We start from the raw sequence: 56,141 nt of genomic DNA on the forward strand, positions 1-56,141 counted from the left end.
GGACCGCGCCTGCCGGGTTGAGCGCCAGGAAAGCATCGGTATGGCTCTCGCCCTCGAAAATCGAGACGATGCGGGTGTCGTGAGGGATCTTCAGCAGGCCGAGCAGGACCCGGACTTTCCAGCCATTCTGCGATGGCAGATAATCGTGAAGCGTAAGCATGGCGGGCCCTCGTGATGGATCAACGATCGCATGGCGCCCCGCCTGCGGACACCCGATTCCTGCGCAAACCGTCTCATGCGCCCCCTCGCATGATGACTGCGATCTCCTCCCTCTAATAAAACAAGTCCACCCATGCCATTTTGCCCCGAGATGACGGACAAAGAGGCATTCCCATGAACACCAACAACAAAGTCGCGCTCGTCACCGGCGGCAATCGCGGCATCGGGCTTGAAACCGGGCGGCAACTCGCGGCACTCGGCTTCACCGTTCTGCTCGGCGTGCGCGATCGCGCCAGGGGCGAGGCGGCGGCGCAGGCGCTCGATGGCGCCGTCGAGGCCATTGCGCTCGATGTCGCCGCGCCTGACGCGGCAGCAAGGGCAGCCGACGACGTGCAGCGCCGGTTTGGCCGGCTCGACGTGCTGATCAACAACGCCGCCATCCACTATGACACCGGCTCGCGCGCGTTGCAGCCCGACTGGACCGTCATTCGTGAGGCGTTCGAGACCAATGTCTTCGGCGCCTGGCGGACCGCGGTCGCCTTCGCGCCTTTGCTTGGGGCTGGCGGCCACGGCAGGCTGGTCAATGTGTCGTCGGAAGGCGGTTCGCTGGCCTCGATGGGGGCGGGCGCGCCGGCCTATTCTACCTCGAAGGCGACGCTCAACGCGCTGACCCGCGTGCTGGCGGCGGAGCTGCGCGGCTCGGGTGTGCTGGTCAACGCGATCTGCCCGGGCTGGGTCGCCACCGACATGGGCGGGCCGGGCGGGCGCCCGGTGGCGCAAGGGGCGGCCGGCATCGTGTGGGCCGCGACCCTGCCGGACGACGGCCCGACCGGCGGCTTCTTTCGCGATGGCAAGAAGCTGCCGTGGTGAGGCGGAGCTGCCGTGGTAAAGGCGGATTGTTATGTTCAGCGTGAGGCGAGATGAGGTCGGAATTCCGGGCGCGGCGGCGCTTGACATTGCGTGATGGCGTTTAGCATCTGAAACGGCAAATTGTTCCAACTGGTTGTTTTTGCATCCTTCTCGCCAGATATTCGCGCATCGTCTCCCGCTGACATGGCGGGTGGACGAAGGGCGGCATGGCGGCTACCTTTTCGAGCCCGCGATCAGATCGCGCGGCGCAACGGGTCGCCGGGAGTTGTGCTGTTGAGAAGTGTTGCTTCGTGGCTGATGGCGCTGATCATCATGGCCGTGGCCGCGTGTGTCGGGGCGGGCGCCGCCGTCGCCCAGACACAAACGCCCGCCGACCTGCCTTTGCCGTCGGACGTGGCATCGAAGGACATATCGGTCGGAATGAAGGTCGCGCCGCCCTTCGCCTTCAAGCTGCAGGACGGCACCTGGTCCGGATTGAGCATCGACCTCTGGCAGAAAATAGCCGGGCGGCTCAACCTGCGCTTCCACTATGTCGAAGTGCCTGGCGTGCAGGACCAGATCGATGGCGTTGTCGGCGGCAAGTTCGATGTGGCGATGGCCGCGATCACGGTCACGGCCGACCGCGAAAAGACTGTCGACTTCACGCAGCCCTTTTTCACGACCGGGCTCGGCATCGCCACACCGCTCAACAGCCAGCCGTCGTGGCGGCCGATTTTGCGCACGCTGACCTCGTTCGGCTTCCTGCAGGCGGTGCTGGCGCTGATCGTCATCTCGGTCGTGGTCGGCGTGCTGATCTGGATGTTCGAACGCCGCCACAATGACGATTTCGGCGGCGGCGTCGCCAAGGGCCTGTTTTCCAGCATGTGGTGGTCGACGATTGCCGCGACCCAGGCCAGCACCGGCGATTTCGGTCCGCGAACCGTGCCGGGACGCGTGCTCGCCGCGCTCTGGATGATGGGATCAATCATCGCCATCGCGGTGTTTACCGCGGGCGTCACATCGGTGCTGACCGTGACGCAGATGGAAGGCATGGTGCAGGGCGAAAGCGACCTCGGCACGGTAAGGGTCGGCGCCGTGCGGAATTCCTCGACCGCGTCCTATCTGGATTCGACCCATATCCGCCATCAGGACTTCGCCACCGTCCAGCAGGGCCTGGACACGCTGCGCGCCGGCAAGATCGATGCGCTGGTCCACGACAAGCCGCTGCTTGGCTGGCTGGTCGGACAGAACTATGGCGCGAGCCTGCAGGTCCTCGACGCGACGTTCGACCAGCAGCAATATGCCATCGCACTGCCGCTCGGCAGCCGGCTGCGCAAGCCGCTCGATGTCGCCCTGCTGCAAACCTTGGAAAGCGACTGGTGGAAACAGGCCGTCTTCCAGTATCTGGGCGAGAAATAGGCTGTCGGCATGAGAAGGGCGGACCGCTCGCGGCATTGCGCGCAAGAAAAGCCGCCCTTTTTTAAGACTGGTTTTCTGGGATGATGGTTGCCGTCACTGGTTGAGGTCGACCGGTGTCACACCAAGCAGCTTCAGGGCGTTGGCGTAAGTCCGGATCCCTTGCGCCTGCTTGCTCTCGGCACAGAACCGGTTCGCCCTGTCCTGCAGTGCCGTCGCCTGCGCGATCTGGCTCGCACTGGCGCCGGGTTCGGCCTTGGTCCGGATGGCGCCGTCGAGCTGAAGACCGAGCCGGCTGCAATATTCGCTGCGGGTGACCGCCGCCTCCGCGCCCGACTGCGCGACGGCAAGCATGGCAAGCGACATGCCTGTCAGGGCACCCATCCATCCGGCCGAACGTCGTTGCATTGCAGGCGAGATCCCGTTGCGTTGTCTGGCGGCCGCAGCCCGGCCGCCACGGGATGGTTATCGCAGACGATCTTTTCGCCAGTTTTTCCCGGATGTTGAATCTTGTTTCTGAAGTGTGTCTGGAGGCCGGGTTCACACTTCGTCGGCGTCGAACAGCAGCATCGTCAGATCGTCGTCACCTGGGGCCAATATCCGCCGGTCGGCGGCACAGGCAACGCCGACTTCGCTGGCGAACGCGGCACGGATGTCGTCGAGACTGTCGAAATACAATGTCCCCACCAGATACGGCATCTCGCCCGCCGAAAGCTTGACGATCGGCCGCCTGCTGACATCGTAGCGCCGCAGGCCGGGAAGCTTTTTGGCCAGCGGTGTATGAACGTCGAAATAGTGCCGGTCGAAGGCGGCCGGATCGGCCGGGGTTTTGTAGATCACGAGCATCTTGGCCATTGCCATGGTCCTGTCCTGTTGGCGTTGCTGGTCGGGCCGTGCGGGCCGCCGCGCCAAAGTCGTTCGACGAAGGTGGATTTCGACAAGCGAATGATTTTTGACTGCGCGGCTGGAAAGCCGACCTTGGGCGGCCTATCGGCGCGCCGCCGTTCGCGCATACCCGCTGCGGCGCTTCTGCCTCTTCCCCCGGCACTGTCATTCGCGTAAGGGCGCGGGCAAATCCCTTCCATTCGGCTTGAGCCTCCCGGAACTATCATGATCAGACTTGAAAACATCGGCAAGCAGAATGGCCGTCAGCTTGTCTTCATCGAGGCGTCGGCCTCGCTGCAGAAGGGCGAGAAGATCGGCCTTGTCGGGCCCAACGGCGCCGGCAAGACGACTTTGTTTCGCATGATCACCGGCCAGGAGCAGCCCGACGAGGGCCAGGTGCAGGTCGATCGCGGCGTCACCATCGGCTATTTCAGCCAGGATGTCGGCGACATGGCGGGCCACAGCGCGGTGGCCGAGGTGATGAACGGCGCCGGACCGGTGAGCGAGGTGGCGGCCGAGATGGCGGAGCTCGAGGCCGCGATGGCCGATCCCGACCAGGCCGACCGGATGGACGAGATCATCGAAAAATATGGCGAGGCGCAGCACCGCTTCGAGGAGCTCGACGGCTATGCGCTCGACGGACGCGCGCGCGAAGTGCTCGACGGTCTCGGCTTTTCCCAGGAGATGATGGACGGCGATGTCGGCAAGCTGTCGGGCGGCTGGAAGATGCGCGTGGCGCTGGCCCGCATCCTTTTGATGCGGCCCGACGTCATGCTGCTCGACGAGCCGTCGAACCATCTCGACCTGGAAAGCCTGATCTGGCTTGAGCAGTTTTTGAAGGGCTATGACGGCGCGCTGCTGATGACCTCGCACGACCGCGAGTTCATGAACCGCATCGTCAACAAGATCGTCGAGATCGATGCCGGTTCGCTCACCGCCTACTCCGGCAATTATGAATTCTACCAGCAGCAGCGGGCGATCGCCGACAAGCAGCAGCAGGCGCAGTTCGAGCGCCAGCAGGCCATGCTGGCCAAGGAGATCGCCTTCATCGAGCGCTTCAAGGCGCGCGCTTCCCATGCCGCGCAGGTGCAGAGCCGGGTGAAGAAGCTCGACAAGATCGACCGCGTCGAGCCGCCCAAGCGCCGCCAGGTGGTGAATTTCGAGTTCCAGCCGGCGCCGCGCTGCGGCGAGGATGTCGTGACCTTGAAGAACGTGCACAAGGCCTATGGCAGCCGCACCATCTATGAAGGGCTCGATTTTCAGGTCCGCCGCCGCGAACGCTGGTGCATCATGGGCGTCAACGGCGCGGGGAAATCGACGCTGTTGAAGCTGGTGGCCGGCGCCTCCGACCCCGACACCGGCACGGTGGCGCGGGGGCCGAGCGTGAAAATGGGCTATTTCGCCCAGCACGCCATGGAGTTGCTCGAAGGCGAGCGCACCGTGTTCCAGACGCTGGAAGACAATTTTCCGCAGGCCGGCCAGGCGCCGCTACGGGCACTTGCCGGCTGTTTCGGCTTTTCCGGCGACGAGATCGAGAAGAAATGCCGGGTGCTGTCGGGCGGCGAGAAGGCGCGGCTGGTGATGGCGCTGATGCTGTTCGACCCGCCCAACCTGCTGGTGCTGGACGAGCCGACCAACCACCTCGACATCACCACCAAGCAGATGCTGATCGAGGCGCTGTCGCAGTATGAAGGTACGATGCTGTTCGTCTCGCACGACCGGCACTTCTTGGCCGCCCTGTCGAACCGCGTGCTGGAGCTGACGCCCGAAGGCATCCACACCTATGGCGGCGGCTACACCGAATATGTCGAGCGCACCGGACAGGAAGCGCCGGGCCTGCGGAGCTGAGCGGGTAGGGGGCGGGCGCCGTTCTCCGAAACGGGGCCTAAAGCAGTCCGTGTTTCCTGAATTCGGCCTGCTCGTCCCCGCTGATCCAGCCGAACACCTTGAGCTTGCCGCCACGCCTTTCCAGGAGATAACTGACCTCGAAATCAATGGTAATGAGCGCCGCCTTCTTGTTCTGGTACTCTCCGGCCCATTGCACCTTTGCCACGCAGTGGTCTCGATCGATCGGCGTCACGGACACGTCCTTGCACGTCATCTTCCTGGCGCCGATTGTCCTGTAGCCCTCGAAGCCCTTCTTCATGATTTCGATCAGTTGCTTGCCGTTTTCGCCGGCCATGACCGCGCCAGGGGTGACGGAGATGAAGGCGGACGAATAGATGTCGGCGACATCCTTCAAATCGGCTTCGGGCAACAGCGCGTCATTGTAGAATTCCGCATAGGCCGCGAAGAATTTCGCGACCTCGGTTTCGGCAATCATCGTCCTGCTCTCCCCTGAACCGCCGGTTCGCTGTTTCACAAAACGGTGAACAGCTCGACGCAATTCCGGACGGGAAAGGACGCTCCTATCTCAGCGAGATGGCCAGCCCGCTCAGGTCGGCGTTGACCTGCAGGCCCACCTGTTTGCCCGTGAGTTGGAGCTGGGCGCCCTTGTCGTTTGTCATCACGATCACCTGGGCGCCTTTGCCGAGCGTGCCGCCGCCGCCGGCCGCGCCGTAGACGCCGGTCACGTCCCGCGCGCGCCTGATGTGGCGCACGGTGCCGCGGAAATAGGTCTTGGAGACGCCGAAGGCGAGGCCGCCCGAGACGCCGCCGATCGAGATGGGATAGCTTTTACCATGGAAGGTGAACGTCCCTTCGCCACCGGAGCCGCCGACGAAGAACGCCGCCTTGTAGACGGAGAAACGGATCGTGCCGCTGTCGGCATGCGCGGCGCTGGCCAAGCTGACGCCCACGGTGGCGATGGCGGCAACGGCGATTGAACGAAATCCGGATGAAATTTTCATGACGAGAGCTCCTCAAAGATCGCCGCTTATCCATCGGCCTGGTACGACGCATATCAAAGTCTTAGCAGAACAGTCTTGCCCCGGCTTTGGTTCCAAGCACAACTTTTCGTTTCGATCCAATCGCGGCTTTTGGATGACTGACGACGGATGACCGTTTCTGGCGCAAACCAGACATCGTGTCCGAACACATTTTCGCTATCGACACACAGCGGTCGATTTTCGTAAAGGGCGAATGGCGGTGTTGGCCGGCGACCTGCCCATCGGGCCATGTCCTTGTGGGGTGGGAGTTCCGTGTGCTGTCCACAAAGGTTGGGAAAGGCTTCGGGATGAGAATTGCGATGGGGCTTGCAATGTCCGCGTTGGCCGCGACGATGGCTGGATGCGCGACCTCTCCGGTCGACTATGGAGCCTCGCTTTCGCAGCAGGACCAGAAATGGGCGACGCCGCAATGCCAGCAAGCCCGGGCGGCGGCTTCGGACTACGCGGTCCGCGAAAAAACGCATCCGGGCTGGGAATTCGTCGCCCTTGGCCCCTATGGATTGGGAATCATAGCGGCCACCAAGGAGCAGGAGCAGAAGCAGCGAAAGCGGCTCGCCCGCGACGTGCATCTGCAATGTTCGAGCCTGCCGCTGCCGCAGGAATTGCAGGGCGACCTGGGGCCTGCCGGCCCAGACAAGGCGAAATATCCATAACCGGGAACGAGTGCGGATACGATCCTCGACGGAAAATCGTTACGTTTTCCTGCGCTAGCGCAGGAGTCCTTCCGCCTCGAACGTGTCCCAGCCTTCGAGCTTTGGCGCATCGTCAGAGCCCGAAATTCTGGTCTTGCGGGCGTTGCCCGACCGCTTGCCGGCTCGCGTCAGTGCGGCCTTGCCGGCGGCGCGCCGTCTGTTCTCGGACGCTTCCTTCGCATCTTCCTCCCGCCAGGCGGTCGCCAGGTCACGGTCGAGAACGTCCTCGATGTGCCGTGGATCGAAGACGTGGAAGGTCACGGCCTTGGATCGCCCGCGCATCTTCACGGTGCGCGTGCCGATGCTTTTCAGGCGACCATCCCTGAGCCATTTGTGGCGCTCGCGTGAGGAAATGGTGAGAATGTCCTCGGCCTCGCGCGGCAGCACGGCCAGCGCTTCGATCCCTTCCAGTGTCCTGGCAATGGTTGCCGAGGCGGCCCGAAACGCATCCGCGTCGGTCTGCACCATGCGCAACACGATGCGGCCTGTCTCGGCCTTGGCGAATTTCCTCACCGTCCAAGGCAGCCTGGCCCGAACCTCGCGTTCGATCCCCTTCAAGCGCATGGAGGACCCCAGTGTCGCCGACGGCGGGAGCGGCCATTCGGCGACCATTGACGCGGTACCCGTGCCTTGCTCGGATGCGCGACCAGCGTTCTTCGCGATTGCCGCCGCGATGCCGCTCAGGATGTTCCGCAGGGGGCCGCGCTGCTTGGCTGCAGTTTTCATGTCTCATTTTCGCTCATCAGATGCCTGCCGTGGAACGATCATTCGCACAACAGACAACCGAAATCAGGCTCAATCAGTTCCCTGGCCATGCGCATTCCCGAGGCGCTGATCACACTTCTCCTCGTCCCATCGACGCCCGATCGACCCTTGGAATGCACTTGGTCCGAGTCGGCGGGCGATCCTATTAACTTGAGGCGGTGTGTTGAGGGAGGGCGCCCTGGACTGCGCGGCCAGCGATAAGCAAGAAATCCGGTGCCGCTTTTGGCAAACACATCGTCCGCTGTTCCAGGATAATGTGCTGGCTGAATAAGCTTGAGACAAGACGGTTTCGAACAACAATGGCCAGGCGGTTTGCGTTTCTCTTGGTTCGCGACTTCACCCTGTCGCCGCTGTCGCTGTTCATCGACACGCTGCGGCTGGCGGGCGACGAAGGTGACCGCAGCCGCAGGATAGAGTTCGACTGGGAGATCGTCGGCGAACGCGGCCTGCCGATCCGGGCGAGTTGCGGCGTCGAATTGCTGCCGACCGGGGGGATCGGCAATCCGGAGGACTTCGACAATGTCGTCGTGGTCGGCGGGCTGCTCGACACCAACCGCAGCCTGAGTTCCGAGAAGGAGGCGTTCCTGTTGCGGGCCGCCGGCAAGGGGGTGCCCCTGACGGCGCTCTGCACGGGCAGCTTCGTGCTCGCGCGCTACGGCCTGCTCGATGGCTATAGCGCCGCCGTCAGCTGGTTCCACATCAAGGATTTCCGCAGCCGGTTCCCGGAGGTGAACGCTCATGCCGACAGCCTGTTTACCGTCGACCGGGGCCGCTCGACATGCGCCGGTGGCACCGGCGCCGCCGACCTTGCCGGCCACTTCGTGTCCCAGTTCATCGGCCAGAAGGCGGCTGAAAAGGCCGCCAAGATCCTCGTCCTCGACCGGATCAGAAGCAGCAGGGACGTGCAGCCCGTGGGCGACCTGTTTCCTGGTGCGTCGAGCCGGGCGGTGAAACGCGCTTTGCTGTTGATGGAGAGCAACCTCCAGGAGACGCTGTCGGTCGCCGAGATCGCAAGCCGCCTGAACTGCTCGCGGCGCCAGCTCGAACGGCTCTTCGGATCGGAACTGGGCATCGGCCCAATGGCCGCCTATCTGGCGCTCAGGGTGCATCATGCGAAGTCGCTGCTGGAAGGCAGCGACCTGCAGATCGGCGACATCGCCTACCGCTGCGGCTTCACCAATGCCGGCCATTTCAGCCGCGTGTTCCGCCAGCAGACCGGCATCACGCCGACGCATCTCAGGCATCCAAACCGCATGCCCGGCGGAGCCATGATACAATGAAGTCCGCAACGTGAAGTGCGGGGTCTAGGAAATCCGCCGCCCGCTGTCGTCGAGCAGGACGCAGCCCTCCGGGTCGAATCCGAGGTCGATCGCCTCGCCTTCGCGAAGCACGCGGCCAGTGATCGGCGTGTTGGCGCGGAGGCTGGTCTTGCCGCCGATGTCGATCTCGTAGATTGCGCTGCCGCCCAGATACGAGGCCGAGACGACGCGGCCAGTGAGCCGGTTGCCGCTCGTTCCAGCACCGACCGAAAATTTCTGCGGCCGCACCACGACCGTGACCTTGCTGCCGTCTGCAAGCGGCCTAGGACACGCCACGCTGATCGTCTGCCCGGTGGCAAGCAGCACGGCTTGGCCGGACCTGCTCACGGTCCCGGCAAGCATGTTGGCCTTGCCGAGGAAGTCGGCGACGAAGGCGGTGGCCGGCGTCTCATAGACCTGCTCCGGAGTGCCGATCTGCTCCACCGCGCCGGCGTTCATCACCACGATGCGATCCGACATGGAGAGCGCTTCCTCCTGGTCGTGCGTGACGAAGATGGCGGTGATGCCGGTTTCCTTCTGGATCTTCTTGATCTCGACGCGCATCTCCTCGCGCATGTTGGCGTCAAGCGCCGACAGCGGCTCGTCCAGCAGCAAGACCTGCGGCTCGAAGACGATGGCGCGGGCAAGCGCGATGCGCTGCTGCTGCCCGCCCGACAGCTGCGACGGCAGCTTCTTCTCGCTGCCCGGCAGCCGCACCATCTCGAGCGCCTTGCCGACCTTGCGGGCGATCTCGGGCTTCGGCACGTTGCGGTACTTCAGGCCGAACGCGACGTTGTCGAACACGTTCTTGTGCGGGAACAGCGCGTAGCTCTGGAAGACCAGCCCGATGTTGCGCTTGTAAATCGGGATGTCATCGACCCGCCGCCCGTCGATCATGATCTGGCCGCCCGAAATGTCGACCAGGCCGGCGATGGAGCGCAGGATCGTGGTCTTGCCGCAGCCCGAGGGCCCGAGCAGGGTGACGAAGCTGCCCTTGCGGATCGAGAGCGAGAAATCGCGCACCGCGACGAACTTGCCGTAGGCGATGTCGATGTCGCGGAACTCGACCGCCGGGCTGTCTGCCTCGGCGGCCGCGCTCGCGCCGGCTGCCCCGGCCAGGACAGGCCGGGGATGGAGTGTCGTGTCCTGGCTGTCAGGCACCTTTGGAGATCCTGTTCCACTGCTTGGTCCAGGCGTCCTCGTTGGTCGCCCAGTAGGTCGGATCGGCGAAGGTCAGCGACTTCATCGTGCCCGTCTTGTCGAACGCCGGCAGCTTCTCGATCTTCTCGGTCAGCTTGACCTTGTTGGGGTCGAGCGACGGCGGATAGCTCTGGCCCTCTGCCACCGCGATCGAGGTCGCCGGGTCGAGCATGAAGTTGATGAGCTCCTCGCACTCGGCCATCGGCGAGCCCTTCAGGATCAGCATGTCCTCCATCCAGGCATAGGAGCCGGCCGGATCGAGATAGCCGATCGGATGGCCCTGGTCCTGCAGCGCGGCGACGCGGCCCGACCAGGCATCGGTCACCACGATCTCGCCCTTGGAAAGCAGATCCATCAGCTCCGCGCCGGAGCTCCAGAACTTCTTGGCGAGGTCGCGCGTCTCGCGCACCTTGGCCCAGATGGCGTCCATGTCCTTGAGATTGTTGGGATCCTGCCCGGTGGCGAGCGCCGCGTACCAGACCCGCGTCGTCATGTCGGAATAGCCGCCGACCTTGCCGGCGTATTTCTTGTCGAGCAGCAGTGCCGCGCCCTTTTCCTTGGCTTCCTCCGGCGAGATCACCTTGGTGTTGTAGGCGATACCCGTCGTGCCGTAGTCATAGGGCACGGCCGAAAGCTTCGGCGTCAGCTTGCGGAACGGCTCGATCATCGGCTGCAGCACGTTGGCCATGTTGGGAATGTTGGCCTCGTTGATCTCCGAGGTCAGGCCGGCGTTCACATATTTGATGTAATAGTTGACGCCCGAGGAATGGATGACCTGGTAGTCGCCGGGCTTGGCGGTCTTGATCTTGGTGATGATCTCGTCCTCGTCGCCGAACGTGCCCTGGACCACCTTGATCTTGGTCTTGGTCGTGTAGGGCTGGAAGGCGAACTTGTCGATCGCGTCCTGCACCGTGCCGCCCCAACCGTCGAAGCGAACCTCCTGGACCGCGGCGAGCGCCCGGCCCATCCAGGGCATGGAAAGGCCCGCCGAGGCTGCCGCGGCGGCGGTCAGCGTCAGGAAGGTGCGGCGGCTCAAATCGCCATTGGCATATCGGTCGTGCAGTCGTTCCAACCGCTTTGTGGTGGTCAGTTTCATTGTGTTTCCTCCTTTGGTTCGCCACGTCGTCTCAGTTTTGTCAGGCTTTGCAGGATCAGGCCGCCGATCAGCGGGATGCCGACGGTCACCAGGATCATCACGGTGCCGAGCGCGTTGATTTCCGGACTGATCGAGATCTTGAGCATGGAAAGGATCTGGGTGGGCATGGTCTCGACGCCTGCCGGCCGCCAGAACAGGCTGGCCGAAGTGTTGTCGAACGAGATGGTGAAGGCGAGCAGCGCGCCGCCGACCACGGCCGGGATGAGCAGCGGCAGCGTGATCTCGCGGAAGGACGAGAAGCGCGAGGCGCCAAGCGACAGTGCCGCCTCCTCATAGACGCGCCGGATGCCGATTATGCGCGCCTGGGCGATCAGCACGACATAGGGCACGGCCAGCAGGATATGGCCGAGCACCAGGAGCAGCATGGTTCTGGGCTGGTCGACGGCCTTGATCAGCACCAGCAGGCCGACGCCGAGGATTGTTTCGGGCACCAGCGCCGGCAGGATCACCAGCGTGCTCAGCGCCTGCTTGCCGCGAAATTCGAAGCGCACCAGGGCAAACGCCGTGGTGACGCCGATGGCGGTGGTGACGATGGCGGTGACCAATGCGATCCACAAGGACGTGCGGAAGGCGGCCAGCACCGCGTCGTTGGCCATCAGCTTGCCGTACCATTGCAGGCTGAAGCCGGTCATCGGGAAGCCGCCGAACATCGAGGCGTTGAACGACAGGATCACTGTCGCCACGATCGGCGCGAACATGAAGATATAGACGCAGACCGTGACGAAGCCGGTCAGCCGCCAGGCCCATCTGCCTTCCTGCTTGCGCCGGGTCCCGCTCATCCGCCAAGCCCCGTCATCCACCCAGTCCTTTGACGATCTGCGACATGCCCATGTAGCGCGTGTAGACGGCGGCGAAGACGCCGAGCACGATGAACAGCACGATCGAAAGCGTGGCGCCCATCGGCCAGTTCAGCTCGCCCATGATGGTGTCGTAGATCAGGTTGCCGAACAGCGCGTCGCGGCCCGAGCCGAGAAGCTGCGGCGTCACATAGCTGCCGGCGGCCAGCACGAAGCAGAGCAGCAGGCCCGCCGCCAGGCCGGGCAGCGACAGCGGCAGCGTGACCTCGCGGAACGCCTGCGCGCTCGTGCAGCCCATCGAGCGGGCCGCCGAAATCAATGTGCGATCAATGCTCTCCAGGCTGACATAGATGTTGAGGATCATGTAGGGCAGCAGGAAGTGCAGCATGCCCAGGATGACCGCGCCTTCGTTATAGAGCATCGGCAGCGGCTCGTTGATGATGCCCAATTTCAGCAGCGCGACGTTGATGACGCCCTGTTCGCCCAGGATGTTGATCCAGGAAAAGGTGCGGATGGTGAAGCTGATCCAGAACGGCACGATCAGCAGAAGCAAGAGCAGCCATTTGTGCCTGAAGGTCGTGGCCCAGATGAAATAGGCGGGGAAATAGCCGAGCACGCCGCAAAGCAGCGCGGTGATCGCGCCGACCCGCAGCGTCTTCACAAGGAAGCCGGAATAATAGCTGTCGGTGAGGAATTCGTGCCAGTTCGCGGTCGTCAGCGCGCTCGTTTCCACGCCGGCGGTGACGAAGGTGAAGAAGGTATAGCCGGCCATCACGGCGATCGGCAGGACCAGGAAAAAGATCAGCAGCAGGAGCACCGGCGCGACGAGCATCCAGGCCAGCCGTGGATCATACAATGTCCATCGTCGTTTCATGAGCACCCGGACGTTCGCGCCTTCTTGGAAGCGCTTATTTTGTTCCCGGCGCCAAGATTGGGTGATTGCAAGCGCGATGTCTACAGTGGGCGATTGAGCCAGTGGATTTCAGCCCGTTCCCTGCTGGGATAGACGCCAATTTTCGGCGGACGGGGTCGCTGCGCAACCCCGCCTTGCACCTTCGAGCGACAAACACGTCGAGGAGGCTTGGTCGGCGCGCCTCAGCCCTTCGAGATACCGCGCGCAATCAGGCGGGCAAGGCGCTCGGAAAACGCCCTGGCGTCGGCCGGCTTGTCGCCGTCGAGCACGCGCGCCTCGTCGTAGAGCAGGTGGGCGGCATCGTCCTTGAAGGCCTGCTCGTCGTCGCCGAGGCTGGCGAGCGCCCGGACGCGCTCGTGGCGGGGGTTGATCTCGAGGATCGGCTTGGCCGTCTTGTCGAGGCGTCCGGCGGCGTTGAGCAGCCGCTCGAACTGCCGATCCGGTCCATGTTCGGGCGCTACCAGGCAGACCGCGCTTTCGGTCAGGCGGTCGGAAGGCTTGACGTCCGACACGGCTTCGCCAAGCGCTGCCTTGACGAAGGCGAGGAAGCCGTCGACTTCGGGCGTAGCCGCCGTGTCCGGCCTCTTCGCCTCGTCGAGCAAGGGAATGTCGGAAAGTTCGGCCACGCCCTGCGTCACCGACTTGAACGGCTTGCCGTCGAATTCCGGCGCCATCGACGTCCAGAAACTGTCGACCGGGTCGGTGAGCAGCAGCACCTCGATGCCGCGCGCCTTGAAACCTTCGAGCTGCGGCGAGGCTTCGAGGCGGGCGCGGTCGTCGCCGGCCATGAAGAAGATCGCCTTCTGGCCTTCCTTCATTGCGCTGGCATAGTCGGCAAGGCCGCGCCAGCCTTCGCCCGAGGCCGTCGAGCGGAAGCGGGCGAGCTTCAAGAGCTGCTCGCGCCGCTCGTGGTCCTCGTAGAGCCCTTCCTTGAGGACGACGCCGAAGTTCTCCCAGATTTTCGCATAGGCCTCGGGCTCGTTCTCGGCCAGCTTCGAAAGATCGCCGAGCACGCGATTGGTCAGGCCCTTGCGGATCGCGGCCAGCAACGGGCTTTCCTGGATCATCTCGCGCGAGACATTGAGCGGCAGGTCGGCGGAATCGACCAGCCCGCGCATGAAGCGCAGATAGCGCGGCAACAAATCGGCATCGTCGGTGATGAAGACGCGGCGCACATAGAGCTTGATGCGGCCCTTGCGGTCCTGGTCGAAGAGGTCGAAGGGACGCGAGCCGGGCACGAAGGCGAGCACTGAGTATTCCTGCCTGCCTTCGGCGCGGAAATGGATGGTGGCGGCCGGCTCGTCATACTGGCCGGCGAGGCTACGGTAGAAATCGGTATATTCCTCGGGCTTGATCTCGCTTTTCGGCCTGACCCAAAGGGCCGTGCCATCGGCAATGTCGCGTGCCTCGGCGCCGGGTTTCTCGACGAGCGTGATCGGCACGGGCACGTGGCCCGACTGCGATTTCGCCAGCTGCTCGAGCCGGTAGGAGCCGGTATAGGACACGGCATCGTCCATCAGATGCAGCACGACGCGGGTGCCGCGCCTGGGAGCGGCTTCGAGCGGGGCGGGCGCGATCTCGTAGGAACCCTTGCCGTCGGACGACCAGCGCCAGGCCTCGTCGCTTCCCGCCAGGCGGCTGATGACGTCAACGCGGGTCGCCACCATGAAGGCGGAGTAGAAGCCGACGCCGAACTGGCCGATGAGTTGCGTGTCTTCGCTGGCATTGCCGGTGCCGACGCGCTCGATGAAGGCGCGCGTGCCCGAGCGCGCGATCGTGCCCAGCGCCTCCGTCATGTCGTCGCGGCTCATGCCGATGCCGTTGTCCTCGACGGTGATCTCCTTGCTGTCGGGATCGGCTGAAATCGAGATGCGCGGCTTGGGGTCATCGGCCAGCAATTCCGGATGACTGACCGCCTCGAAGCGCAGCTTCTCGCAGGCGTCGGCGGCGTTGGAAATCAGTTCGCGCAGGAAGACGTCCTTGTCGGAATAGACCGAGTGCACCATCATGTGCAGCAGCCGCGAAACATCCGCCTCGAATGCCTTGGTTTCCGTCGCTTTCGTGTTTGTCGTCATTCAGATTTTCCCACGCTGTTCATCCGCCCGCCGCGCCATGCACGATCCAGGTTCGTCCTTCAACCATTTTCAATTGCTCTGGCGACTCTGTTCAAAGGCCAGCGCGCCGACAATATCGTGACGCGATGCGCAGGCGGCAAGGGGGCGGAATCGGCGCCGGCGGCGAAACTGCCAATCTCCCCCCTCGTGGGGGAGATGCCCGGCAGGGCAGAGGGGGGCGTGAAGGAACTCGGCCTTGCTTATTTGCTGGGCTACGCGGTGCGCGCCCCTCCAAAGGCAAAAGTGATCCACTGAGACGTCGGCGGGACAGCGCGCCCCTCTGGCCTGCCGGCCATCTCCCCCACAAGTGGGGAGATTGGCAGCTTCGGCGCCGCGCCCTACTTCCCCGCCATATGGTCGGCAAGCGCCTGCGCCTGGGCAAGCAGTGCGGGGAAGACGGGGTTGTCAGGCAGGCTCTTGCCCATGCAGGCGCGGAAGTCGCCGTCGCCTTTCGCCCAGGCGGCGTCGGCGGCATCGGATGTGTTTTCGTCGCTGTCGCCGGTGGCCTGCTTGACCAGCTTCTGGGCGGCGGCATCGGCGGCGGTCCAGACCGCGTCGCAGGCCGCGATCTTCGGGACGGGAGGTGTCGCCGGCGCCTCGGCGATCATGACGCTGTTGCCCTTGACCAGCGTGACGACGACCTCCTGGTCGTAGTTCGGCCCGACATCCTGCGCCCAGCCGCCGAGGCGGGCGATCGCCATGTCGGCGCCGTCGGGCGTCTTCAGCTTGAAGTCGAGCGTGCCGGTGAAAGCGGCGTCGCTGCCGATGGCCTGGGTGTAGAAGGCATCGAGCTTCAGCGCAGCGTCGAAGCCGGTGGGCAGTTTGAGATCGGCGTCGGTCTCGGCGGCGCGCGACTGCAGCCAGCGCTCGACCAGCCCGCGTGTCGACGCCACGACGCTGGGGCCGTCCTCGGTGCCGTGGCGCAGCCCGTCCAGCATGCCGAATCCGACATCGGAGGAACTGAGGCTTTCGATGTTGATCGTGCCGGCCGCCGGAAAACCCTTGACCGTGAAAGGTCCCAGAAGCGTGGAAAGGCGCTGTTCGAGATCGGCGCGGGCCTTGTCATTGGCCGCATCGAGCGTTTCCACGGGAGCGTTGGCGCTTTCCATCGCGGCGATGGCCGATATCGCCTTGTCGCGCGCGGCGATGTAGTCGTCCTCCGGCGAAGCCGCATAGGCCGCACCGCTCGCCAGCGCCAACACCAAAGTCCAGACCAGACGCATCGCGGAACCTCCGTTTTTACAAGCTCTTCGCGTGGCTTGGTGGCGATTGTGCGGCGGTGAAGTCATGGTGAGGCGTCGCCGATATCGGGGACGCCGGATCAGCTTTGGCACCGCCGGCAACCGCCGTATCAGGAAGACGATGAAACCTTCCGATATCCAGGCCGTTATGGCCGTTGTGGCAGACATCAAATCCAAACCCAAGCCGGTCGGCGGCGCCAAACCAAACGGTGCCAGGAAGCCCCGCCAGCGGGAGGCCCCCGATGTCGAGGCGGCTTCCGAGGTCGTCGGCGAGGCCGCACCGCCGCCGGAGGCGGTGGAGCCTGATCCGCAACTGAGCCCCGAACAGGCCGAGCAGGCGCGCAAGAAATACCTGCTGAAGCGGTTCTGGATCAGCGCGCGCGGCTATTGGAGCCGGCGCGGCGACAAGCTCGCGTGGCCGTGCACGATCGGGCTCCTGATCCTGATCTGCGTCAATGTCGGCTTCCAGTATGGCATCAATGTCTGGAACCGCTCGATCTTCGACGCCATCGAACAGCGCAATGCGCCGACCGTCTATTTCCTGAGCGCCGTGTTCGTGCCGCTGGTGCTTGGCAGTGTCAGCCTCGTCGTCGCGCAGGTCTATCTGCGCATGACGATCCAGCGCCGCTGGCGCTCCTGGCTCACCACGTCGGTCATCGGCCGCTGGCTCACCAATGGCCGCTACTACCAGCTCAATCTCGTCGGCGGCGATCACCAGAACCCGGAAGCTCGCATTGCCGAGGATCTGCGGATCGCCACGGAATCGCCCGTGGATTTCATCTCCGGCGTCATCAACGCCTTCCTGGCCGCGTCGACCTTCATCGTCGTGCTGTGGACCATCGGCGGCGCGCTGACGCTGCCGATCGGCGGGTCGACCGTCAACATTCCGGGCTTTCTCGTCATCACCGCGGTCATCTACGCAGCGATCACTTCCACCTCGATGGTGGTCATCGGCCGGCATTTCGTCGAGCTCTCCGAGCAGAAGAACCAGGCGGAAGCGGAATTTCGCTACACGCTGACGCGCGTGCGCGAAAACGGCGAGAGCATCGCCTTGCTCGGCGGCGAGGAGGAGGAGCGCAGCGGCATCGACAGGACCTTCGCCGGCGTGCTGAAGCGGTGGGGGATGCTTGCCGGCCAGCACATGCGCACGGCGCTGGTCTCGCAGGGGTCGAGCCTGTTCGCGCCGGTTGTGCCGGTGCTGTTGTGTGCGCCAAAATTCCTCGACGGCTCGATGTCGCTTGGCCAGGTGATGCAGGCGGCGTCCGCCTTTGCCATCGTGCAGGGCGCGTTCGGATGGCTGGTCGACAATTACCCGCGTCTTGCCGACTGGAACGCCTCGGCACGGCGCATCGCCTCGCTGATGATGTCGCTCGACGGACTCGAACGCGCGGAAGAGAGCGACGCGCTTGGGCGCATCAATCGCGGCGAGACCAAGGACGACACGATGCTGAGCCTCAACAATCTCTCGGTGTCGCTCGATGACGGCACCGCCGTGGTCAAGGAAACCGAGGTGGTGATCCAGCCGGGCGAGCGACTGCTGGTGGCCGGCGAATCCGGCTCTGGCAAGAGCACGCTGGTGCGGGCGATAGCGGGCCTGTGGCCGTGGGGCGGCGGCAGCGTCGATTTCCATCCGGGCAAGCGCATGTTCATGCTGCCGCAGCGTCCCTACATTCCCTCGGGCACGCTGCGCCGGGCAGCGGCCTATCCAGGTGCTGCCGACGACTGGACGGTTCCGCAGATCAAGGCCGCCCTCGACAAGGTCGGGCTCGGTCATCTCGGCGACAAGATCGACGAAGACGCGCCATGGGACCAGACCCTGTCGGGCGGCGAGAAGCAGCGGCTGGCCTTCGCCCGGCTCCTCCTGCACGCGCCCGACATCATCGTGCTGGACGAGGCGACGGCGGCACTCGACGAGAAGAGCCAGGACAAGATGATGGAAACCATCATCCGCGAATTGCCCGATGTCACCATCGTGAGCGTCGCGCACCGGGCCGAGCTGGAGGCCTTCCACAGCCGCAAGATCACGCTCGAGCGGCGCAAAGGAGGCGCCAAGCTCGTCAGCGATATCGATCTCCTCCCGCGCAAGCGCAGGGGCTTGCTCGGCCGCGCCTTATGGGGTTCCGGCGCCTTGGCCGAGAAGTCGCTCGAGCGCGGCGGCATCCCCCATAAAAAGAACTGACGTCCGGCGCGTTCTTACTCCCGCTGCGGATGGCCAATCAGGCGCGCAATTCTTGCCCATGCGCCTTCGCCAGGTCGGCCATGCTGTCGAAGCGGAAGTCCACCTTCGGCATGTCGCCGGGATGCATGGTGGCGCCAAAACCCTGATCGGCGTGCCGGCGCTGGATCCAGCATGATTTTAGGCCAAGGCCATTGGTCACGGCATGGTCATGGAACAGGCTTTCGGCCGTGTGCAGGACCTCCTTGTCGCTGATCCCGAGCGTCGCCAGCTTTTCCAGCATATAGTCGAAATTCCGGGGCGACGGCTTGTAGGAACCGATATCCTCCGCCGTGTAGACCGCGTCGAAATCGACGCCGAGTTTCCTGTTGCTGAAGGAGAAGCTCGTATTGTCGACGTTGGAGAGGATGGCGAGCTTGTAGTGCTTCTTGAGGTATTGCAGGGCGGCGGCGGTGTCGGCAAAGGCCGGCCAGTCCTTCACGCTCTGGCCATAGTCGATGCATTCCTCCGGCGCGGCCACGACGCCCCATTCCTCGGCGAGCCGCTTGTAGACGACAGCCAGAAGGTCGCTGTAGCGTTTTTGCGGTGTCCAGTTCTGCTGGCTGGATTCGTGTCTTGCATGCGCCTGCAGGATATCGTCGCGGCTCAAGGCGCCGCCAACCCGCTGGGTCAGCGGCTTCAGGGCTTCGATCATGCCGGATTCCCAATCTATGAGGGTGCCGTAGCAGTCGAAGGTCAGGGCCTTGAAATCAGTCAGCTTCATGGGGTTCACTCCCTTGGGTTGGATGGTTGGTTTGGTGCGGGATCACGATCAATCGGCCGATTGCCCGGCGGGCTGCCCGACCGGGCGCGGACCGGTCTTCGATGTCGTGCCGCGCGACGATGTCAGCCAGACACCGAACAACGTCACCGCAAGGCCGAGGACCATCGCCAATGAAAGCGGCTCGCCGAAGAGCAGCCAGGCCCAGAGCATCGTCACCGGCGGGCTGAGATAGATGACGCTGCTGACCTGCGCGGCGCTATGGAGGCGCAGGCTCGCATAGTAGACGCCGTAGCAGAAGAAGGTCGAAAACAGCACCAGCCAGGCGATGCCGAACTCGAAACGGCCATCAAGCGGCGGCATCAGTCCGCCATTCCATCCGGCGCAGGCGGCAAAGAAGATCGCCGCCGTCAGGCATTGGATGCACAGGCTCTGGTGGATGGGCATGTTGATGGTGCCCATCCGCTTCTGCAGCACGGTCGCCAGGGCAAAGACCATCATGGAAGCGATGGTGACCATGTACGCCCAGGCCGGTGCTGTCCCGAGGCTGAGGCTGTTCACCGAAACGATGAGAACGCCGGCCACCCCGAGCGCCGTTCCGGTCCATTGCCTCGATGTCAGCCGATGGCCCAGCACGGGCTGCGAAAGCGCCGCGATGGCGAGGGGGACGAGGTCCGAGATCAGCGCGACGAGGCCGGTCGGCACGCGCTGGCCGATGGCAAGCGCGAAGCCGCCGAGATAGAGGAACATCATCGCCACGCCGAACGCCATCTGCCGCATCAGGGCGCCAGCGCCGATGCGCGGCCCGACCATGAGCGCGAAAGGCAGAAGGACCAGCCCCGACATCAAGGTGCGCCAGAACAGCACCAGCATGACGTCGGCGCTCTCGCTGGCATAGCGGATGCCGACAAAGCCGGAGCTCCAGCTTACGACCAGGGCCGCCGCCAGAAGTGGCCAGGCCAGGCGATGGTACAGAGGTTTAGGCGTCATGCGGTCTCTTCGTCGAGGCGGCGCCGGCGGGCGCCAAGCGGATCACTGCCAATCCCAGGTGCCGACTTTATGGCGGCGCGCATGCGCCTTTGCACATGACAAATTTCGATGAATCCATGAAATAGCCACGAAATCTGGCATATCCATTTGCCTGAGAACCGGTTCCGCGCCAGGACCTGGAGCGTTGGTTTAGTTTCGAACGAGGATTGTCATGGCTGGAGTGATGAGCCGCCGCCTGGATGTCGATGCCTTGCGGGCGATGGTGGCGATCGAGAAACATGGCGGCGTCACCCGGGCGGCCGAGATCCTCGGCCTGTCGCAGTCGGCCGTCAGCCACAAGATCAGGCGGCTGGAAGCGAGCCTCGACTGCGAAATCCTCAGCCGCAAGGCCAATGCGCCGATGTTCACCAGCTCAGGGCAGGATCTCTTGGGCTACGCACGGCGCATCCTGGGCATCCATGACGAGGCGATCCTCAGCCTGTCGAAGAGCACGCTGCAAGGCAAGATCGCGTTGGGGATGACCGAGGATACGACCTGCACGGACCTGTCGCGCATCCTTGGCCGGTTTCGCCGGCTCTACCCCGAGGTGAGCGTGCGCACGCAAGTGCGCATGAGCCTGGCCTTGCAGAAGCTGCTGGGCGAGGGGGCGCTCGACGCGGCCATCATCCAGGTGTTCCAGCACGAGGTCCGCCCCACCGACGTCGTGCTCTTCCGCGAGACGCTGCATTGGGTGAAGTCGCCCGAGCTCACATTATCGAAGGGCGAACCCGTCCCGTTTCTGTCCTTCGACGAGAACTGCTTCTATCGCCGCTGGGGCCTCGATCTCGGCCAGGACGAGGGAACCGTGTTCGAGATCGTCTTCGAATGTTCGAGTGCGGCCGGCATCACCGCCGGCGTGACCTCCGGGCTCGGCGTCGCGCTGCTCAGCCAGCGGCATCTGCAACCCGGCATGGAGATTGTCGACAAAACGTTCCCCAAGCCGCCGGATCTAGCCTACGTCATCCGCCGCGCCCGCAACGCCCGCAATCCGGCATTGGAGACGCTAGTGCGGGAGATCGAGGCCGAGGTGCGGCGCCAGGGGGCGCTGCAGATCGTGGGGTGAGGGGGGTGGGCTATCTGGAGCACAACGAGTTCTCCGTGCCTGCGCCGACCAAGCTAGACGTCTGCTTTGCGCCTCAAGCATGACGTTCCCACGCTCGCGTCCAAACGCCAGAAGCGGACATCGCTTATGCTCAGGGAATTGGCGAGTTTGCCCTAAGCAAAAGAAAACGCCATTTTCTCTCTGAATCCTGAGCCGCGTAGAACCTTACTCTCGCCTGGACGTTTAGGTTCGACGAACGGATTTTCAAAGATCGTCATGGCACGCTCCACAGTGATCGCAATCGGCGCCTCGGCGGGCGGGGTCGATGCGTTGCGCGATCTCGTTGCCAAGCTGCCGGAAGCGTTTCCAGCCTCGATTCTGATCGTGTTGCATATCGGCGCCCATCGAAGCGAACTACCCGCGATATTGAATGCCGCCGGACCTGTGCCGGCAAAACATGCCACCAACTACGAACAGATCTCGTCCGGCCAAATCTATGTCGCGCCGCCCGATCACCACATGATAGTCTCACATGGCAAGCTGCGTCTGTTGAGAACTCCGAAGGAGAACTGGGCGCGCCCGGCGATCGACCCCTTGTTTCGTAGCGTGGCCGAGGCCTATGGTCCAAATGCGATCGGCGTGGTCCTGACCGGCTATCTGAATGACGGATCGCTGGGACTGGGGGAAATAAAGCGCCGCGGCGGCATTGCGATTGTCCAGGATCCCGACGATGCGGCGTATCCGGAAATGCCGGGCAGTGCTGCCGCTCACGTGGCGCTGGACTACCGCGTGGCGCTCTCCCGCATGCCCGGATTGCTTGTTGAACTGGTCAACAGAAAGGCAGGAAAGGAAGCGGCTATGCCGAACAAGTCTTCTCAACCTGAGGCCGAGGGGGTTTCTCCGACCATCGACGGCGAAAAATTCGATCGCCCGCTGGCGCTGACCTGCCCGGAATGCGGTGGCGCGCTCCTTAAATCCCAGAATGGTACGATCATCAAGTTCGACTGCCATATAGGTCACAGCTACACCGGGGAGGTCCTGGCCTCTGCCCAATTCGACGAGATGGAGCGGGTTATGAGGGCCGCAGTGAGAATTCTAAACGAGCGGGCTGAATTTTGTCTGGAAATGGCCGAGCAAGCACGCTTGCAGGAACCTGACGCCGCTGGACCCTGGGAAGCTGCCAGCAAGCAGGCGCTGGATCGGGCCTACAAGCTTCGCGTTCTCGTCGAGCAAGACTGGCTCATGCCGGAAACCTTCGGTGCAATGTCGGGGCGCTCGTCTCGGATCAGCGGCTAGACGTGGCAAAGCTCGCCGCAATTGCCCGCTCCAACTCCTGCGGAGCGTAAGGCTTGGCCAAAGTGGTTATGTGGCGATAGCCGTCCACTAGACCATCGCTCCCGTATCCGCTCACAAACAGGAACGGAATGCCGCGCTGCTTCAGAACGTCGGCGACCGGAAACGATCGCGTGCCGGCCAAGTTTATATCAAGGATCGCGAAATCGATCTCCTCATCGCGCGCAAAGACAATCGCCTCGTCCAGGTTATCGACCGGACCTGCAATCCGGTACCCCATTTCCCCCAGCAAATCCGCCAGATGCAAGGCAATAAGGAACTCATCCTCTACGATCAGAATCTTGCTTGCTGGACGCGTCGCCACTATTGCCACCCAAGAACTCCCGTCCTGCGGGCATGGGCGCATCTATGATGCAAACAACGCCGGAGGACTTATACGCAACGTTCACATTACCGTGCAGTTCCGCAGCGAGAGCCTTCTCGATCAGGCGCGAGCCGAAGCCCTTTCGCTTCGGCGTGCTTGCCGGCGGGCCGCCGCTTTCTTCCCAACGCAAGGTCAAGCGACGGTCCTGACCTTCTCCTTCAAGGCGCCAGATGATCGTGACATGCCCGTCCTGGGTAGAAAGCGCGCCGTATTTTGCCGCGTTGGTGGATAACTCGTGCAACGCCATTGAAATCGCAAGCGCCGCACTCGGTGTAAGCTGGATGTCCGGACCTTCAATCCGGAACCGGGTTCCATTCCCGGAATGAGGTTTGACGGTATCGGCGACAATCTCATCCAGTTTCGCACTGGTCCAGCTTTCGCGAGTGAGTACGTCGTGTGCCTTTGCCAGATTGATCAGCCGGGACCCGAATGCTTCTCGCGCCTCTTCCATGGTCAAGGCATTACTCAAGGTCTGGGAGGCGATGGACTGGACGACCGCCAGCGTGTTCTTGACCCGGTGATTAAGTTCACCGATCAGGATCTTCCGATGTTCGTCGGCGCGCCGCCGCTCGGTCATGTCGCGTGCGATCGTCGATGCTCCGATGACCTTGCCTTGATCATCTTCAAGCGGTGAAATCGTCAAGGATACCCAGACCAGGCTGTCATCCTTGCGCCGACGGATGGTTTCAAAGTGCTCGATGTGCTCTCCTCGGCCAAAGCGGTCCAGAATATTCGCCTCTTCGCCGTGGCGATTGGAGGGGACCAAGGTCATGATGGATTTGCCCACGATTTCGTCAGGCGAGTAGCCGAACAGGCGTTCAGCGCCCTTGTTCCAGCTCGTTATCATACCCTTGAGGTTTTTGCCTATGATGGCGTCATCGGAGGATTGAACGATCGCCGCGAGCCGCTCCGCAAGCGCCTCGGCCCGCTTGCGCTCGGTGATGTCCACCAACATGTTTACCGCGCCGGTGACTTCGCCAGTGGCATCGCGAAGCAGGGTTGGATAGGAAATGTAGGGTACACGAGTACCATCCGGCCTCTCGCACACCGCCTCAGCTCCCCCCTTTACTTGCCGCTTTTCTTTCAGGGCTATCGCCAAGGGGGATTCATCGTGCGGCAGCAACTCTCCATCCGGCCTATATAGTCGCCAGGAGCCGTTCCATCGATCCGAACCAAGTTTCGGCTCGCGGCCCCAGAGTTCGACGGCGGCCGGGTTGTAAAAAGTGAGCCGGCCCGAGGCGTCGGTTGTGTAGACCGCGTTCGGGAGAGCTTCGATAAGATCGCGAAGGCGCTTTTCGCTTCGCATGGTCTCGTCTTCGCTCTGCTTGCGCTCGGTGATATCGCTGAAAGTGACCACCACCCCTGCAATCCGATTGTCGCGGGTACGGTAGGGCAACATGCGCCGCGAGTACCAGCGGCCGGCGTCGCTTGGCACCTCTGCAACGATCGGGGCAAGCTTTTTCAGCACCGTTTCGGCATCAATTATCAGGTTATCGTCTGCGAACTTGCGCGCGAAGTGGGCGATCGGACGGCCAATGTCGGTCGAAACAAGATCGAAGAGTTCCTTGGTCGCGGGAGCGAACCATTTGATGCGCAGTTTTTCATCGAGGAACAGCGTCGCGGTTTCGGATCCGGCCAACAGATTGTTGAGATCATTGGTGGCCGCTTCCAACTCGCCGATCTTGTGCTGAAGCTGGCTATTGACAGTGTTCAGTTCCTCGTTGAACGACTGGAGTTCTTCCTTGGAGGTTTCCAGTTCCTCGTTCGTGGACTGAAGCTCCTCGTTCATCGAGGTCGCTTCCTCGTTCGACGCTTTCAGCTCCTCATTGGCGGTTTCAAGATGCTCGACAGTGCTCCGCAGCTCGGCGCGCGTCGCTTTCAGTTCTTCCTGAAGCGCGCGTTCACCAGCGGCAATTTCCGCCGTTTCGTCCCGCGGAGCTGCCGGGCCACCGCCGGCCTGAGGCCCCTCCGGTGTGAAGCTCACGAGCAGATGGCCGCTCTCTCCAGGCCGACCAGTCAGCGGCATGACAGTCATGGTGACCGCACCGGTCTTGCTGGACCGGGTGCGTGCACTGACTGTGACGCTTCTGTTTTCCCTGGAAGCGTCACGGATTGCGGATCGAAGTTTGAGAGCGAGCCCTTCGCGGACCATGCTCAGCAAATCCCTCGTCGGTTCGCCGGGCGGCTGCTCCAGATAATCCCTTGTCGTTCCATGAAAATAGAGCGCGCGGCCCTTGCGGTCGATTAGGACGGATGCCGGAGCATAGCGTTCAAGCAAGGCGCGCCGCGCAGCTTCTGCGACCGATGCTGCCGAGTCGGGCGGGGGTGACGCTGGCTTGTCAGTCTGATCTGGTCCCACGGGTCCGCGATGCTCCCGGTAGTCGATGAGGTCATGCCGCGTCGGTCCGACGCGGCGGTATATCCGCCATTTCTTCGAGCAGCTCTCAAACAGATCGTCGAGGTGGCCGACCGTCTCGGCATTACCAAGGAACAGATGTCCGCCCTGACGCAGCGCGAAATGACAAAGTGCGATGACACGCTGCTGCGCGTCGGGTTCGAGATAGATCAGGAAATTGCGGCACGAAACCAGATCCAGCCGGGAAAAGGGCGGATCGCGCAACAGATTGTGCTGCGCAAAGACGATCGTGTCGCGAAGTTCCTTGCTGACCTGATAGTTGCCATCCAGTCTTTCGAAAAAGTGCTGGATGCGCTCCGGCGGGAACTCGGCCACTGCCGCCGCCGGATAGACGCCATCGCGGCCCTTGCGAAGGTTGTCTTCCTGCGCGTCGGTGGCAAACACCTTGAGATCGAACCGCTTTCCGGCGGCAGCCGCGTGCTCCATTACCAGCATGGCAATGGAATAGGCTTCCTCGCCCGTCGAACAAGCAGGAACCCAGATCCGTATCGTGGCCCCTGACTCTCTTTCGGCGACCAGTGGAGCGATCACCAGATCCGATAACGTTTTCCACGCCTCGGCGTCGCGGAAGAATCCGGTCACGTTGATCATCAGGTCCGAGACAAGCGTGGTGATTTCCTCGGGATTGGCCCGCAACTCGTCCAGATACCCGCTAAGCGTCTCGATGTTCTTCAGGCCTAAGCGGCGGTAGATGCGCCGCCGCTGGGTGCTGCGCTTGTAGCTGCTGAAATCATATCCGCTCCGGGCGCGCAGAATTTCGAGAACCTGCTCGATCTTCGCCTCGCCACCGCCCAGTACGGCAGGTGCGGTTTCGATTGGAGCGGCGACATAACCATGGCGAGTGTAAGCAAGTATCACGTCCGGCATCTGTTCAGGTGCAAGGACATGGTCGGCCAAATTCGCCGCTATGGCGCTCCTCGGCATACCGTCGAATTTCGCGGTTTCGGGGGCTTGAATGAGGCTCATGCCGCCCTCGGCCCGGATGTCCTTCAAGCCCTCGGTGCCATTGCTGCCGGTTCCCGACAAAACGATGGCGATGGCCCGTTTCCGCTGGTCCGACGCAAGCGATCGGAACAGGACATCGACGGGATGGCGGTTGCCGCGGACCTCTGCCGGTCGGGACACGTGCAGCCCGCCATCGCTGATTTTGAGGTCGGTATCGGGAGCGATCACATAGACCCGATCGGAAACGATTCGCATGCCGTCCACGACTTGCGCAACCTGCATGGTCGTGTGAGATGCCAGAACGCGCGCCATCTCGCTTTCGTGCTTCGGGTCGAGATGCAAGACGACCACGAAGGCGCAACCGCTGTCCGCCGGCATCGCATCGAAAAAGCGGCCAAGCGCCTCGATGCCGCCGGCTGACGCGCCGATGCCGACGACGGAAATGGTCGGAGACTCAACATTGGTTTCCTGAGGGGCGTCCGGACGGGCCTGAGCGCTCCGGACTGGCGGGGGCGGTTCAGCAGGCGCGTCGGCTTTCGCTTTTGATCGCCTTTGAGGTCTCCCAGTTTCTTCGTTTGCCATCGATTTTTACGTTTCACATGCTCTCAGCGGGCCACCGAATTCGGTCCCTAAGGTATCTGCCAAGAGCCGCGCGGCCCAAAGCTTGCGCTGATTTTCGCACCCCACCTCATCCCCGGCAACTCTATTTGAATCGACGCTGATTTCGAACTCGCCTTTGGGTTACCTCAGGCCGATCTGTACCGACCTAAAAGTCCGCTCCTGAAGATCCGACGACTGATTCACCCTGTCTGCAATCGGCCCCCTTCAAGACCTCACATGTCCCACCAAGCGTGTGCTATTCGCGAACATTCGGACTCCAATTCTTCCTCCCCATCAACCCATCCACCCCCCGTCACCCCTTTCTCTTCTCCACCTCCGCCTTCCTCAGCAGAAACCGCTGGATCTTGCCGCTCGGCGTCTTCGGCAATTCCGTCACGAACTCCACCTCGCGGGGATAGGCGTGGGCCGAGAGGCGTTTGCGGACATGCTGGGCGAGTTCTTCGGCCAGTTCCGGGCTGCCCTTGTAGGCGGGCGCGAGGATGACGAAGGCCTTGACGATTTCGGTGCGCTGCGGGTCGGGCACGCCGACGACCGCGGCCTCGGTGACGGCGGGGTGTTCGATCAGCGCACTTTCGACGTCGAAAGGGCCGATGCGATAGCCCGACGAGGTGATGACGTCGTCGGCGCGGCCGATGAAGGAGACCGAGCCGTCCGGCTCATATTCCACCGTGTCGCCGGTTCGGTAGTAGCCGCCTGAAATGGCCGGGGTTTCGGCCTGGTGGTAGCCGCCGAACCAGCGCAGCGGCGAGTTGGCGATGTCTACGGCAAGGATGCCTGGCTGGTTGGGGCCGAGCTCGTTGCCGGCCTCGTCCAGCACCACCATGCGGTAGCCCGGCATGGCAAAGCCGGCCGAGCCCGCGCGGACAGGGTGGGCGAGGCCGTGATGGTTGTTGACCATCATGCCGTTCTCGGTCTGGCCGTAATGGTCGTGGATCGGGGCGGCGAGATGGGCGTCGAACCAGCGGATCACTTCCGGGTTGAGCGGCTCGCCGGCGCTGCTCACCACGTGCAGCCGGCCTTTCACACGCGCGGCGGCGTCGGGGCCTTCGGCGAGCAGCAGGCGGAAGGCGGTGGGCGAGCCCGCGAGACTGGTGACGCCAAGCCGCTCGATGACGTCATAGGTGCTTTTGGCGGTGAAGGCGCCCTCGTTGAAGGTGGTGGCGATGCCGAGCAGCAGGGGACCCGTGATGGCGTAATAGAGGCCATAGGCCCAGCCCGGATCAGCGATGTTCCAGAAGATGTCGTCGGGCCGCAGCCCGATCGCATCGCGCATATAGGCGCCGAAGGCCAGCAAGGCGCTTAGCGGCACCGGCACGCCCTTGGGCAGGCCCGTCGTTCCGGAAGTCGACATCATCATGAACAGGTCTTGGCCCCGGCGCATCACCGGTTCGCAGGCTGGCGAAGCGGCGGCCAGGGCGGCGCGGAAATCGATGTCGCCCTGACGCAAGGCATCGTCCGCACCGAGGATGGTTGCGATCCGTGGAAGGTTGGCGACCTCGTCGAGCTTGCCGCGATTGGCCGGATTGGTCACCACCACCTTGGCCGCGCTGTATTCCAGGCGGTGCTCGATGGCCTTCGGGCCGAAGGCGGTGAACAGCGGCTGGTAGACGGCGCCGATGCGCCAGACGCCGAGGATCAGCGCCACCAGTTCGGGAATGCGCGGCAGCATGCCGGCAACGACATCGCCCGGGCCGACGCCCAGTCCCTTCAGCAGATTGCCGACACGTCCGGACATGTCGTCGAGATCCTCGAAGGTGAATTCGCTGAGCTCGCCACCGGCGGAGATCGCCCGCAGCGCCAACCGGTTCTGGCCGGTGTGCCGGCCGCAGCATTCGACATAGGCGTTGATGCCGGTCGCCGGATCGCCTTGCAGCCTGGCGATCTCGTCCTCGATGCGAAAGCCGGCGACGGCATCGTCATAGCGCGGCAAGCCGGCTTGTGTCGTGGTCATGAAAATCCTCCCTGGCGGTGCGCCATCTCCCCATGGCGCGCTGTCGCGGAGACAATGGCATCAGATGGCGCCGATGGGCAACGATGGATGCAACCCTGCATCCTTCGCCCTACAAGTTCGCCTCGGCGAAGATGCGCGCCGCCCAGTCGAGGAAGACGCGCAGGCGCGGCGAAAGCTGCCGGTTCTGCGGATAGAGCGCCGACAGCGGCGTCGGCGATGGCGGGTATTCGGCCAGCACCTCCACCAGTTTGCCGTCGGCCAAATCCTTCTCGAAACGATAGCGCGGCGCCTGGATGAGGCCGAGGCCGAGCCGCGCCAGGTCGGCGGCGGTATCGGAATTGTTGGCGGCGACGCGGCCGGGCAACCTGACCTCACGGGTCTTGCCGGCGACGGTGAATTCGAAGGGCAGCACCTCGCCGGTGCGCGAGGAGACGAAGCCGATCACCTGATGGCCGTCCAGCGCGTCGGGGGAGGCGGGCGTGCCGTGGCGAGAGAGATAGGCGGGGCTGGCGCAGGTCATCTCGCGGATCATGCCAAGGCGGCGCATGATCATGCCGCTGTCGGGCGGTTCGCCGACGCGGATGACGCAGTCGACACCCTCGCGCACGAGGTCGACCAGCCGGTCGCTCTGGCCGATCTGCAGGTCGATGCGGGGAAAGCGGGCGAGGAATTCCGGCAGGCGCGGCAGCAGGAAGGTGCGGGTGAGCAGCGTGCTGGCATCGATGCGCAGCAGGCCGAACGGCTCGGCATTGCGGAAGGCGGCCTCGGCATCCTCGATCTCGGCCAGGATCGACAGGCAGCGCCGATAATAGGCCTCGCCGTCCTGCGTGGCGTTCACCTGGCGCGTCGTGCGCTCCAGCAGCCGCGCGCCGAGATGCTCCTCCAGCCGCCGGATCGCTTCCGTCGCGGTCGAGCGGGGCAGGCCGAGATCGGCGGCGGCAGCGGTGAAGCTGCGCCGCTCCAGCACGCGGACGAAGAGCCGCATCGTGTCGAACCGATCCATGGGCTTTGTTCGCAGTTTCCGAATAGTGATGTCAAGAGATAGCTGATTATCCGGAAATTGGCGCGGCCTATATCCGTCCCACCAACGAGAAGGAGAGACTTCCATGACATCCGGCCAAACAAGTACGGCCAACCAAACAAGCACGGGTCAAACCAAAGCGGCGATCGTGACCGGAGCCTCGAAGGGCATCGGCGCGGCGATCGCGCGGCGGCTTGCCCGCGACGGCATTGCCGTCGTCGTCAACTATGCGCAGGGACAGGCGGAGGCCGAGGCGGTGGTGCGCGCCATCGAAGCCGATGGCGGCAAGGCGATCGCCGTGCAAGCCGATATCGCCGATCCCACGGGCATCGCCAACCTATTCGATGCCGGCGAGAAGGCCTTCGGCGGCATCGATATCCTGGTCAACAATGCCGGCATCATGAGGCTTTCGCCGATCGCGCAGGCCGACGACGCCTTCTTCGATACCCAAATCGCGATCAATCTCGGCGGCGTGTTCCGCGGCATGCGCGAAGGCGCGCGGCGGCTGCGCGACGGCGGCCGCATCGTCAATTTCTCGAGCAGCGTCGTCGGCCTCTACCAGCCGGGTTACGGCGTCTATGCCGCCACCAAGGCGGCGGTAGAGGCGATGACGCACATCCTGGCCAAGGAGCTTGGCGCGCGCCGCATCACCGTCAACGCGGTGGCGCCCGGACCGGTCGAGACGGCGCTGTTCACGGACGGCAAGAGCGCGGCGCAGATCGAGGCCATCGGAAATATGATCCCGCTCGGCAGGCTCGGCCAGCCCGACGACATTGCCGGCGTGGTGTCGTTCCTGGCCGGGCCGGACAGTGGCTGGGTCAACGGGCAAATCATCCGCGCCAATGGCGGCGTGATCTGAGGAGGCGGGCCGCTGCTATCCGCCGACCTGCTCCATCCCCGAAACCTGAAACCAACCTCCAGAAACAAGGAAAAGACCATGCCATTCGCCAATATCAAGATGCCGCAGGCGGCGCTCTCCAAGGCGCAGAAGGAAGACCTCATCCATCGCACGACAGCCATGTTCGTCGACTTCTTCGGCGAGGGCGTGCGGCCCTACACGATGGTGCTGGTGGAGGAAGTCGCCGACGGCGGCTATGGCCGCGCCGACGAGGTGTTCATCGTGCCGGAAGCTTTTCGCGCCGAGGAATAGGCCTTCGAACGCGATACCCGTCATATGACGACTGGTCGCCGCGAACGCCAACGTCCACTCTGTGCGCGGGGCCTTTCAATGCATGTCGGTTCCCGAAAAACCAATGCCCCCTTTGGGGCGGCATGCATTCGCGGCGGGGGCCAGGTGGGCAGCCCCGAGTTGTCCACCTGTCTCGGCTTCGGCCTGGCGCCTGCTCAATCGATGGAACCGGATGCGCTCAGATGGCTTCGGGCGCCTGGCTCTTGGGCACGCCGACCCAGTCGGCCGCGATCTCGGCGAACAGCCAGTCGCGGAACGCCCTGACTTTTTTCTGGCGCAGCGCGCCTTCGGGATAGACGACGTAGTAGCTGGCAGCTGATTTCAGCGCGAGGTCGAAGGGTCGCACCAGCCGCCCGGCCGCGAGGTCGGCCGAGACCAGCGCGCTGCGGCCGAGCAGCACGCCTTCGCCATGCACCGCGGCCTCGACGGCGAAGGTGGCGGAATCGAAGCGCACGCCGCGTTTGGGGTCGATGCCTTCGACGCCGGCCTGTTCAAGCCATGTCGCCCAGTCGATGCGGAAGGCGTCGTGGATCAGCTTGTGATGCCTCAAATCCCCGGGCTGCCGCAGCGGGTGCTCGCCTTGCAGCAGTTCCGGGCTGCAGACCGGGAAGACCTCCTCGTCGGCGAGGAATTCCGCCGTCACCCCGGTATAGCCGCCGCGGCCGTAGCGGATGGATATGTCGATGCCGTCGCTGACGAAATCGGCCAGCACGCCCGAAGTCGCCAGCCGCACGTCGACGTCGGGATTGGCGCGATGGAAGCGGTGCAGCCTCGGCACCAGCCAGCGGCCGGCAAAGCCGTCCGACGTGCTGACGTTCAGGATGCGCGTCGAGCGGTCGGGCGTGGCCGCGATGGTGGCGGCGGCGATCTGGTCGAGCGCCTTGCCGACCTCCGCCGCATAGGCCGTGCCGACAGCGGTCAGCCGCACGGAGCGCGTGCCGCGATCGAAGAGCTGGATGCCCAGCCTGTCCTCGATGTTGCGGATGGCGCGGCTGACGGCGCCATGGGTGAGGTTGAGCTCTTGCGCCGCCTTGGAGAAGCTCAAATGCCTGGCGGCCGCGTCGAAGGCGGGCAAGGCGGTGAGGGGCGGCAATCTGCGCGGCATGGGTTCCACCTGTGAGCGTTGCTCACAAATCCTGCACAAAGAGTCGTTTGTCGTCCAGCCCGAAACCGCCCAATATTCAGGCATACCAAGCATCCACACCGGACTTCCGGTTTATCGATGCGCTGAATTGACCAGACAAGTGTGAGCAATCGTCATGCTCGCCCGGTGGGCGACATCGGCATTCTCGCGCCCGCTAGAACACAGGAGACGAACATGAACCTGACCCTTGGACCCATCACTGCCGCGGTGAGCGGCCTTGCCATGCGAAGCGCGGCAGCGTTCGAGCGCCGCCGCACATTGCGCAAGGTTTCCCGGCTTTCCGACCGCCGTTTGCATGACATCGGCCTTGAACGCGACTGGGACGGTTCAATTCTCGGCAATGGGAGGGCGATATGACCAGCACGTTGATCATCGGCGCGACCGGGCTTCTCGGCAGCGAGATGGCGAAGGCCAGCGCGCGCAATGGCGACAGCTTGCATGTACTCGTCCGGCCGGCAACATCAGCCAATGGAGAGCGGATGCGCCCGCTGAAGGAGCTCGGCGCCACGGTGCATGTCGGCGATCTCGACGACTATGACAGCCTTGTGCGCGCCGTCGGCAAGGTCGATCGCGTCATCAGCTCGGTGCATGTCGGCTCGGCCAGCGAGATGACGCTGGTGCGCGCCGTCAGGGATGCCGGCGTCTCCCGCTATGTGCCGTCCGCCGGCTTCGGCCTCGACTTCGCCGCCGCCGCGCCCGGCTCGATCGAACCGCTCGACATCAAGCGGGCCGTCTTCGACGCGGTCCGGGAGGCCGACCTGCCCTATACGGTGATCTACACCAACGGCTTCTTCTCGACCTGGGTGGCGACCCTGGGAGACCTGACGCGCTTCGGCTCCTCGCCGCTGCCGCCCGACGAGGTGACGCTCTATGGCGACGGCAATGTGCCGGCGACGTTTGTCAGCGAGAAGGATATCGCCGCCGTCACAATGCGCGCGCTGGAGGATCCCGATGCTGTTCGCAGCGAAATCCGCATCGCGCAGAACAAGATCACGCAGAGCGCGATGATCGAGCTGTGGCGCCGGGTGAGTGGCCGCTCGCCGCGCGTCAAGCAGATGAGCGCCGATGAGTTGGAGGCGATGATCGCGGCGGTTCCCGGCCTTGGATTGCTGCGGGCGTTCTGGCTCCGTGGCGAGACCGCGCTCGAGACGGCCACTCCGGAAGCGGGCGCGCTTTACCCGGAGCTGAGGTTTGAAAGCATTGAGAGCGCTTTTGTGGCGATGGCCGGCGCGGGTGGGCGGAGGTTGTGAAGGTTAGGGTTCTTGGCAAAGTCGGCTCTCTCCGGCGCCCCCTCTGTCCTGCCGGACATCTCCCCCACGTGGGGGGAGATCGGATGTCGCGACCGCTTTCGCCAATCTCCAAAGCTATAAAGCTATAAAGGGAGAGCCGGCGTCTGAACTGCCAATCTCCCCCCTCGAGGGGGGAGATGTCCGGCAGGACAGAGGGGGCGCCGTAGAGCGCGGCGGTTGACCCAACAGCCCATCCAGCCGATAGGTCCGCGCGAACAGCCCGAGACCTGCTAATGCCCAACCTCAGAGATACAACCCGCGCTCCCGACACCGCCTGGCAGGATGACGTCCGCGCCGGCGTCCGCCATGTGCGCGACCTCGCTTCCCTGCCGCTCTCGCCGGCCGAACGCGAAGCCGCGCAGGCTGCCGCCACGCTGCACAAGGTGCGCGCGCCAAAAAGCTATCTCGACCTGATCGACTGGAACGATCCGGCCGATCCGATCCGGGCCCAGGTGATCCCGTCGCCTGGGGAATTGGAGGAGGCCGAGGGCGAGCTCGGCGATCCGATCGCCGATCATGAATTCAGCCCGGTGCCGCGATTGACGCATCGCCATGCCGACCGGGTGCTGTTGTTCCCGACCTATCAATGCGCGGTCTATTGCCGGTTCTGCTTCCGCAAGGAATCGCTGACCTCGATCGGCCGTGGCTATACGCGCGAGGCGCTGGAGCCGGCGCTGGCCTATATAGCGGACCACCCCGAAATCCGCGAAGTGATCCTGACCGGCGGCGATCCGCTGTCGCTGCCGGATAAGGCACTTGCCGAAATCCGCGTCCGTGTCGAGACTATCCCCCATGTGCGGCTGTTGCGCATCCACACGCGCGTGCCGGTTGCGCTGCCGTCGCGCATCACGCCAGGGCTGGTCGCGGCACTGCAGGGTCGGCTGATGGTGACGGTGGTCACCCACTTCAACCATGCGCGCGAGATCACCGATGCAACCGAAGCGGCTTGCCGCACCTTGCGACAGGCCGGTTTCGTGCTGCTCAACCAGAGCGTTCTGCTGAAGGGCGTCAACGATACGGTCGAGGCGCTGGAAGAGCTCTGCCGCGAGCTGATGTACCGGCTGGGCGTCAAACCCTATTACCTGCACCATGGCGACCTCGCGCGTGGCATGGCGCACCGGCGCACCACGATCGAGCACGGCCAGGCGCTGGTGGAAGCGCTCAGAGCGCGGCTCTCGGGCATCTGCAATCCGGTCTATGTGCTGGATCTTCCGGACGGCGGCGGCAAGGTGCCGCTGGGACCTTGTCCTATCGAGGGACAGGACGGGGAAAGCTGGCGCATACGCGGGCTGGATGGCGCGGTGAGGGCCTACCGGGAGGTGGTCGGCGCAGGGCACGATCTGTCTTCGAAGAACCCGACTGCCGGCTCGTGAGGCCAGAGTGCTTTCCGAAGGATATCCCACGCGTCATAGCAACTGTTCATAATGGCCAGCGTCTGCGCCGCCCCTCACCTGCCTGCCGGCATCCTCTCCCCGTATAGTGACGGGGAGAGGGGCGCGACCGTCGCCGATTTCGCCAATCTCAAGCGTTGCAGGAAAACCACCGGCGTTGCGGCCGGTCCTCTCTCCCCGTCACTATACGGGGAGAGATGTCCGGCAGGACAGTGAGGGGCGGCGCTGACGCCAAAGATTGCTGCATTCGGCCGGAAACTCATGATGTCGTAACGCAGCAGGAATAGTCGGGCTGACCCTAAACCCCATCACCGTCGACAAACGCCAGCACGGCCACGCGCGGGGCAACGCAGTATGCGAGCCGCGCCTTGCGGCCGGTCCTCGTCGTCGCGTGGCCAGTCTCGAGGTCCACGGCGATGTCCTCATAGCCCAGCACCTCGCGATCCAGCGGATAGGCAGCCTTGTAGACCGCTTCCTTGGCGGCGAAGAGAATGCGGCCGGCAAGCTGCCGGTCGGCGGCACCGATCCGATCGGCGGGCATGGCAACGAGGGCGGAAATCTCGTCGGGCAGGGGCAGCGCCGGTTCGACATCGATGCCGAGCGAGCCTATGGCGGCGACAGGCGCGACCGCCGCTACAGCCATGTCGTCGTCATGGGCGAGCGAGCCGGTTATCCCCTGCGGCCAGGCGGGCGCACCGGAGGGCGTGCGCAAGAGGGCGAAACCGTCGAAGCCGGCATCCGCCAGCAGCCGGTGCGCGATCCAGCGCGCCGCGCCGCTGGCCCGCCGCATGGCGGGCTGGCGGGCGGGGATGGAACCTGCCTCCGCCGACAACAGATGGGTCTCGTCGCCTTCGCGGATGATCCGGCAACCGGTGCGGACTCCGGCCGGGACCATGGCGGCCATGGCGCGTGCCAGGGCGATTTCCTCGGACGGATCGACTGACGGCGTCATCGGTCGGCGGGCGCCAGGACGAGATCGGCGATCATTTCCCCGTCCTCGTCGATCCCCTCTTCGACGAAACCGGCGCTGCGATAGAGCCGCCGCGCCGCCTCGTTCTCCGGTTCGTAGCAGATCGACACGTGCCTGACGTGGCCGAGCCCTTGGATTTCCTCCAACACCGCCCGCAGCGCGGCCTTGCCATAGCCCCGGCCTTGCCAGGCACGGTCGATCATGAAGCGGTAGATGCGGGCCTCGTCATCGTCCCGTGGCGCCTCGTACATCAGGAATCCGACAAGCTGGTCCCGGGCCATCAGCGCGCGCGGCCGCGCGTCCCGATCGGACCGGGCTTCGCGGAGCGAGTCCGCATTGCCGGCGACGAAGTCCATCTGCTCCGGAGCCAGTCGCAGGGCCGTGACCATGGCTCGATTGGCCTTGGTCACCGGGACGATACGGATGTCCACGGTGCCAGTCGCGCGGTCCGTCAAGAAGATGCCCCGGAGCCCTCGCTGACCGGCTCGACGAACCGGTGCAGCTTGGCCGGGTTGCCGCGCCAGATGGAGTTGGGCTCCAGCTCTTCGCCCTTCATCACGAAGGAATCGGCATCGACCATCGATCCCTTGCCCATCACGACGCCGTAGTGGACGAAGGCGGACGGCCCGAGCGTGCAGCCATCGCCGATGCGGATGAAGTCGGACTTGAACGCGCCTTCCTCCAGCGAATGGGCCTGGATGACGCAGCCTTCGTTAAGCGTGACGTCGTCGCCGATCTCCACCAGCGAGCGCTCGGTCAAATTGGCGCCGCCGTCATAGACGCGCTTGCCCACTTTGACGCCCAGCATGCGCAGGATCATCGGCCGGAACGGCGTGCCGGCGAACAGGCGCACGATGGGCGAATCCGCCAGCTTCCAGTGGCGCTCATGGCGCCAGAAGGTGACGTCGTAGATCGTCGTCATCTGCGGCTTCAGCTTGCGAAAACCAAGGCTTGCCCGCTCGACGAAGATGTAGAACGGAATGGTGATGGCCGAGGTCAAAAGCACCGCCACGAAGAGCGCGATCTCCGCCCATTCGGTGTAGTAGTTCAGCGCCCGGTCCCAGATCGCCAGCGTGGCGAACAGCATGACCCACTGCGTGGCGATGAACAGGAGGATCGTCACCAGATTGTGACGGTTCTTGAGCGGAATGCGCTTCAGCCGGTCTTCCTCATCGATGCCGGCAATGAGTTCCTTGTCGCGGTTCACCATGCGCGGGATTTCAAAGGGGGGCGAGCCCAGAAGGCCGACATTCTCGCGCAAAGGCCCGTCGATCGGGACCATCACCTTGGTGCCGAGCAGGACGTTGTCGCCCGTGCGTCCGTCCGGCGGATAGTAGATGTTGTTGCCGAGATAGTTGCGCTCGCCGATCCGCGTCGGCTCGAGCCGGAACGCGGAAGCGGACTTGTGCATGTTGATCATGAAAAGCCCGTCCGACACCATGGTCTGAGTGCCGATCTCGCACAGGAGCGGGTTTTCGTGCTGCTGGTTGGAGCCGAAATTGGAGCCGGTCTGCACCACCTTGTTGAGGTTCCAGCCGATGGCGCTCATGTAATGGACGATGGCCGAGCTGTCGCCGAACAGCAGCCCGAGGACGCGCGAGTTGCTCGAGAACTCGGCAACCGTCTGCAGCCAGTAGCGGAAACCGTAAAGCGTGTAGGTGCGGCCGGGTTTCAGGATCAGGCTGAACAGGCGCGGCACCAGCGTGGCGGCGAGGAAGGCGACGGCGATGTAGCCGAAAAGCGTGACCGTCGTGCCGATCGCCACAATGCCGATCGTCTCCTGATAGTCGTCGCCGACATTCTCCCAATAACTATGGAACAAAAGCGGCAGCGGGGTGATGATGGCAAACAGCCCTATCAGTTGCACGGCTTCGTAGAGGAAGCGACGGATGCGGGGAGGATTGACGTTGCGCACCTTGCAATAGTCCGCCGTGGTCGGCACCGCCGGCGATCCATGCCAGTGTTCGCCGTCCGGGATGCTTTGCCCGCGCTGCAGCGAGGAGGAATGGCCGAGCTGGCCGCCATCGCCGATCGCGGTGTCGATGTCGAGCGTGCAGCCGACGCCGACGAAGGCATCGCGGCCGATGGCCAGCGGCCCGGTGTGGATATAGCCGGCCTGGGCGCGATAGCCGAGGATCAGCGATTCCTTGCGCAGGATGGTTCGGTCGCCGATCGAAATCAGGTCCGTGCATACTGGCACGGCACGGGATTCGATGACCACGTTCTTGCCGATCCTGGTTCCCAGAAGCTGCAGGTAAAGGCTGTAGAGCGGGCTGCCGCGGAACAGCACGACAGGTGCCGTGCGGATCAAGGTTTTCACCACCCAGAAACGATAGTAGCGCAGGCCCCAGATCGGGAACGCTTCCGCCTTCCAGCGGCCGACGAGCACCCATTTGGCGACAACGGCAAAGCCCGACATGCCGAAGAACACGCCGGCCGAGAGCACCACGCACCTGATGTAGAGCTGCAGCGGCTCGTCGAGCGCGTCATAGACCCAGTCGAGGCCGTCATTGATCGCCCACAGCGCCACGTAGCTGTAGAGCGCGTAAAACAGCAGCTGCGCCGCGCCGCAGGTCCAGTAGACGAGATTGGACGCCTGGCGGGTGAGAACGGGCTCGTTGGTGGCGCTCGTCAGCTCTTCCGCCGCGCTCAGGTGCTTGGCCAGGCGCGCCACGGTCGGATAGAGGTAGATGTCGCGCATCGACGTCGTCGCCCATTCCTTGCGGGTGCGCACGCGAGCGCAGAAATGCGCCATGAGCAGCGAGTTGGCGCCGAGATCGTCGAAGAAATTGTCCTCGACGGACACGTCGTCGAATTTCAGCACGGCGCATAGCGCGTCGGCCAGGAACCGCTCGTCGTCATTGCCGGGCGCCACCATGGCGCGGTCGGCCGAAAGCCGGACGCTGGTCGGCTTGGGCAGCTGGCGAAGGTCGACCTTGTTGGAGACCGTCATCGGGATCGCCGGCAGTTCCTCCAGGTAGGAGGGCACCATGTAGTCCGGCAGCCGCTGCTTCATCGTCTGGGCAATGTCGGCGCGCGAGAGCGCCGGCTGGCCGGCCTTGGGCGCGTAATAGGCAACGAGCTCGACGCGGCCGGGCTCGATCTCCCAGGTGGTGACGGCGGCCTGCGCGATCTCCGGCTGGTCCAGCAGCACGGCCTCGATCTCGCCGAGTTCGATGCGATAGCCGCGGATCTTGACCTGGGTGTCGATGCGACCGGCATACTCGATCTCGCCGGCGTTATTGATCCGGCCAAGGTCGCCGGTGCGGTAGATGCGCTTCGAGGGGTTGTTCGGCAGGCCGAGGAAATCGGCGATGAACTTCTGTTCGGTCAGGTCCGGCCGGTTGAGATAGCCGACCGCCAGCCCGATGCCGGCAATGCCGATCTCGCCCAGTTCACCAGGCTCGGCAAGTTGCGGCAGCGAAGGGTCGAGAATGACGATCGAATAGGTGGGCAGCGGCGCGCCGATGGTCACCGGCCGGTCCGGCGTCAGCGCACCCATGGTTGCCGTGACGGTCGCCTCTGTCGGGCCATAGGTGTTGAGGATCTGCCGGCCGGGCTTCGACCAGCGCACCACCAGATTGTGCGGGCAGGCCTCGCCGCCGACCAGCAGCGTGCGCAGGCTGGGCACATCCGATGTCATGGACGACAGAAGCGTCGGGCTGCAGGCCATGCAGGTGATGTCGTGATGGCGCAGGAAATCGGCGAGCTCTTCGCCCACCAATGGCATCTGGCCCGGGGCCGGCACGACGGTCGCGCCGGCGACGAATGGCACCCAGATCTCTTCGGAGGAAAAGTCGAAGGCGATGGTCATACCCTGGTAGACGCGATCGCCCGGCCGGTAGCCGTAGGACGCTGCGGCGACGCGGATGAAGTTGACGAAGCTCTGGTGGCGGATGGCCACGCCCTTGGGCCTGCCGGTCGTGCCCGACGTATAGAGGATGTAGCAGGTGTCTTCGATCGCAGTGGCGGCCGATGCCTTGTGCGGCTTCAGCGGCGCGCTGGACTGGGCGGATATTTCGGCGGCGGCGCTGTCGATCAACAGATGCGGAACCGGCAACTCGCCGGCCCGCGATGCATAGGTGGCGATGGTGACGACCAGGCTGACGCTGGCGTCCTCGATGATGAGCGCCATGCGCTCCTGCGGAAAGGCGGTGGCCAGCGGCACGAAGGCGGCGCCCGCCTTCACCACGGCGAGCAGGGCGACATAGGTTTCCGCGGACCGGTCGAGGATCAGCCCGACGCGGTCGCCCGGCCGCACGCCGCGCTTGACCAGCAGGCGGGCGAACTGGTTGGCTCTGCTGTCCAGCTCCTGATAGGTCCAGGCGCGGCCCTCGGAGATCACCGCCGGCAGCGTGGCAAATGTTTCGGCGAGTTGCTCGAAGACCTTGTCGAGCCGCTCGTCCGACTGACCCGCCCGGGCAAAATCGGCGCCTGCCAGGACCTGGCGGCGCGCTCCGAGGGCAATTTCCGCAGGTGCATGGACGCTGTCGCGGCTGGTCCCGGGCTCTCCGCCCAACCTTGCCGCTTCCCTGTCCAGTTCGGCGATATCGATACCGTGGTCCATTTCCAAACTTTCTCGTCCTGGCCAAGCCGTCACGGGCACATCTCGGTCATGCCGCCGCTCGAGCAGGCATTGTCGGCTGTGCCGCCGCTGCAATTTGATCGTTGTTGATGGAGGTGGAATGACCGAAGCCTCCAAAACGGAAGATTCCGGAATTCCGACCGGCGATCGCTGACCGCCGGGTCCCTCTTTGGCCGCGCGGTTATCACGGAATCGGCCGCTCCCTCTTCACATGTTCGGGAGCATGGACGCCGGGCGTCGCCGGGGCGCTGCCGGCGGCGAGCGACATGCCGGGAAGGGCACCCATCGATCCGTCCGAACCTCGTTGCATTGCCCGTACCCAACCCCGTGCGCCTGTGCGGCGGCCAGATTTCCGGCCGTTGAGGGATTGATATGCCATCCGATCTTTTCGCCAGTTTTTCTGAACTGTTGAATCTTGTTTCTGGATTGTGTCTGGGTGGGCCTGCGCATGCCCGCAACCGCCTGTTTTCCGGCTTTTTGAAAAAAATCTGTCGGCGCCCGGGAATAAAGCGCGGCGCTTCCGGGTCTTGTCATCAGCGGGGCAAATCGGCCCGCGACGCGAAGAAACGAAACAAGGATTTAGCGAAATGACCAAGCTCGCTCTCAGCGTGGCCGCGATGTTGCTTGCCTCGAGTTCCGCCTTTGCCGGCAGCGACCATGGCGCCAACAATTCCAACCAGCCGGCCGCTCCGGTCGACACCAACGCGACGGCTTCGATCCCTTACACGGCACGTACCCATGGCGTCGACACCAAGGTGACGACCGGGCCGAAGCAAGAGTCGGTGCAGGACATGATCAACCGGCACAATGACGAGGGCATCTGGGGCAACTGAGCGCGCTCCGGTCCTCGAACATCCCAAGGGGCTTGGCCCTCCGTCATTCCAAGACGTGCCTTTAGCCACCACTCAACAGAGGAGAACCACCATGTTCAGCATGACACGCCGCACACTGCTCGGAACCGCCACTGCCGCCGCTGCCTTCGGCCTCGCCGGCAAGCTTGAATTCACCCGCCCCGCTTTCGCGCAGACGCCGGTGGAGCCGACCATCGGCTTCTACAAATACACGGTCGGCGACATCGAGGTCACCGCCATCTATGACGGCATCTGGAAGAAGCCGCACGATCCGGCCTTCATCAAGAATGTCTCGGTAGACGACACCAAGGCCGCACTCGCCAAGGCGGGTCTGACCACCGACTTCATGCCCATTCCGCTCACCGTCGTGGTGCTCAAGATGGGCGGCAAGCTGATCATGATGGATGCGGGCTCCGGCGTCGGCCAGTGGCAGGCCAACGCCACGCATCTGCCGGCCAACATGGCCGCCGCCGGCATCGACTACAAGGCGATCGACACCATCATGATCTCGCATTTCCACCCCGACCATGTCTGGGGCCTGATGGAGAAGGGTACCAACACGCCGGTGTTCCCCAATGCCGAGCTGATCGTCAACGCCACCGAATACAACTGGTGGACCGACCCGAGCCGGCTGGCCAAGCTGCCCGAGGGCCGCAAGCCGGCGGGCAAGCGCATCGCCGAAAACTTCCCGAAATGGAAGAACTGGAAGCTGGTCGAGGACGGCGCCGAGGTGGTGCCCGGCATCCAGATCATCGCCGCACCCGGCCACACGCCCGGCCACTCGGTGTATCTCGCCAACTCCGGCAAGGAGCAGCTGATGATCTCGGCCGACACCATGTATGTGCCGGCTTTGCTGGCGCCGCATCCGGAATGGCAAGGCGCTTACGACCAGGATGGGCCCACCGCAATCACCACGCGCCACAAGATCATCGACCGGGTGATCGCGGACAACATCCGCATTTCCGGTTCGCACTTCCCGTTCCCGGGCACCGGCGTCTTCGTCAAGGACGGCAATGCCTATGGCTTCACTCCGGTCGAAATTTGAGCGTCAGCTCCCAATCCAGACAAGCGAGACAGACAATGAAACAATCCTATCTGGGCAAGCACGCCCTCTACGGCCTGCTCGGCGCCATTGCCGTGCTGACCGTCGTTCCCGTCGCCACGATCATGCCGGCCTATGCGGTCGACGACATCGAAGGCGCCGACGCGCCAGACCTCACCGCCGTCAAGGCCAAGATCGACGCCAAGGACTACAAGGGCGCGCTGGAGGATTTGCGTGAACTCGCGCAGGACAACCAGCAGGCCGACGTCTACAATCTGCTTGGCTTCACGCTGCGCAAGACCGGCGACCCCACCACCGCGCTGACCTACTACAACAAGGCGCTGGAGCTGAAGCCCGACCACAAGGCCGCCCGCGAATATCTGGGCGAGCTCTATGTCGAGACCGGCGACATGGCCAAGGCTCAGGAGCAACTGGCCTCGCTGCAGAAACTGTGCCCCGCCGGCTGCGACGAGCTTGCCGATTTGCAGAAGGCCATCGACACCAAGGTGACGAAGTAGGGCGGGCAAGGCGGTTGCCTTGCTCGCGAAGGCCAGGGCAGCCCCCGCTCCGACCGCTTCGCGGCCCATCTCCCCCATTCCATGGGGGCGAGGAACCCAAGCTCTCCAAAGCCGCGACCTCGGCAGCTAGGATTTCCTCGCCCCCGCGAAGCGGGGGGAGGTGGCTCGGCGAAACCGAGACGGAGAAGGGGCCTGGCGCTAACCCATCCCCCAACCCACCAAAGTTCGGGCGCTCGTGGCTGGCGCCCATTGCCGGAGCCGGCGCCTCTCCCTCGAGCCGGCTCCGGGCCTTTCAAGCATCACACATTCGCGCGCGATCCCGCGCGCCGGACGACGCCTGCACGGTGTCAAGACACTGGAGCCCGACCATGACCCTGAACGAACGCGCCGCCAAGCTCACCGGCCTCGCCGCCAGACTGTACCTGCGGGACGCGGCGCTGCTTGCCGGCCGCCTGCTTTTGTCCCTCATCTTCCTGCATGAGGGCGCCACGCTCGCCAGCCATTTCGAGGGCGCCGCCAAGGCCATGGCGGCCCTTGGCGTCGGCCTGCCGTTGTTCATCGCCACCGCGGCGCTGCAACTGGGGGCGGGGCTTTCCATCGCGACAGGCCTGCTGACGCGGCTTGGCGCCATCGGGCTCGGCCTGTTTTGCCTGGCCACGGCCATGCTGTTCCACACCAATTTCGCCAGCCAGAACGAATTGCTGCATTTCGAAAAGGATCTGGCCATATCAGGCGGCATGTTCGTGCTGGCCGCCGCCGGCGCCGGCAGGTTCTCGCTGGACTGGTTGTTGGCCGGCTATCTCAGGCAGCGCCAGCGCGACAAGGAGATGGTGGCGGCGCTGCTGGCGGTCGAGAACTAGTTTTCCGTGGAGGTGCGGCTGCCGGTTTGAGCAGGAACCGAGCCCGCGCGCGCCCACACACGCTCGCACGTGCTGTGCTGGAACCAGCCTTGATGCTCCGCATTCTATAAGCAGGGGCTCAAGGAGCGTGACGTGAAAGCGATTTTGGCACTGGTGGGCGGCTTTGTTCTGACCCTTGCGGTCTTCGGCAGCGGGCTGGGCTTTGCCGCCTGGCTGCTCGCCGCCAAGTCTCCGCATGAGGCAAGGCGAACCGTCAGCGTCGCGGAGCTGTGGACCAGGGACGCGCGGCCGGTGAACAAGACGTCGCAGAACCTCGAACGCCTGCCGGCCGACCAGCCCGCCGCGCCCGACATCGCCGCCAGGGAGCAGGCACCCGACCCGACCGCGACCGGCTCGATCGCGCCTTCGGCTGAAGCGGCCGAACTGCCGGGATCCCACGTCAAATGGTGCGCCAGCCATTACCGCTCCTACCATCCCGACGACAATACCTACATGTCTTATAGCGGGCGGCTGCGCCCCTGCGTCTCACCCTATCTCGACGCCGGCGCCGACCAGAGCGCGCAGCCTACGGCCGAAGTCAGCTATGTCGCGGGCGACGTCGCTTCGGCCGTCACGACGGGGCTTTCCGCCGACCATGTCGATTCCTGCTTCAGTCGCTATCGCTCCTACCGGCCCGACGACAACAGCTACCAGCCCTATTCCGGCGGACCCAGGCGCCAGTGCGAGTAGCGCCGGTGCCGGGTAAACATGGCTGAAGGGCGCGGCTTGTGATCCCGACGATCACGCAAATTTTTTGGATCGTTCGCACCGGCGCGGCGTTCATCCCCCACACAAGGGAGAACTGACATGAACGACGACCGCGACGACAAGATCCGCGACCGCGCCTACGAGATCTGGCAGCGCGAAGGCGGCGGCCATGGCGACCATGACCGGCACTGGCACCAGGCTGAGATGGAGATCGACAGGGAAGCCGCCCTGCCGCTGACGGCCGACGATGCGCTTCCGGAAACCGGCGAGATCGCCAGCACGGACGTGCTGCAGGTCGAAGCGCTGGCGGCCCGTACCGGCATATCGGGCGACGAGGCGCAGGCGCTGATCGACAGGCTCGGCACCGATCGCGTCGCGATCGAGCAGGCCGCGCGCGGCCTCAAGGCGAAGCGCGGGCGCTGAACGCAAGGCCTTTCGAAACAATGCGTTGGCGCGGTTCGATGAGAAGATGATTCATCGAGCCGGCGGCGCGAAACCATGACCCGGGCGAAGCCGTAGGGCGCTATCCTCCGTCATCCGCCCCGTCATCAACGGCAATGTCGGAACCCTTGGCTGTCTCGCAGGTTCCTTCTGCCCACCCCAACAGGAGATGCAGGCCATGGACCACACCCACCACATCAGGCTGACCAATGCCGAACTGACCCCGGATGCGCTCGAAGGCGCCACCATCTACGGCCCCGGCGACGAGAAGATCGGCTCGGTCGACCACCTGCATGCCGGCCAGGTCGTCATCGATGTCGGCGGCTTCCTCGGCATCGGCGCGAAGCCCGTGGCCGTGCTGGCCAACGAACTCGATTTCATGCGCGACGAGGACGGCGACATCCACGCCGTGACCAGCTGGACCAAGGACCAGCTGAAACAAATGCCCGAACACCGCGACTGACAATGAGAAGGGCTCGGCATCAGCCGGGCCCTTCGTCTTTTCCAAGGGAGAGACCGATGATCAGGAAGCTGAAAGACGGAAAATACCGGCTTTATTCGAGGAAGAAGGACGACAAGACGGGGAAGCGGCGGAATTTGGGGACGTTTGATACGCGCGAGGCGGCGGAGAAGCATGAGAAGGAGGTGCAGTATTTTAAGCGGCATTGAGGGATGCTGATGCGTGCCTCGGTCTCGTTGCTGCAATTAGCGGTGGACAAGAAGCGCTATGGCCAAAGCGTTGCGCCGCCACCAAGCGGCGCAAAACTCATGTGGAACAAAACAAGCTTCCGCGCGTTTGGGCTTTCGGCTTGGTCTGGCCATGGGGTCCGCGTGGGGAGGGGTTTTTGGGCGTATCTCGGTTACCAAAGGAACATCTGGATTCTCGGCAAATACTCAGCGCTCTCAAGGCATTTCGAAACGGAGATTTTTCCGTCCGCATCGAAAACGTCTATGACGGGCTGAGTGGCGAAATCGCAGATACGTTCAACCAAATTGTCGAACTCAATGACCAGGTGACGCGTGAATTTGCGCGGCTCAGCCGGGTGGTCGGCAAAGATGGGCGCATAAGCGAGCGCGGCCATGTCAGGAACGCCAAAGGCAGCTGGGAATCCAGTGTTCGGTCGGTCAACGACCTGATCGAGGACATGGTGCAGCCGACCGCCGAGGTTGCCCGGGTCATCGGCGCCGTTGCCAAGGGCGATCTGTCCCAGACCATGATGGTGGAGATCGACGGGAGGCCGCTGCGCGGCGAATTCCTGCGGATCGGCAAAATCGTCAACACAATGGTTGAGCAACTCGCCTCGTTCACTTCGGAGGTGACACGAGTGGCGCGCGAGGTCGGCACCGAGGGCAAACTTGGTGGACAGGCGCGGGTCAAGGGTGTGGCAGGCACCTGGAAGGATCTGACCGACAATGTGAACGCGATGGCGACCAATCTGACGAGCCAGGTGCGCAACATCGCGGAGGTGACTACGGCCGTCGCGTCGGGTGACTTGTCAAAGAAGATCACCGTCGACGTGAAGGGCGAGATCCTGGAGCTGAAGTCGACCATCAACACCATGGTCGACCAGCTCAACTCGTTTGCCGGCGAGGTGACGCGCGTCGCGCGCGAAGTCGGCACCGAGGGGAAACTCGGCGGCCAAGCCCGCGTCGAGGGCGTGGGTGGCACCTGGAAGGACCTGACGGACAGCGTGAACCTGATGGCCGCCAACTTGACCGGCCAGGTCCGCAATATCGCCGATGTGACGACCGCGGTGGCGCTCGGCGACCTGTCGAAGAAGATCACCGTCGACGTGAAGGGCGAGATTCTGGAGCTGAAGTCCACCATCAATACGATGGTCGACCAGCTCAACTCGTTTGCCGGCGAGGTGACGCGCGTTGCGCGCGAGGTCGGGACGGAGGGAAAGCTCGGCGGCCAGGCGCAGGTGCGGGGTGTCGCCGGAACCTGGAAAGATTTGACCGACAACGTCAATTCAATGGCGGCCAACCTGACCGGCCAGGTGCGCAACATCGCCGAAGTGACCACCGCGGTGGCTCTGGGTGATCTGTCGAAGAAGATCACGGTCGACGTGAAGGGCGAGATCCTGGAACTCAAGAACACCATCAACACGATGGTGGATCAGCTGAATTCCTTCGCCTCGGAGGTGACGCGTGTCGCGCGCGAAGTCGGCACCGAGGGAAAGCTGGGCGGCCAGGCAGAAGTGCGAGGGGTCGGAGGCACCTGGAAGGACCTGACCGACAACGTCAATCTGATGGCGGCCAATCTCACCGGGCAAGTGCGCAACATTGCCGATGTGACCACGGCCGTTGCGCGCGGGGATCTTTCCAAGAAGATCACAGTCGACGTGAAGGGCGAAATCCTGGAGCTCAAGAACACCGTCAACACGATGGTGGACCAGCTCAACTCATTCGCCTCCGAAGTCACGCGCGTCGCCCGCGAAGTGGGCTCCGAGGGAAAACTCGGCGGTCAGGCCCATGTCGAGGGGGTCGGCGGCACCTGGAAGGACCTGACCGACAACGTCAATGCCATGGCCGGCAACCTGACCGTGCAGTTGCGCGATGTCTCCAAGGTCGCGACCGCGATCGCCACCGGCGATCTCACCCAGAAAATCACCGTCGATGCATTGGGAGAGATTCTGCAGATCAAGGATGTCATCAACACGATGGTGGACCAGCTGAACTCCTTCGCATCCGAGGTGACGCGCGTCGCCCGCGAAGTGGGGTCGGACGGCAAGCTTGGCGGCCAGGCACAGGTACGCGGTGGCGCCGGCACGTGGAAGGACCTGACGGACAATGTCAACGCCATGGCCGCCAACCTGACGGGCCAGGTCCGCAACATCGCGGAAGTGACGACCGCCGTTGCGCTGGGCGACCTGTCGAAGAAGATCACGGTCGACGTTCGCGGCGAAATTCTCGAACTCAAGGACACCATCAACACGATGGTGGATCAGCTCAACTCGTTCGCCTCGGAAGTGACGCGTGTCGCGCGCGAAGTCGGTACCGAGGGGAAGCTTGGCGGCCAGGCACAGGTGCGCGGTGTCGCAGGCACCTAGAAAGACCTGACCGACAACGTCAATTCGATGGCCGAGAATCTTACCGGCCAGGTCCGCAACATCGCCGATGTGACGACCGCGGTGGCGCGAGGCGATCTGTCGAAGAAGATCACCGTCGACGTCAAGGGCGAGATCCTGGAGCTGAAGTCCACCATCAACACCATGGTCGACCAGCTCAACTCCTTTGCCGGCGAGGTGACGCGTGTGGCGCGCGAGGTCGGCACCGAGGGCAAGCTCGGCGGCCAGGCACAGGTCGAGGGCGTGGCCGGCACATGGAAGGACCTGACCGACAACGTCAACCTCATGGCGACCAACCTGACCAACCAGGTGCGTGGCATCGCTGATGTCGTGACCGCAGTGGCACAAGGAAATCTCAAGCGCAAACTCGCCGTGGATGCCAAGGGCGAGATCGCGTCCCTGGCGGACACCATCAACGGCATGATCGAAACGCTTGCGACCTTCGCCGATCAGGTGACCAACGTCGCACGCGAGGTCGGTATCGAGGGCAAGCTCGGCGGCCAGGCCAGGGTGCCGGGCGCCGCCGGTCTGTGGCGCGACCTGACCGACAACGTCAATCAGCTGGCAGCGAACCTGACCACCCAGGTGCGGGCCATCGCCGAGGTTTCGACCGCGGTCACCAAGGGTGATCTTACCCGTTCCATCAGCGTCCAGGCTTCCGGGGAGGTCGCGGCGCTCAAGGACAACATCAACGAGATGATCCGCAACCTGAAGGATCAGACGCTCAAGAATGCCGAGCAGGATTGGCTGAAAACCAACCTCGCGCGGTTCTCGCGCATGCTGCAGGGCGAGCGCGATCTGGCCACGGTGTCGCGCATGATCATCTCGGAGCTCGCGCCGCTGGTGAACGCGCAGTACGGCCTTTTCTACGTGACCAATCGCGACGAGGAAGAATCCTATCTGGAACTGGCCGCGTCATACGCCGCCGAAGGCAAAGCCGCGATCCGCCAGCGTGTGGACTTCCGGGAAGGTCTGATCGGTCAAAGCGCAGCCGACAAACGGGCGATCATGCTCGACGATGTTCCTTCGAGCTTCCTGCGCATCACCTCGGGCCTTGGCGAAGCACCGCCGGCCAGCGCTATCGTCCTGCCGGCATTGTTCGAGGAAGAGGTCAAGGCGGTTATCGAGCTCGCTTCGTTCAGCCGCTTCAGCGACACGCATCGCCTGTTCCTCGAGCAATTGATGGAGTCGGTCGGTATTGTGCTCAACACGATCGCCGCGACCATGCGCACGGAAGGGCTTCTCAAGCAGTCGCAGCTTTTGACGTCCGAACTGCAGTCGCGCCAGACCGAGCTCACCAAGAAACAGGAAGAGCTTCACGCCACCAACGAGGAATTGCAGGAGAAGGCGCAGCTCCTCGAAAATGAGAAAAAACAGGTCGAGAACAAGAATCTCGAGATCGAAATGGCCAGACGGGCACTCGAGGAGAAGGCGGAACAGCTGGCGCTGACGTCCAAGTACAAGTCCGAATTCCTGGCGAATATGAGCCACGAACTGAGGACCCCGCTGAATTCGCTGTTGATCCTGTCCAACCTGCTCGCCACCAACCAGCAGGGCAACCTGAACGACAAGCAGATCGAGTTCGCGCGGACGATCAACTCGGCGGGCACGGATTTGCTCAGCCTCATCAATGACATACTGGATCTTTCGAAAATCGAGTCCGGCACGGTTTCGATCGAGCTCAACGACATGCCGCTCGCCCATCTGCGTCAGCATATGGAGCGAACCTTCCGGCAACTGGCCGCCGACAAGGGGCTGCGGTTTACGATCAACATCGATCAGACTCTGCCCGAAACGATCCGTACGGACGAAAAACGGCTCCAGCAGATCGTCCTCAATCTCTTGTCCAACGCGTTCAAGTTTACGTCCCAAGGCGACGTGACGCTCAGCATCCATGCCGAGCGGACCGGCCGTGGGAACGGCTCGACAGCGCTACCCAAGGCGCTGGCAATTGCCGTCACCGACACGGGCATCGGCATTCCGGAGGACAAGCAAAAGCTGATCTTCGAGGCGTTTCAACAGGCCGACGGGACCACCAGCCGCAAATATGGCGGCACCGGCCTCGGCCTCTCGATCAGCCGGGAAATCGCCCGCCTCCTCGGCGGCGAGTTGCGTGTCGAAAGCCAGCCTGGAACGGGATCGACCTTCACGCTTGTCATTCCCTTCGATGGTCCCCGCAGCAGCAGTCTTGCACCGCAGATCGAGCTTTCGCCGGCTGCCGGGTCCGTTGCGGCTACCAGCACGGCGGGAACGCCAGAACTCGCCGACGATCGTGATTCGATCGACCCGTCGGACAGGGTGGTGCTGATCGTGGAGGACGACCCCACTTTTGGCGGGCTGCTGCTTGGTCTTGCGCGATCGGCGGGGTTGAAAGGCGTGCTTTCCACGGCGGGCTCGGGAACGCTGGCTCTTACACGCAAGCTCATGCCCGATGCGATCACCCTCGATCTCGGCCTTTCGGACATTGATGGCTGGGTCCTTTTCGACCTTTTACGGCATGATCCGAAGACCAGGAACATACCTATCCACGTTATCTCCGGGGCCGAGGACATCGAGCTTCTCACGCGCCGTGGCGCCGCAAGCGTTTCCAGCAAGCCGGTGTCCGCTGGCGAGCTTACGCGTGTCTTCGACGACATTCAGTCGAGGACGCTCAGGATACAGCGCAAGGTGCTGGTCGCCGATCCAGATTCCGAGCGTCGTCTGGCGCTGGTCGAAGCCATTCGCGATGGCGTCACGTCGGTCACCGCCATCGGCCGGGTTGCGGCTAACGCGGACGGGAACGGTATTGCCGGCTATGACGCCGTGGTGTTCGGGTTTGGCCGTTCGGCCAAGGACAACGCCCAGATGCTCGACGAGATCATGTCTCAGTTCGGCGATTCTGTACCGCGCCTGCTGTTCTTCACGCCCCATCCAGATGCCTTTCAGCAGCAGGTCGCCTTGCATCCGCCCCTCAGCGACGTTCCGCGTGCCGACAACTTTGCCCAGCTTGGCTTGTTGATGTCCGCGGCTCTTCCAGGCGACAGGGCCGACAAGGAGATCTCTGCGTCCGAGCAACTCGACAACGCCGATCTGGCTGGGGCCAGGGTTCTCATCGTCGACGATGACATTCGCAACATCTATTCGCTGACCAGCGTGCTGGAGACCTACGGTATCGAGGTCCAGCATGCCGAGCGGGGGCGGGACGGCATAGCCATGCTTGAAGAGGCGCCGGACGTCGATGTCGCCCTGATCGATATCATGATGCCCGAGATGGATGGGTACGAGACGATGCGCAGGATCCGCTCACAGCCGAAGATCGCGCACATTCCCCTGATTTCCGTCACAGCCAAAGCGATGAAAGGAGATCGCCAGAAATGTCTGGACGCCGGCGCGTCCGACTACATCGCCAAGCCCGTCGATCTCGACCTGCTCCTGGCCCTGCTGCGGGTTTGGGTCGGCCGCTCGCGCTCGCGCGCAGGGACATCCCGGATAGACGATGGTGACCGCAATCTGATTGCGCCTCGGCAGATTTAGCCCATGGCCGCGATGGAAGCAGATAACAGCGAACTATTCGAAAAGTCGCTGCCGGTTCGCGTTCTCGCTGTCGACGACGACGAGCGAAATCTCCTTGCCATAGAGGAGGTCCTTGACGGAGTGGGGCAAGTGATTTGCGCCAAGTCGGGCGAAGAAGCGCTGCGCTTTCTGCTCAAGGAAGACTTCGCCGTCATTCTGCTGGATGTGCTGATGCCCGGTCTCGACGGTTACGAAACCGCTTCGCTGATCCGGAGGCGCGAGCGTTCGAACAACACACCGATCATCTTCCTGACCGCCATCAACAAGGAAGAAGCGCATATGTTGCGCGGCTATGATGCCGGCGCGGTGGATTACCTGTTCAAGCCATTCGACCCGGTGATGCTGCGGTCCAAGGTCATGGTTTTCGTCGATCTCTATGAAAAGACGAGAGAAATCGAACGGAATGCGGCTCGGGAGCAGCTGCTGCTTGAACGGGCGCTGAAGGCGACGTCCGACAAACTCGATGCCGAGCGGGCGCTGCGGCATTCCGAGGCCCGGCAGGAGACGATCCTCGCTTCGCTGCCGATTTGCTTTCACGCTCGCGCGGCGCAGGCGCCATACGCCGCGAGCTATGTTTCCAAAGGGGTCGAGCGGTTAACGGGATTTTCTCCGGACCGTTTCATCGCGGATCCCGATTTCGGCATCGGCCGGGTCCATCCCGCTGATCGGGACGCGGTGACAAGATCGCTTTCGGCTGCCCACGAGACAGGCTCTTATGCTTGCGAGTTCCGCTGGCGGTGCGCCAATGAGGAATACCGTATATTCTTCGACCAAGGTGTGGTCGCCAGGAATGGCGCCGGGCTCGAACTGCTGGGCACCATGCAGGACATTACCGAGCAGCGCCATCTGGAAGGCCAATTGCTGCAATCGCAGCGGCTCGATGCAATTGGCAAGCTGACCGGCGGACTTGCCCACGATTTCAACAACCTGCTTGCGGCGATCCTCTCCGGGCTGAGCCTGCTCGAAAGGCAAGTGACGCTCGACGGCAAGGCGGCCCAGGTTCTCGACATGACGCGCCGCTCCGCTTCCCAGGGCAAGGATCTCATCCAGCGCATGCTCGCCTTTTCAAGGCGCCAGGAATTGAAGCCGGTTGCCGTGCGCATGTCGAGCCTGGGAGACACGATGACCGGCCTGGTGGCGCCGATCCTGGGCGGTTTGGTGCGCTTCGACTGGCACGTTGGTGACGACATATGGCCGGTGCATGCGGATCCGGCACAGCTCGAGCTTGCCTTGATGAACCTGGTCTTCAATGCCCGCGACGCGATGCCTTCGGGAGGGACAATCTCCGTCAGGGCCGACAATCGCAGCATCGGCCACACCGGCCAGGGGCTTGGCGCGGGCGACTATGTCAGGCTTGCGGTCGAGGACACCGGGACAGGTATCGCCGCGGATCTGATCAGCAAAGTGATCGAGCCGTTCTTCACGACAAAACCGATCGGCAAGGGCACGGGCCTTGGCCTCAGCACTGTCTATGGTTTCGCCAAGCAGTCTGGTGGCACGCTCAGGATAGACAGCGAAGTTGGCCACGGCACCACCATGGAGCTTTGGTTGCCCCGCTCACGCGGGACGCAAGACGCCGCCAAGGATGAGCCTGTTTTCGAATCCGGTAGCGTCACGAATTCCGGCGCGGGTCTCCCGGCGACGGCCGAGGAACAGTTGCCGACTGTTCTGCTCGTCGATGACAGTCAGTCCCTGCGGGAGTTGACGGCGATGTCGCTGCGGCAATCAGGTTTCGACGTGACGGCGTTTTCCGGCGGCGCCCAGGCACTGGCCGCCATCGAAAGGGAACCGGAGCGCTTCGACGTCATCGTAACCGACTTCGCCATGCCGCTCATTTCGGGCATCGACGTCATCCGCTTCGCCCGCAGCCTGCGCGCGGATTGGCCAGCGCTCATCGTCACGGGCTACGCCGATGCCGAGAAGATCTCGGATCGCCCTCCCGACGTGGCGTTGATAAGCAAACCTTTCGAAGATGCCCATCTGGTTGCAGCCATTCGATCGGCTTCGCGTCGCCGCTGATATTTTGCTTCCCCGGCAGCCGCACCTGTCGTCGGCCGTCTCCGCAGGGCGCCTAGCCACCTTCCAATTTCTCGCACCAGCTGCCGAGTTGCGCACGCCCGTTAACCATTCGTTAACCATTAGCCCCCTAGCGTTTACCTCTCAGTAAGGATTCGCTGGCCGTGACCTTTGCCGCCCCCGTCGAAACAAAATCCATTCGCTTCCGCGCCCGTTCGTTCGTGGCGTTCACGCTCACCCCGGAGGCGCCGATCGGGGCTTGGCTGGAGGGGCTGGATCACTGGATCGGCAATTCGCCGGGCTATTTTGCCGGGCGGCCGGTGGTGCTCGATCTCAATGTGCTGAAGCCCGAGGTCGCCGACATCGCGCTGCTGGTGGCGTCGCTCGGCGCGCGCGGCATCCGGGTCTATGCGATCGAGCTCGAAGGGGCTTCGCTCGGGCTCGACCTGCCGCCGCTGCTCTCCGGCGCCAAGGAGGCGACTTCGGACGGCCTGCTTCCCGGCCGCAAGGGCAAAGCGGAGGCGGCTGATGAGGCCGGCAAGCTGGAAACGGTGTTTTCGGATCGCGGCAAGGACGCCGGCAAGCCCGGCGAGGGCAAGGCCGCCGAAATTAAAGCCGAGGCCGGCAAGGGCAAGGCGGTCAAGGCGGCGGAAGCCGGCGCGACTGACGCGGTCCAGGCCGGCACGCTGATGGTCAAGTCGCCGATCCGCTCGGGCCAGTCGATCTTCCATCCGCATGGCGATGTCATCGTGCTGGGCTCGGTGGCGTCCGGCTCGGAGATCATCGCGGCGGGCTCGATCCATGTCTATGGCACGCTGCGCGGCCGCGCCATCGCCGGCTCGCAAGGCAACCGGTCGGCGCGCATCTTCTGCCGCAGGAACGAGGCGGAGCTGATCTCGGTCGATGGCTGGTACACGACGGCGGAAGAGATGGAAGGCGTCTCGCGCGGCAAGGCGGTGCAGGCCTTTCTCGAAGGCGACATGCTCGCCGTCGTGCCGCTGAACTAGGGCCGAGGGATGCTGGCGCCCGGCTTCACGCTTCCGGCCCGGACAGACGCCGAGGCACCATCGCCGCGCGCAAGCTTCGGACCGGTTTCGGATGGCATGATGGCAGGCTCTGACAACAGCCGTGCGGCGCACGGCGCAACAAACGACAACAGGCAACGGAGGCTTTTTCCATGGGCAAGGTAGTGGTCGTCACATCGGGCAAGGGGGGCGTCGGCAAGACCACCTCGACGGCCGCGCTGGGTGCCGCGGTCGCCAAGACCGGCAAGAAGGTGGCGCTGGTCGATTTCGACGTCGGCCTGCGCAACCTCGACCTGATCATGGGCGCCGAGCGGCGCGTCGTGTTCGACCTCGTCAACGTCATCCAGGGCACGGCCAAGCTGTCGCAGGCGCTGATCCGCGACAAGCGCGTCGACACGCTGTTCCTGCTGCCGGCCTCGCAGACGCGCGACAAGGACGCGCTGACGGAAGACGGCGTCGGCGAGGTGATCGACAAGCTGCGCTCGGTCTTCGACTATGTCTTCTGCGACAGCCCGGCCGGCATCGAGCGCGGCGCGCAGCTCGCCATGCGCTTTGCCGACGAGGCGGTCATCGTCACCAATCCGGAAGTGTCGTCGGTGCGCGATTCCGACCGCATCATCGGCCTGCTCGACGCCCGCACCATGCGCGCCGAACAGGGCGAGCAGATCGCCAAGCACGTGCTGGTCACCCGCTATGACGCGGCGCGCGCCGCGCGCGGCGAAATGCTGTCGATCGACGACGTGCTGGAAATCCTCTCGGTGCCGCTGCTCGGCATCATCCCGGAAAGCCAGGACGTGCTGAGGGCTTCCAACCTCGGTTCGCCGGTGACGCTGTCGGAACCGCTCAACAACGCCGCCAAGGCCTATCTCGAAGCGGCAAGGCGGCTGGAAGGCGAAGATTTGCCGGTGGTGGTGCCCTTCGAACGCAAGGGTTTCCTCGACCGTCTGCTCGGAAGGAGGGCCGCATGAGCATCCTCGACCTCTTCAAGCGGCGCACCAGCGCGCCGGTGGCGCGCGAGCGGCTGCAGGTGCTGCTCGCCTATGAGCGCCGCAGCCGTGGCCAGCCCGATCTCGTCTCCATCCTGCGCGAGGAGATCATGGCTGTGATCGCCAAGCATGTGCAGATCGACCAGGACTACCTCCAGGTCTCGATGGACCGCGGCGAGACCATGTCGACGCTGGAAATCGACATCCAGATCCCCAACAAGAGCGCCGTGCCGCTGGCCATGGCGGGGTGAGTTAGCACGACTGGTTCCTCGCCCCCACGTGAGTGGGGAGAGCGACTATCTGGGGTGTCAAGTTGCATTTGCGAATTCGCTTCTCGCGTCGCGTGCTTTTGCGTTGAGGATGACGAGAAGTTTTCTGGCGAGTGCGATGCGGATGAGCATTTTGGGCTTTCC

49 protein-coding genes and 2 pseudogenes (1 of these 51 running past the window's edge) are annotated in these 56,141 nt (G+C 63.8%); 28 read left to right on the forward strand and 23 right to left on the reverse strand.

What is annotated here, in order from left to right:
- Positions 1–160, reverse strand: the 5' portion of a protein-coding gene (locus EN808_RS17530; RefSeq protein ID WP_135916503.1) for a glutathione S-transferase family protein. It extends 470 nt beyond the left edge of the window; only the first 160 of its 630 coding nucleotides appear in the window; the start codon lies at positions 158–160; the stop codon falls past the left edge of the window.
- Positions 161–333: 173 nt separating this feature from the next.
- Here EN808_RS17530 and EN808_RS17535 point away from each other — a divergent pair, with 173 nt between their 5' ends.
- Together EN808_RS17535 and EN808_RS17540 are read left to right on the forward strand one after the other, a co-directional pair.
- Entirely contained in the window at positions 334–1,029 is a 696-nt protein-coding gene (locus EN808_RS17535; protein ID WP_135916504.1) for an SDR family NAD(P)-dependent oxidoreductase, read from the forward strand.
- A gap of 273 nt (positions 1,030–1,302) precedes the next feature.
- The gene (locus EN808_RS17540; RefSeq protein ID WP_245525090.1) at positions 1,303–2,427 is read left to right on the forward strand and encodes a transporter substrate-binding domain-containing protein; all 1,125 of its coding nucleotides are present in this window, start codon (positions 1,303–1,305) and stop codon (positions 2,425–2,427) included.
- Positions 2,428–2,520: 93 nt separating this feature from the next.
- On the opposite strand, the gene EN808_RS17545 is transcribed toward EN808_RS17540, so the two are convergent.
- Together EN808_RS17545 and EN808_RS17550 are read right to left on the reverse strand one after the other, a co-directional pair.
- On the reverse strand, positions 2,521–2,832 hold the full coding sequence (locus EN808_RS17545) for a hypothetical protein (RefSeq protein ID WP_167531328.1): 312 nt from the start codon (positions 2,830–2,832) through the stop codon (positions 2,521–2,523).
- 132 nt (positions 2,833–2,964) lie between these two features.
- On the reverse strand, positions 2,965–3,279 hold the full coding sequence (locus EN808_RS17550; RefSeq protein WP_135916505.1) for an EthD family reductase: 315 nt from the start codon (positions 3,277–3,279) through the stop codon (positions 2,965–2,967).
- A 255-nt stretch (positions 3,280–3,534) separates the two neighbouring features.
- On the opposite strand from EN808_RS17550, the gene EN808_RS17555 reads away from it, so the two are divergent.
- Positions 3,535–5,157, forward strand: coding sequence for an ABC-F family ATP-binding cassette domain-containing protein (locus EN808_RS17555; protein WP_127870257.1), 1,623 nt, complete (start codon positions 3,535–3,537; stop codon positions 5,155–5,157).
- A 37-nt stretch (positions 5,158–5,194) separates the two neighbouring features.
- Here EN808_RS17555 and EN808_RS17560 read toward each other — a convergent pair whose 3' ends face one another.
- Both EN808_RS17560 and EN808_RS17565 read right to left on the reverse strand, forming a co-directional pair.
- Positions 5,195–5,632: a nuclear transport factor 2 family protein gene (locus EN808_RS17560; RefSeq protein ID WP_135916506.1), complete on the reverse strand. Its 438-nt coding sequence runs from the start codon at positions 5,630–5,632 to the stop codon at positions 5,195–5,197.
- Between the two features lie 85 nt (positions 5,633–5,717).
- Positions 5,718–6,158, reverse strand: coding sequence for a hypothetical protein (locus EN808_RS17565; RefSeq protein ID WP_127277665.1), 441 nt, complete (start codon positions 6,156–6,158; stop codon positions 5,718–5,720).
- Positions 6,159–6,484: 326 nt separating this feature from the next.
- Here EN808_RS17565 and EN808_RS17570 point away from each other — a divergent pair, with 326 nt between their 5' ends.
- Positions 6,485–6,850, forward strand: a complete 366-nt coding sequence (locus EN808_RS17570; RefSeq protein ID WP_127277664.1) for a hypothetical protein — start codon at positions 6,485–6,487, stop codon at positions 6,848–6,850.
- A gap of 54 nt (positions 6,851–6,904) precedes the next feature.
- Here the strand turns inward: EN808_RS17570 and EN808_RS17575 are convergent, their stop codons facing one another.
- On the reverse strand, positions 6,905–7,615 hold the full coding sequence (locus EN808_RS17575) for a hypothetical protein (RefSeq protein WP_135916507.1): 711 nt from the start codon (positions 7,613–7,615) through the stop codon (positions 6,905–6,907).
- 338 nt (positions 7,616–7,953) lie between these two features.
- Between EN808_RS17575 and EN808_RS17580 the strand changes: the two genes are divergently transcribed.
- Positions 7,954–8,934, forward strand: coding sequence for a GlxA family transcriptional regulator (locus EN808_RS17580; protein ID WP_127870262.1), 981 nt, complete (start codon positions 7,954–7,956; stop codon positions 8,932–8,934).
- A 24-nt stretch (positions 8,935–8,958) separates the two neighbouring features.
- On the opposite strand, the gene EN808_RS17585 is transcribed toward EN808_RS17580, so the two are convergent.
- From EN808_RS17585 to EN808_RS17615, 6 genes are all read right to left on the reverse strand, one after another.
- Positions 8,959–10,113, reverse strand: a complete 1,155-nt coding sequence (locus tag EN808_RS17585) for an ABC transporter ATP-binding protein (protein ID WP_135916508.1) — start codon at positions 10,111–10,113, stop codon at positions 8,959–8,961.
- Positions 10,106–11,248 (reverse strand): ABC transporter substrate-binding protein, encoded by a 1,143-nt coding sequence (locus tag EN808_RS17590; RefSeq protein WP_127280705.1) that lies wholly within the window; start codon positions 11,246–11,248, stop codon positions 10,106–10,108. Before EN808_RS17590 ends, EN808_RS17585 begins: the two co-directional genes overlap by 8 nt.
- Positions 11,245–12,087: an ABC transporter permease gene (locus tag EN808_RS17595; RefSeq protein WP_135916509.1), complete on the reverse strand. Its 843-nt coding sequence runs from the start codon at positions 12,085–12,087 to the stop codon at positions 11,245–11,247. Before EN808_RS17595 ends, EN808_RS17590 begins: the two co-directional genes overlap by 4 nt.
- 13 nt (positions 12,088–12,100) lie before the next feature.
- A complete protein-coding gene (locus EN808_RS17600) occupies positions 12,101–12,979 on the reverse strand; it encodes an ABC transporter permease (RefSeq protein WP_135916510.1) in 879 nt (292 codons plus the stop codon).
- 221 nt (positions 12,980–13,200) lie between these two features.
- Complete coding sequence (htpG, locus tag EN808_RS17605; RefSeq protein ID WP_135916511.1) at positions 13,201–15,093, reverse strand: molecular chaperone HtpG; 1,893 nt, start codon at positions 15,091–15,093, stop codon at positions 13,201–13,203.
- A 377-nt stretch (positions 15,094–15,470) separates the two neighbouring features.
- Positions 15,471–16,355 carry a hypothetical protein gene (locus EN808_RS17615; RefSeq protein ID WP_135916512.1) on the reverse strand — a complete coding sequence of 295 codons (885 nt, stop codon included), beginning with the start codon at positions 16,353–16,355 and terminating at the stop codon, positions 15,471–15,473.
- Positions 16,356–16,530: 175 nt separating this feature from the next.
- Here EN808_RS17615 and EN808_RS17620 point away from each other — a divergent pair, with 175 nt between their 5' ends.
- Positions 16,531–18,552: an ABC transporter ATP-binding protein/permease gene (locus EN808_RS17620; RefSeq protein WP_135916541.1), complete on the forward strand. Its 2,022-nt coding sequence runs from the start codon at positions 16,531–16,533 to the stop codon at positions 18,550–18,552.
- Positions 18,553–18,589: 37 nt separating this feature from the next.
- On the opposite strand, the gene EN808_RS17625 is transcribed toward EN808_RS17620, so the two are convergent.
- Entirely contained in the window at positions 18,590–19,312 is a 723-nt protein-coding gene (locus EN808_RS17625; protein WP_135916513.1) for a haloacid dehalogenase type II, read from the reverse strand.
- A 48-nt stretch (positions 19,313–19,360) separates the two neighbouring features.
- Positions 19,361–20,299 carry a DMT family transporter gene (locus tag EN808_RS17630; RefSeq protein ID WP_135916514.1) on the reverse strand — a complete coding sequence of 313 codons (939 nt, stop codon included), beginning with the start codon at positions 20,297–20,299 and terminating at the stop codon, positions 19,361–19,363.
- Between the two features lie 211 nt (positions 20,300–20,510).
- Here EN808_RS17630 and EN808_RS17635 point away from each other — a divergent pair, with 211 nt between their 5' ends.
- Positions 20,511–21,401, forward strand: coding sequence for a LysR family transcriptional regulator (locus EN808_RS17635; RefSeq protein ID WP_135916515.1), 891 nt, complete (start codon positions 20,511–20,513; stop codon positions 21,399–21,401).
- Positions 21,402–21,656: 255 nt separating this feature from the next.
- Positions 21,657–22,676: a chemotaxis protein CheB gene (locus EN808_RS17640; protein ID WP_135916516.1), complete on the forward strand. Its 1,020-nt coding sequence runs from the start codon at positions 21,657–21,659 to the stop codon at positions 22,674–22,676.
- On the opposite strand, the gene EN808_RS17645 is transcribed toward EN808_RS17640, so the two are convergent.
- The 4 genes from EN808_RS17645 to EN808_RS17660 form a co-directional block, all read right to left on the reverse strand.
- Entirely contained in the window at positions 22,666–23,046 is a 381-nt protein-coding gene (locus tag EN808_RS17645; RefSeq protein WP_245525091.1) for a response regulator, read from the reverse strand. The genes EN808_RS17640 and EN808_RS17645 overlap by 11 nt on opposite strands.
- The gene (locus EN808_RS17650) at positions 22,994–27,040 is read right to left on the reverse strand and encodes a chemotaxis protein CheB (protein WP_135916517.1); all 4,047 of its coding nucleotides are present in this window, start codon (positions 27,038–27,040) and stop codon (positions 22,994–22,996) included. The genes EN808_RS17645 and EN808_RS17650 overlap by 53 nt, the downstream gene beginning before the upstream one ends.
- Positions 27,041–27,371: 331 nt before the next feature.
- On the reverse strand, positions 27,372–29,030 hold the full coding sequence (locus tag EN808_RS17655) for an acyl-CoA synthetase (RefSeq protein ID WP_135916518.1): 1,659 nt from the start codon (positions 29,028–29,030) through the stop codon (positions 27,372–27,374).
- 109 nt (positions 29,031–29,139) lie between these two features.
- The gene (locus EN808_RS17660) at positions 29,140–30,033 is read right to left on the reverse strand and encodes a LysR family transcriptional regulator (RefSeq protein ID WP_135916519.1); all 894 of its coding nucleotides are present in this window, start codon (positions 30,031–30,033) and stop codon (positions 29,140–29,142) included.
- Positions 30,034–30,136: 103 nt separating this feature from the next.
- Here EN808_RS17660 and EN808_RS17665 point away from each other — a divergent pair, with 103 nt between their 5' ends.
- Both EN808_RS17665 and EN808_RS17670 read left to right on the forward strand, forming a co-directional pair.
- Positions 30,137–30,910 carry an SDR family oxidoreductase gene (locus EN808_RS17665; protein ID WP_135916520.1) on the forward strand — a complete coding sequence of 258 codons (774 nt, stop codon included), beginning with the start codon at positions 30,137–30,139 and terminating at the stop codon, positions 30,908–30,910.
- A gap of 78 nt (positions 30,911–30,988) precedes the next feature.
- Positions 30,989–31,201: a 4-oxalocrotonate tautomerase family protein gene (locus tag EN808_RS17670; protein ID WP_127277455.1), complete on the forward strand. Its 213-nt coding sequence runs from the start codon at positions 30,989–30,991 to the stop codon at positions 31,199–31,201.
- 217 nt (positions 31,202–31,418) lie between these two features.
- Here EN808_RS17670 and gcvA read toward each other — a convergent pair whose 3' ends face one another.
- Complete coding sequence (gene gcvA / locus EN808_RS17675) at positions 31,419–32,345, reverse strand: transcriptional regulator GcvA (protein WP_135916521.1); 927 nt, start codon at positions 32,343–32,345, stop codon at positions 31,419–31,421.
- Positions 32,346–32,558: 213 nt separating this feature from the next.
- Between gcvA and EN808_RS17680 the strand changes: the two genes are divergently transcribed.
- From EN808_RS17680 to EN808_RS17690, 3 genes are all read left to right on the forward strand, one after another.
- Positions 32,559–32,741: a DUF1127 domain-containing protein gene (locus EN808_RS17680; protein ID WP_127278399.1), complete on the forward strand. Its 183-nt coding sequence runs from the start codon at positions 32,559–32,561 to the stop codon at positions 32,739–32,741.
- Positions 32,738–33,634 carry an NmrA family NAD(P)-binding protein gene (locus EN808_RS17685; protein ID WP_135916522.1) on the forward strand — a complete coding sequence of 299 codons (897 nt, stop codon included), beginning with the start codon at positions 32,738–32,740 and terminating at the stop codon, positions 33,632–33,634. The genes EN808_RS17680 and EN808_RS17685 overlap by 4 nt, the downstream gene beginning before the upstream one ends.
- Before the next feature lie 272 nt (positions 33,635–33,906).
- Positions 33,907–35,046 (forward strand): KamA family radical SAM protein, encoded by a 1,140-nt coding sequence (locus EN808_RS17690; protein WP_135916523.1) that lies wholly within the window; start codon positions 33,907–33,909, stop codon positions 35,044–35,046.
- A 316-nt stretch (positions 35,047–35,362) separates the two neighbouring features.
- Here EN808_RS17690 and EN808_RS17700 read toward each other — a convergent pair whose 3' ends face one another.
- From EN808_RS17700 to EN808_RS17710, 3 genes are read right to left on the reverse strand one after another with little or no spacing between them, the layout of a single operon-like run.
- Positions 35,363–36,016, reverse strand: coding sequence for a 4'-phosphopantetheinyl transferase superfamily protein (locus EN808_RS17700; protein ID WP_135916524.1), 654 nt, complete (start codon positions 36,014–36,016; stop codon positions 35,363–35,365).
- Complete coding sequence (locus EN808_RS17705) at positions 36,013–36,489, reverse strand: GNAT family N-acetyltransferase (RefSeq protein WP_245525092.1); 477 nt, start codon at positions 36,487–36,489, stop codon at positions 36,013–36,015. Before EN808_RS17705 ends, EN808_RS17700 begins: the two co-directional genes overlap by 4 nt.
- Entirely contained in the window at positions 36,486–40,601 is a 4,116-nt protein-coding gene (locus EN808_RS17710) for a Pls/PosA family non-ribosomal peptide synthetase (protein ID WP_189524132.1), read from the reverse strand. Before EN808_RS17710 ends, EN808_RS17705 begins: the two co-directional genes overlap by 4 nt.
- Before the next feature lie 390 nt (positions 40,602–40,991).
- Here EN808_RS17710 and EN808_RS17715 point away from each other — a divergent pair, with 390 nt between their 5' ends.
- The 15 genes and pseudogenes from EN808_RS17715 (at position 40,992) to minE (ending at position 55,979) form a co-directional block, all read left to right on the forward strand.
- Positions 40,992–41,210: a hypothetical protein gene (locus EN808_RS17715; protein ID WP_135884019.1), complete on the forward strand. Its 219-nt coding sequence runs from the start codon at positions 40,992–40,994 to the stop codon at positions 41,208–41,210.
- Positions 41,207–41,452 (forward strand): DUF680 domain-containing protein, encoded by a 246-nt coding sequence (locus EN808_RS17720; protein WP_135916526.1) that lies wholly within the window; start codon positions 41,207–41,209, stop codon positions 41,450–41,452. The genes EN808_RS17715 and EN808_RS17720 overlap by 4 nt, the downstream gene beginning before the upstream one ends.
- A 91-nt stretch (positions 41,453–41,543) precedes the next feature.
- Entirely contained in the window at positions 41,544–42,515 is a 972-nt protein-coding gene (locus EN808_RS17725) for an MBL fold metallo-hydrolase (protein ID WP_135916527.1), read from the forward strand.
- A gap of 35 nt (positions 42,516–42,550) precedes the next feature.
- Positions 42,551–43,030, forward strand: a complete 480-nt coding sequence (locus EN808_RS17730; RefSeq protein WP_127870286.1) for a tetratricopeptide repeat protein — start codon at positions 42,551–42,553, stop codon at positions 43,028–43,030.
- Positions 43,031–43,398: 368 nt separating this feature from the next.
- Positions 43,399–43,890, forward strand: coding sequence for a DoxX family protein (locus tag EN808_RS17735; protein ID WP_135916528.1), 492 nt, complete (start codon positions 43,399–43,401; stop codon positions 43,888–43,890).
- 132 nt (positions 43,891–44,022) lie between these two features.
- On the forward strand, positions 44,023–44,619 hold the full coding sequence (locus EN808_RS17740; RefSeq protein WP_127279515.1) for a BA14K family protein: 597 nt from the start codon (positions 44,023–44,025) through the stop codon (positions 44,617–44,619).
- Positions 44,620–44,736: 117 nt separating this feature from the next.
- On the forward strand, positions 44,737–45,060 hold the full coding sequence (locus EN808_RS17745; protein ID WP_127870289.1) for a DUF2934 domain-containing protein: 324 nt from the start codon (positions 44,737–44,739) through the stop codon (positions 45,058–45,060).
- 196 nt (positions 45,061–45,256) lie between these two features.
- On the forward strand, positions 45,257–45,541 hold the full coding sequence (locus EN808_RS17750; RefSeq protein WP_135916529.1) for a PRC-barrel domain containing protein: 285 nt from the start codon (positions 45,257–45,259) through the stop codon (positions 45,539–45,541).
- A gap of 56 nt (positions 45,542–45,597) precedes the next feature.
- A complete protein-coding gene (locus EN808_RS17755) occupies positions 45,598–45,747 on the forward strand; it encodes a hypothetical protein (protein WP_086081318.1) in 150 nt (49 codons plus the stop codon).
- Between the two features lie 9 nt (positions 45,748–45,756).
- Positions 45,757–46,041: a hypothetical protein gene (locus tag EN808_RS36355; protein ID WP_210235453.1), complete on the forward strand. Its 285-nt coding sequence runs from the start codon at positions 45,757–45,759 to the stop codon at positions 46,039–46,041.
- Positions 45,924–51,662, forward strand: a pseudogene (locus EN808_RS17760) (HAMP domain-containing protein). Before EN808_RS36355 ends, EN808_RS17760 begins: the two are co-directional and overlap by 118 nt.
- Before the next feature lie 3 nt (positions 51,663–51,665).
- On the forward strand, positions 51,666–53,720 hold the full coding sequence (locus EN808_RS17765; RefSeq protein WP_135866026.1) for a response regulator: 2,055 nt from the start codon (positions 51,666–51,668) through the stop codon (positions 53,718–53,720).
- Between the two features lie 161 nt (positions 53,721–53,881).
- Positions 53,882–54,724: a septum site-determining protein MinC gene (gene minC, locus EN808_RS17770; protein ID WP_127280144.1), complete on the forward strand. Its 843-nt coding sequence runs from the start codon at positions 53,882–53,884 to the stop codon at positions 54,722–54,724.
- 170 nt (positions 54,725–54,894) lie between these two features.
- Positions 54,895–55,710: a septum site-determining protein MinD gene (gene minD / locus EN808_RS17775; RefSeq protein WP_127870298.1), complete on the forward strand. Its 816-nt coding sequence runs from the start codon at positions 54,895–54,897 to the stop codon at positions 55,708–55,710.
- On the forward strand, positions 55,707–55,979 hold the full coding sequence (gene minE, locus EN808_RS17780; protein WP_023774842.1) for a cell division topological specificity factor MinE: 273 nt from the start codon (positions 55,707–55,709) through the stop codon (positions 55,977–55,979). The genes minD and minE overlap by 4 nt, the downstream gene beginning before the upstream one ends.
- A gap of 57 nt (positions 55,980–56,036) precedes the next feature.
- On the opposite strand, the pseudogene EN808_RS37790 reads toward minE, so the two are convergent.
- Positions 56,037–56,141 (reverse strand): annotated as a pseudogene (locus tag EN808_RS37790) (IS110 family transposase); the annotation flags it as partial.

The sequence above is a fragment of the Mesorhizobium sp. M8A.F.Ca.ET.165.01.1.1 genome (assembly GCF_004792065.1).
Classification (GTDB): Bacteria; Pseudomonadota; Alphaproteobacteria; order Rhizobiales; family Rhizobiaceae; genus Mesorhizobium.

Bases quoted from the DNA above. Each gene is read 5' to 3' on its own strand.
- EN808_RS17535 (WP_135916504.1), top strand. From the start codon at position 334: ATGAACACCAACAACAAAGTCGCGCTCGTCACCGGCGGCAATCGCGGC.
- EN808_RS17545 (WP_167531328.1), bottom strand. From the start codon at position 2,832: ATGCAACGACGTTCGGCCGGATGGATGGGTGCCCTGACAGGCATGTCG.
- EN808_RS17550 (WP_135916505.1), bottom strand. From the start codon at position 3,279: ATGGCCAAGATGCTCGTGATCTACAAAACCCCGGCCGATCCGGCCGCC.
- EN808_RS17555 (WP_127870257.1), top strand. From the start codon at position 3,535: ATGATCAGACTTGAAAACATCGGCAAGCAGAATGGCCGTCAGCTTGTC.
- EN808_RS17560 (WP_135916506.1), bottom strand. From the start codon at position 5,632: ATGATTGCCGAAACCGAGGTCGCGAAATTCTTCGCGGCCTATGCGGAA.
- EN808_RS17565 (WP_127277665.1), bottom strand. From the start codon at position 6,158: ATGAAAATTTCATCCGGATTTCGTTCAATCGCCGTTGCCGCCATCGCC.
- EN808_RS17570 (WP_127277664.1), top strand. From the start codon at position 6,485: ATGAGAATTGCGATGGGGCTTGCAATGTCCGCGTTGGCCGCGACGATG.
- EN808_RS17575 (WP_135916507.1), bottom strand. From the start codon at position 7,615: ATGAAAACTGCAGCCAAGCAGCGCGGCCCCCTGCGGAACATCCTGAGC.
- EN808_RS17580 (WP_127870262.1), top strand. From the start codon at position 7,954: ATGGCCAGGCGGTTTGCGTTTCTCTTGGTTCGCGACTTCACCCTGTCG.
- EN808_RS17590 (WP_127280705.1), bottom strand. From the start codon at position 11,248: ATGAAACTGACCACCACAAAGCGGTTGGAACGACTGCACGACCGATAT.
- EN808_RS17595 (WP_135916509.1), bottom strand. From the start codon at position 12,087: ATGAGCGGGACCCGGCGCAAGCAGGAAGGCAGATGGGCCTGGCGGCTG.
- EN808_RS17600 (WP_135916510.1), bottom strand. From the start codon at position 12,979: ATGAAACGACGATGGACATTGTATGATCCACGGCTGGCCTGGATGCTC.
- htpG (WP_135916511.1), bottom strand. From the start codon at position 15,093: ATGACGACAAACACGAAAGCGACGGAAACCAAGGCATTCGAGGCGGAT.
- EN808_RS17615 (WP_135916512.1), bottom strand. From the start codon at position 16,355: ATGCGTCTGGTCTGGACTTTGGTGTTGGCGCTGGCGAGCGGTGCGGCC.
- EN808_RS17625 (WP_135916513.1), bottom strand. From the start codon at position 19,312: ATGAAGCTGACTGATTTCAAGGCCCTGACCTTCGACTGCTACGGCACC.
- EN808_RS17630 (WP_135916514.1), bottom strand. From the start codon at position 20,299: ATGACGCCTAAACCTCTGTACCATCGCCTGGCCTGGCCACTTCTGGCG.
- EN808_RS17635 (WP_135916515.1), top strand. From the start codon at position 20,511: ATGGCTGGAGTGATGAGCCGCCGCCTGGATGTCGATGCCTTGCGGGCG.
- EN808_RS17640 (WP_135916516.1), top strand. From the start codon at position 21,657: ATGGCACGCTCCACAGTGATCGCAATCGGCGCCTCGGCGGGCGGGGTC.
- EN808_RS17650 (WP_135916517.1), bottom strand. From the start codon at position 27,040: ATGGCAAACGAAGAAACTGGGAGACCTCAAAGGCGATCAAAAGCGAAA.
- EN808_RS17655 (WP_135916518.1), bottom strand. From the start codon at position 29,030: ATGACCACGACACAAGCCGGCTTGCCGCGCTATGACGATGCCGTCGCC.
- EN808_RS17660 (WP_135916519.1), bottom strand. From the start codon at position 30,033: ATGGATCGGTTCGACACGATGCGGCTCTTCGTCCGCGTGCTGGAGCGG.
- EN808_RS17665 (WP_135916520.1), top strand. From the start codon at position 30,137: ATGACATCCGGCCAAACAAGTACGGCCAACCAAACAAGCACGGGTCAA.
- EN808_RS17670 (WP_127277455.1), top strand. From the start codon at position 30,989: ATGCCATTCGCCAATATCAAGATGCCGCAGGCGGCGCTCTCCAAGGCG.
- gcvA (WP_135916521.1), bottom strand. From the start codon at position 32,345: ATGCCGCGCAGATTGCCGCCCCTCACCGCCTTGCCCGCCTTCGACGCG.
- EN808_RS17680 (WP_127278399.1), top strand. From the start codon at position 32,559: ATGAACCTGACCCTTGGACCCATCACTGCCGCGGTGAGCGGCCTTGCC.
- EN808_RS17685 (WP_135916522.1), top strand. From the start codon at position 32,738: ATGACCAGCACGTTGATCATCGGCGCGACCGGGCTTCTCGGCAGCGAG.
- EN808_RS17690 (WP_135916523.1), top strand. From the start codon at position 33,907: ATGCCCAACCTCAGAGATACAACCCGCGCTCCCGACACCGCCTGGCAG.
- EN808_RS17700 (WP_135916524.1), bottom strand. From the start codon at position 36,016: ATGACGCCGTCAGTCGATCCGTCCGAGGAAATCGCCCTGGCACGCGCC.
- EN808_RS17710 (WP_189524132.1), bottom strand. From the start codon at position 40,601: ATGGACCACGGTATCGATATCGCCGAACTGGACAGGGAAGCGGCAAGG.
- EN808_RS17715 (WP_135884019.1), top strand. From the start codon at position 40,992: ATGCCATCCGATCTTTTCGCCAGTTTTTCTGAACTGTTGAATCTTGTT.
- EN808_RS17720 (WP_135916526.1), top strand. From the start codon at position 41,207: ATGACCAAGCTCGCTCTCAGCGTGGCCGCGATGTTGCTTGCCTCGAGT.
- EN808_RS17725 (WP_135916527.1), top strand. From the start codon at position 41,544: ATGTTCAGCATGACACGCCGCACACTGCTCGGAACCGCCACTGCCGCC.
- EN808_RS17730 (WP_127870286.1), top strand. From the start codon at position 42,551: ATGAAACAATCCTATCTGGGCAAGCACGCCCTCTACGGCCTGCTCGGC.
- EN808_RS17735 (WP_135916528.1), top strand. From the start codon at position 43,399: ATGACCCTGAACGAACGCGCCGCCAAGCTCACCGGCCTCGCCGCCAGA.
- EN808_RS17745 (WP_127870289.1), top strand. From the start codon at position 44,737: ATGAACGACGACCGCGACGACAAGATCCGCGACCGCGCCTACGAGATC.
- EN808_RS17750 (WP_135916529.1), top strand. From the start codon at position 45,257: ATGGACCACACCCACCACATCAGGCTGACCAATGCCGAACTGACCCCG.
- EN808_RS17755 (WP_086081318.1), top strand. From the start codon at position 45,598: ATGATCAGGAAGCTGAAAGACGGAAAATACCGGCTTTATTCGAGGAAG.
- EN808_RS36355 (WP_210235453.1), top strand. From the start codon at position 45,757: ATGCGTGCCTCGGTCTCGTTGCTGCAATTAGCGGTGGACAAGAAGCGC.
- EN808_RS17765 (WP_135866026.1), top strand. From the start codon at position 51,666: ATGGCCGCGATGGAAGCAGATAACAGCGAACTATTCGAAAAGTCGCTG.
- minD (WP_127870298.1), top strand. From the start codon at position 54,895: ATGGGCAAGGTAGTGGTCGTCACATCGGGCAAGGGGGGCGTCGGCAAG.
- minE (WP_023774842.1), top strand. From the start codon at position 55,707: ATGAGCATCCTCGACCTCTTCAAGCGGCGCACCAGCGCGCCGGTGGCG.